This is a genomic window from Mucilaginibacter sp. P2_A4, assembly GCF_056405015.1.
This window is the reverse complement of sequence record NZ_JBFUCX010000010.1, coordinates 230,685-288,355: the sequence shown is the minus strand read 5'-3', so window position 1 is coordinate 288,355 and position 57,671 is coordinate 230,685. Positions and strand designations below refer to the sequence as shown.

Below are 57,671 nucleotides of genomic sequence, written 5' to 3'. Positions count from 1 at the left end.
AAATATCCTGACAAGATCAATATCGTCATCATTGATGCCTGCCGCAAAAGTTTCGGAAGGGGCACACACACAGCCTTTGCACCGGTTCAGGCTCCGCAGGGAACGCTTATCGCATTTTCAACTTCACCTGAAGAAAGCGCAAAAGACGGTGGCATGGGTGACCATAGCATTTACACAGGTGCTTTACTACAATACATTGGCAGAGAAAAACTTTCAGTTGAAGAACTGTTCAAAAAAGTGCGTCGAACGGTGTATCACCTGACTGGTGGTAGGCAAACACCTTGGGAACACACATCACTGATAGGCGATTTTAATTTCAATACAGGGCAGTTATTTCACTCTCCGGCGATTCCTTATAGTGAAGAAGTCGTTAAAGATGCTGCATACCAGGGAAAAGCTGACGAATTCAGTACACAGATCATTGAGATTCGTTCGTGCGACTGGAACAGGCAGAATCCCGCTATCGATAAGCTACTAAGCTACCAGAGCAATACCTTGGATAAGAACCAACAATTTATACTCGGACGTAACCTTTTGCAGGCAGGCGAATCTGCATTTAACGCCGGAAATTTTTTCGAGCATCTATCCCATAACTTAAAATTCTATTTGGTAGCTGGGGAAAACCACCTTTTGAACGGAATTTTGTTTGAAATCTATTTTAACAGTAAAGGTGAATTTCGAAATGATCAGATCAAAATGCAATGTTTTGAAGCGGTGATGGGGTTGCGAAAAAACCCGTCTTTTACAAAATCCTTCGAGTTTATTACTGCCCTTCTTGCGCCACATCAAACAAAACGTTTAATGTGGATACCAACAAGCGATGACACACCTATTGATGTCGATGTCTTAGTAACAACAGAGAATCGTACTGGCTGGTCAGGTGAAACTGAACAGGTTGATGTGATCAATAGTGTTAAGGCGATGGGAAGTGAAATTATTGATGGTATTCGTAATGTGGAAGGGCAAAGTGCGGAACGGCTAAAAGCGGCCATCGCAAGCTATTTTGTTGTTCCGGAGTCACTTGTTCAAGTCAATAGCAACCGAACCATTCAAAAAATAGGATTTGTACATCAAGCCCCCGAGCCAGACGATATAGGATTTTAGTAAAAAAATTGTTGCGACAATAGCTTCCTGTCAATCTGTTACATTCAAGCACTTGAACAAGCTTACCAACCGGAAAATGGTTTTACCAAAAAAGAAGATGTTCAAATAGTCTCATCAAGCGGCTAATTTCATTGTTGGCGATTTTAAAAGATAAATTATTATTTGCTGCTCATATTATTAATAATTATTTTATATAATTTTAAGGTAATTATCTGATAATGAGTTTTATTAGATAACGAAGCACCACCTAACCATCTTTATCATGAAAAAATTGCTAATTGCTTTAGGATTATTCCTTTACTCATACCACAGCCACGCCCAGACTTTAGAGGGAATGCTGGCCGATTCGGTTAACTATCCATTTATTCATAAAATTGACCTGTTAAGAACCAAACAAAAAACACCAATTCGCCATGATTCTATGCTGGTATCATATTACACATGGAAGACGTTGGTTAAATCTGATTTTTCGGCACTGACCGGGTTAGATAACACAGCGACAATTGGAAAATTTGCTGCATTAAATATCAATCCTAACACCTCCACTTTTACCTTTTCACCAATCACTATCACTGACGAGGTGGTAAAGAAAAATTTCAACTTCGTTCAATCCTTCGACTTTACAGGAACGGTGAACTCCAGTAGTGTACTGAATCTGAAAAAATGGAAAACTGTTAATTTTAGCTACAGCCTGACCTGGCTATTTTCCAAAGGCTATTATTTTCTACCTGGAAACAGGGGAACTAAAAATCATAAACCTGAGGATACAGAATACAAGCAGCTGTATGATGAATTAGAATATAAATTTCTTTCAACCTATTACAGGAGGATGCATTCTAAGCTTGACGAATTAAATCATCCTGAGTATAGTGATATCACTGATTTAAAACAGGCCTGGCTTGATTCAGTTGCCAGGTACGAAAAGTTGCTGGTTAAAAATTCTTGGACCGGCAAGCATTTTGGATGGATGAAAATGACTGCGACTGCACTTGCCTTTGACAATACCAACCATATTATCACAACAGATGCTGCAACGTTCACTACTCCAAAAAGTAAGGTTTATTACACACCGGGTTTGTTAGTGTCGGGCAATTATCTATGGGCAAGAAAGACAGGCTGGAATTACTATGTTAGTTTATTTCTGCAAGGAGTCATAAAAGATTCTTTTACTGATGTATTGAGCACATCAGAGTGGAACAAAATCAATCCCCTGACTGATTCCGCCACGGTTACCATGGACACCAAAAGCGTATATCTTTTGAAAGATGCAAATATTAAAACAGGACTACGCGCCAATACTGGATTTGAGGGTATTATATTGTTTCCTGCATCAAAGTATCTAGGAGCAGGATTGGATCTGTCTGTTTCTTACAATGGCCTGATCTCAAATAAAGTAAATACAAACACAGGCTGGCTTCAGAATCTACAAGCCGGCCTGATACTTTCATTTAAAGACAAATCCGGGGCAAGTACGGTAAATATTGAACCGTACTACCAATGGAAAAAATATTTAAAATATACCCTTGATTCAGAAAAAGTCTGGGGTATTAAATTCAGTATTCCATTTAGTAGAGTGTATTGATAAACTTAAACTCACATATTATGAATCGTTTTGTAAACTTCACCCAGCTCTCACTAAAAGATCTGCTGGAAGCAAGGGAATTGTTTCATGCTCATTTAATCAACAAAAAAAACGTTGTAGCAACGGCTGTTGGTCGCTATTTAATCAGGATAAGTGATTACGACAAAGACGGCAATTATAAACCACAAAAAAATAAAGAACCGCGAACGCTTCAAAACAGCAGGGTTACCAAAATGTCCTGGCCGTGTATCCTGGTATTTGTCGATCAATGGCAAACTGAAGCCGAACTAATTCTTAACAATGGAAGTGATATCGTTCCGAAAACCATCTATATGCCTGACGGTCGAACCGTTCCTGTTTGCGTAGTGTTTGCAGAAAAAAACGTATTTACTTCATCCAATGTGGATGTAGATAAGCTCCGGTTCCCAGTTAATTATATTGGCGGTGGCTTTCCACTCTTAGTCAAATCACAGGGACAAACTCACGTCGCTACTGTCGGTTGTGTCGTTTCTGATGGTCATACCTATTATGCTTTAACTAATAATCACGTAAGCGGTCCCGAAGGTGAGGTAATTTATTCGCGCTTCGGCAAGGAAGAAATTCCCATCGGAAAAAGTTCTGGCAAGTTTATTAATAAGATTCCTTTCACAAAATTATATTCAGGTTGGTCGGCCCAGAATACTTTAGTTTGTTGTGATGCTGCGCTCGTAAGGATTGAAGATATAAAGCTATGGAAAACAGATATCCTTGGTATAAAACAGACAGGGGAACTTTATGACCTTAATACATTTAATCTTACGCTATCGCTAATTGCTGAACATAATATTGAAGGTGGATTTGCTGAAGAGGCTACCAATGGGAATGTTATATCCTTCGGATCAACGAGCGGCTTGATGAAAGGTGAAGTCACTTGTCTTTTTTATAGATACAAGTCACTAGGAGGTATGGAATATGTTAGTGATTTTTTGATTGCCGGTAGAAATGGCAAAAATCTTAATAATAAACATGGAAATAGCGGTTGCATTTTTATGCTCGAAACGATTATCGGGGAAAAGGAAATAAAATATCAACCCCTGGCTTTACACTGGGGCCAGCATATTTTTTACAGCAGCAATGAAAAAATGAGTTATAATTATTCCTTATCTACCAATTTGAGCAACGTTCTACGTGAACTTGATGTAGAACTTGTTCGCGGTTGGAATACAGATACTGACTATAGTTGGGGCAAGACAGGTCATTACAAAATAGCAGCGTTAGCTTGCGATATTGTTACGAATCCCAAACTCAAAAAATTATTACAGGCAAATAAAGAAAATATTTCGTTTACTGACGATTCCTTACTTGCAGGGGAACTTGCCAATGTTAAATGGGAAGCAGATTTTATTCCGCTTGCAGATGTACCAGACATCATTTGGAGAATGACAAGGAAGACTGATGATGCCAACCACTTCGCAGACATGGATGAAAGAGAACCCTCTGTTATTCAAGGTCAGACCTTACTAGAATATTGTACAGATCCTTCCAAGATCGATACTGATGTTTGGAATAATTACTATGAACAAATGGAGGCTATTGACCCACATAAGAAAGCCGATAAACGCGGCGCACTACCTTTCCGGGTATGGCAAGCATATAAGGCGATGGTTGAAGCTCTGAGAGCAGGTAAGTTAGATGAATATATTATGATTGGTGGAACAGTATCTCATTACCTGGGCGATGCCTGTCAACCCTTGCATGTATCTTATCTCCACCATGGGCACCCTGACAAACCAGACGAGAAAAAGGTACACACCGTTTATGAGACAACAATGCTTGATAAGTACATGGGAGAATTGATAAGTGGGGTCAATCAAAAATTATCCACAGGGCAGGCTTATCAACATTATCAAGGGGGTAAGGAAGCTGCCCAGGCAGTAATAAAATTGATGGGGAATATAACCAAAAACATTCTCGGACCTGAGGAGGTTATCCGCGTTTATAATGAAAACAGCCGCGGCCGGGTAAAAAACATGTGGGAGAAATTGGGTGCAAAAACAATTGATTGCGTTGCTGCAGGCTCCTACAATCTTGCCTTATTTTGGGAGTCAGCCTGGGCAGAAGGCAAAGGCGATACCAAATTCACGGAAGCACAGCTTCATGAAATAGATAAGGAACAATTAAAGAAACTTTATAACGATAAAACGAAATTCCCTTCTTACCGATTAAGAGATCCCGCATTCAAAACGGTTTTGTAAAAATTAATTCAATTAGTTTTTTACATAGCGGGAGTAATATAATTTGTATTCTTTAATACGCGGCCTTAATGACTCTTGTATCAAGAGAAATTACTGTCGTTAAATTAATTAAGCCACCAACTCGATTTTAGATGGTGGCTTAATTGACCATAGCACCAAATTATCTGGTTAAAGCGGGCTATTCCTTATCTTCCAATTACGAGGATTCATAACGTAATTTCCGTAACTTGTACAATGCACAGCTGATGCACTAGCTGCTCGCAAGTGATCCGCTTCGTCTCTTCATGGCGCGTTTATTTTTTTTGCGTTTGCCTAAATAAATAATTAATCCGGAAATTGGTAGCGATGCGCTGATCAGGCTGGCCAGAAAAGCAATAATCTTTCCCGGTAGCCCGGCCACCTGCCCAACATGGATATCATAATTCATGTTGGAATATTTTAGCCCTGCGCTTTTTCGTTCATAAGGCAGGTACTTCAATAATTTACCGTTATGCTTATCGAAATTGTATCCATCATTAAAACCAAAATGTAAAGACTGTGGATAGGCTGTTATACTTAAAGGGCTGCTTGCCTTTGCACCTGGGATGATGATCATCATTTCAGCTTTTGGCGAACGCTGCCTTACGATCGTGTATGCGCTATCTAAAACGGTGGCTGCCTTTATAGATGAAACCATATGTAGGGTATCTGATTTAAACTTCTTCTCTTCTGCGGCATATTTTTTCCCACCGTTGAAAGCATTGGATATCCCATTACCCAGCCAGTGGTAGGACATGGCAAGACCGCTTAGTGCAAGCAGCAAACCCACAGAAAAGGCATAGAAACCCAGCACATTGTGCAGGTCATAATTAACTCTGCGCCATTTGCCTTTCCACTTGATCGTGAAACTGCGTTTGTGGTCGGCTTTTCGTTTTGGCCACCATAATATTATACCGGTAATCATCAGAAAAACAAAAATGCTTACCGAAATACTTACTACCCAATTGCCGATGGCGGGTGGAAAGAAACAATTCAAATGGACACTCTTAACCTGGTTAAAAAAGCTATTTTTAAAGTCCTGATCTTTCAGGAGCTCGCCGGAATAAGGGTTAAAAAAAAGTGAATGAACAACCTTTTTAGCTGTAACCCTTACCTGGACGGTCCTGTCAGCGCCAAAATAAAGTACAGAGGTAACTTTGCCCTGGGGGTATTTTTCTTTCGCCAGCTCCTGCAGCCGGGAGGGTTTAAGCATTGGCACAGTGCTTACAGTAACCTTACGATAGCTGTAAAGGACATCTTGTATCTCATCCTGAAAGGCATAAATCGCCCCGGTAATGCTCACAATAAAAACCACCAGCCCGGAGATAAAACCGAGCCAGCGGTGTATAAATAAAATGGCTTTCTTAATAGAAGTCATTAATAAAATTTAGTTAAAATTTAAAGCTGACGTTTGCAACCAGTTCGCGCAGCATCTGCGGGTTCATGGTGCCGCTGCCAACCCAGTAATGCCTATTGCCAATATTGTTCATTTTTAAACCGATGCGATAACGTGCCTGGTCATAAAATACCGCGGCATTGTAAACCGTGTAAGAGGGCAGCAGGAAAACACCTGCTGTTGCGCTATTTACAGCATATACATCACTGCCATAGTTACCGCCGACACCTGCACCAAGGCCTTTTATTACACCATCGCTGATGCGGTAGCTTGCCCATAAATTAGCAGAACGCCCCGGGCCCGATGACGTTGGCCTGCGGCCATTTAATGCTGCGCTTGTATTGATGTATTTACTATCATTATAACCGTAACCTGCAATAACGTTTAAACCGGAGAGTGGGTTAGCGATCACTTCTATCTCTACACCTTTGCTGCGCTGGGTTCCGTTCTGTATAGATAACGTTGGGTTAGGATCATATGCACGTACAATATCAACAACCTTGATGTTATAATAACTTACGTTACCGCTTAAACGGCCATCCAACAGGTCAAACTTTACACCACCCTCCGCTTGGTTGGCATGTTCAGGTTTAAATATTTTGCCTTCAAAATCAGTTCCTGTGCGGTTTGTAAAACCTGTTTGATAGTTACTGAATAAGGAAACCTTTTCCGGAAAGATTTGGTAAACTAAACCAAACTTTGGCGATAATGCTGTCTGCCCGTAGCCGGCCGAAGTTACGTTTGTCGAATTATTCAGAATGCCCTTGTTCTCAAAACGATCTATGCGCAAGCTTAGCATAGCAAGCAAATTGTCGGTAATGTTTAATACATCAGCGGCGTATGCGCTATAAGTATAAGTGTCTGCTTTTGAATTTAACACGGTGCCGGGCGGGCGGTTAGCATAGGCAGAATCCACCTTGTTTTGATTGAAATTATAATATGTATTACCCGGATTAGTAATGCTTACAAAATCAAACAAATCGTTAATTTTTGTTCCTTTTGCGGTTACATTAGAAAAGCGATTGAACCCGATATTGGTACGGGAGTGGAAATAATCCAATCCAAGAGTAAGGCGGTTCCTTAAACCCGCAATATTAAAATCGCCGGTAACGTTTTGCTGTAATTCAGCATTTAGGTCGGTGCCTTCAGGCTGCCAAACCATACGCTCAAGGTATAATGGATCGGTGTAACTGTTAACGCCTGTTAATGTACGTACGGTACTACCCGGTATAAGGTAAAAATATGGCGCCGAACCTTTAGACATACTGGTGGTAACACTAAAGTTTGTTTGTGATTTCCAGGCAGAGGAGAACTTGTAATCCATCTGGCCAAATACGTTTACATTCTGGCCGGTCTTCTGTACGTCGTTACCGGAGAACGAACTTTTGTAATTGATAGGCACCTGGTCAGCACGATTAACGCCTAAAGCAGATACCGGCGAAGTTGCGCTGGTGTAAATGTACAGATACTGGCTGCCGCCGCTTTGCAGCGTGCTGAACTCGGCATCCAGGTTAAATGATAATTTATCACTGGCTTTGTAAGACAAGGTAGGTGCTAATAAAAAGCTTTTGCGGAAACCATTGTCCTGGAAATTATTCTGATGGTTATAGGCCGTATTCACACGGAACAAAACGTTGCCGGCCGAGTCAAGCGGGGTGTTATAATCCGCGCTGATACGGTTCATGCCATAACTGCCGCCGTAATAGGAAACTTCGCCGGCCTTAGCCTTAAACGGCTTTTTAGTTACCCTGTTGATCATGCCACCGTATGATGTGAGTGAATTACCAAACAGTGTAGCAGAGGGGCCTTTTATCACTTCTATAGCTTCCACGTTAACGGCATCGGTTACAGTAGTGATATTACCGGCAAGACCATTCCTTAATTTGGCCTGTGTAGCGAAACCACGCATGACAAATTGCGTTCCACCTGAACCGGCGCGGCTGGTTGCCTCAAACAATTTGGTTACTCCCGGAGCATTTTTTAAAGCATCATCAATATTATTGATCTGTTGATCTTTTAATAACTCTTTGCTGATCACTGTATAAACCTGGGGATTTTCAAGATTATTCAACGGCATTTTGGAAACGTAGTCGCTGTTTTTACGAGTGAACTTGTTGATCCTGCCGGAGCTGATGGTTACCTGCTGTAGGTCATTATTAGTGATATTAAGATTAATGACGGGAACAATAGTTGTTTGTCCGGCTTTGATCTCCACAGAGATTTCTTGTTTTTTTGCACCGATTTGGGAAACGATAAGCCTATAGTCGCCGGAAGCGGCTCTTAATTGGAACTCGCCTTTATCATTCGTAGCAGTGCCAGCTTGAGTGCCTTCTAAAGAAACTGATACATTATCAGCTGGCTTGTTTTCAGATGTTAAAACTTTGCCTTTCAACAGGCCGTGGGTTGCCTGCGCAACTGCGGAATCGGAACAAAACAGGATTATCGAAGTAAGGAGGGCAAAAAGGATTTTAGTAAGATTGCGATTGCGTAAAGGTTGCTTCATTATATTTAGACTAATTATAAATAAAGCGCAAAAGTAAGGTTTTGAACTATTCGGAAAGCATTTTATCCAAGATAATTAATTTGGTAAGGATAAAAGATATTAAAAAGCCACCAACATAAATCGTGTTGGTGGCTAAACCTCATTAAACTAAACTCGGCAGCAGAACATTGCTAAGCAAAAGTGATATCATTGGTTTCGGTTTACATACTTTTACTGTAGGCTTTTCCCTGATCAAGTTCAAAACCGCTTCCTGCACTTCGTCAACGATTGACCAATCTTTAGCGATGTATATGTCTGTTGTTTTATGACCATTATCAACGTGATTTAACGCAAGCGCAATATCATCTTTAGATTTGCGACATGTGTTCCTTGCTAAAGTACCGAAAGAATGGCGAGCCCAGTAAAAAGTAATATCAGGAACGGCTGTTTGCGTTTGCAATTCCCGCATGCCGATACTAATCGCTTTATTCAAATTACCAATAGACGCATAGCGGCCGTTCAGGACGCCGTCATATTTGGCGAGCATCTTCTTTGCCTCTTTAGGTATCTTAATGCTTATAAACGCTCCGTCTTTACGCCTATCAGACGTTTTAGACCTTTTGTACTCGATGCGTCCGTTATTAATTGAATAATTTGCCTTGTACAAGTCTATAGCATTAATTCCGCACAGATAAAAGGACAGCATAAAAAGATCCCTTGCCATCTCACGGCGCGAACCAGGCTTGACGTTGGCCTGCTTAATAATAATAATTTTTCCGACCTCGACGTTTCTCTTTTTCGTTTCAGGAGCGTCGACTATAGCATAGTCACTAAATGGATTGAACTTAATTGGCACCACCCCGATTGATGGCTTGTTATAATTAGCCAATGCTGCTGAAAATAATCCGCTGAAATCCCTGAGGTAAATGTGTACTGAGGCATCCCCCAAAGGCTTTCCTTTTTGCACATATTCTCTACCCAGCCTGTCGATGCGATGCATCTCCCGCTCACTTCGTAGGAACACTTCAAATTTTTTTAGGAAATCTGGGGTAATTCGCTCAATGAGTAGACTCTTAGCCCGCCCTGTAAAATCAATGATCAAATTACGAACCGTATTGAAGTTTGCCGCGGTTTTATCTTTTGAGCAAGTTTTCAACTGATTAATGTGTGAATCACAAAATAGGAGGAAGTCGATCTTCTGTTCCTTCTTAAGCAGGAATTCCTTTATTTCTGCCGCTGTTATCCGTTCAACCATTTCCTCATGGTCGCAGATAATCCGCCGATAGCCGTCGAGAGTCTTATTGACACAGGTGAGGATGAACTGATCCTTGATCGTTCGATCTTTCTTTAAATGTTTGTCAGTTACGTAATGTTCCGTGTCGATGAAGACACGGTCACGTTTGTGGGTAATACAAATTTTTACATTGTAGGTTCCATCCGCTTTTTTGTGATGTTTTAGAATTTTTGCACTTACAGTGGCCATTTGAAAAAAATTGCCACAAATAGACTGTTACACAACTGTTACACCTATTTGTGAAGTTTGACAAAAATTTCTGCTTAATTGGAAATTCTTCGGATGATATAACCCACTGGAAAAAGTGGATCATTTGTGACTGCCAGACCGGCAAAAACTGCGTTTCTGCCAAATTTAAGCCATTTTCAGGTAAAAAAAAAGCCTCACGGACATGTGAGGCTTTTTGCTCCTGAGGCTGGGCTCGAACCAGCGACCCTCTGATTAACAGTCAGATGCTCTAACCAGCTGAGCTACTCAGGATTAGTTTGAAAAAAAAATCCCCGCTCGCCAGAGTGGGGATAAGCCATTGTTTTATTGCTCCTGAGCCTGGACTCGAACCAGGGACCCTCTGATTAACAGTCAGATGCTCTAACCAGCTGAGCTACTCAGGACTATTTTCCGTTTGGAGTGGTGCAAAAGTATAATTTCTCCGGATATTTCACAATATTTGCGCAAAAAAATTTTAAAATATTTTTACATGAGTTTGTTAGTTATTGGTACTGTGGCATTTGACGCTATTGAAACTCCCTTTGGGAAGACAGAAAAAATCGTGGGAGGGTCTGCAACCTTCGCAAGTTTGGGCGCATCTTACTTTTTTGATGATATAAATATCGTTGCTGTGGTGGGTGATGACTTTCCGCAAAGCGAGATTGAAGACCTGAATAATCACAATATTGATACAGAAGGACTGCAAATTAAAGAAGGAGAAAAGTCTTTTTTCTGGAGCGGCAAGTATCACAATGATATGAACACCAGGGATACCTTAGTTACCGAGCTTAATGTTTTGGCCGATTTTGACCCAATTATCCCCAATACATACCAAGATTGCGAGTTCCTGATGCTGGGCAATCTTTCTCCCCAGGTACAGCAAAGCGTTATCAACAGGCTAACCAAGCGCCCAAAACTTATTGTGATGGATACGATGAACTTTTGGATGGACATTGCACTTGATGAACTTTTAAAGACCATCAGCATGGTTGATGTTTTAACAATTAATGATGCCGAGGCCCGTCAGCTTTCTGGCGAGTACTCATTGGTTAAAGCTGCCCGCAAAATATTAACCATGGGCCCAAAATACCTGATCATCAAAAAAGGCGAACACGGAGCTCTGCTTTTTCATGAAGATAAAATATTCAGCGCACCAGCCTTACCACTGGCCGAAGTATTTGACCCTACAGGCGCTGGCGATACTTTTGCCGGAGGATTTATAGGCTATATGGCCAAAGTTGGCACAGTGAGCTTTAATAACATCAAAAACGGAATCATCTTTGGGTCTGCACTGGCTTCGTTTTGTGTTGAAAAGTTTGGATCTGAAAGATTGAGGAATTTAACACAGGAAGAAATAGTAGCCCGCATACAGGAATTTATAAGCCTGGCAAAATTTGAAATATAAGGAACTCAACTAAATCCTCTGGTAGAGGAGGTTGTTTACTTATTTTAAATTTAGCACGATTGAAACTTACGAAGTTTAAAAAACTTTGTAAGTTTTTCTTTTTAAAACACCTGCTTACTGAGCCGGAGAGCTTAGTCTGCCTACCTTCTCAAATTTTTCAAACACAGTTTCTGTATGCGGAGCATCCACAAGCTCGGGTGTCAGATCCTGGCCGGCCCAGTGTTCGTAATGTTTTCCGTTTCTCCAAAGGCGGCTTTCTGTAACATCGTATATAATGCCCTTATAAGCCACCCAGATCTGCGGCTTGTCCTGCCCGTTACGAAGGGCAAGCTGTGATTTTGTATATTCAGGCAGGTTTGCCATTTAATTCGCTTTTAGCTTTAAAATATTCAAAAAAACCAATATTCATCAGCAACAGGGCCATTAAATAAAAATGATCTTCTACGGGGATCGTCCCTACCCTTCTGCCCAAATTCTGGTTGTTATTATAAAGCACTATGGGTATTGCGGTTAATAAACCATTCACTATATAGAACGGAATAAGCGCAACCAAATAGGTTATATAAAATTGGCTAAGCCAGTTTACCTTCATGCCAAATTGCAGCACCACCATCAATACTGCTAAAAGGCCAAAAGTAATGGCAGAATAAATTCTGTTGTAATAAAACACCAGCGCCAATATGCTGATTAATACCATCAACCCGCTAATGATGGCGCTAAGCTGTACCCCCATCCTCCACTTCACATAATAGTTTAAGCAGGCATGTATGAACAGGCACGCAAAGGGCACGGTTAAAAAAAACAACATCTCCTCCAATGGTAAGCCCCAAAAAGCTATGCCAATAATATAATGCGGGTTGAAGGACCATACGCCTTTCATGGTGAACAATACATCCCAAAACAAAAAGAAAATGCCGGTTATCAACATTCCCGGCCACATGAACTTCCAGCTTTTATAAAAATGCACCTTTTTATCAAACGATAAAACAACTGGAAAAAACACCGTCAGGATATTTATAAGCAGGTAAGTGTATTTCACTTTAATTCAACTAAATGTTTATTCAGCTCATCATTTTGGGCGGGTGTGCAGCGTTTGGAATGGATCAAAAATTTAATAATGGCTACCGTAAGCTCCTTATCGGCAGTACCATAATTTTTTTTATCTAACTGAGCTATAATATCTTCTCTATCAGCAACCAAATCTTTATTAAAACCTAAAAAACCGGGCACATTGTGCTCAATAGAGAAACGCAAAAACCTGATTTCGATATTATGAGGATCGGCATTTACGGCTGTTTGAAAAACTTTTTCCGAATTATTTAAAAACTTAACCTTCATGTATGGATTCCAGGCGTGTTTAGCTTTACAGGATAGTAAAGCCCCCATATATCCACTGATTAACCCTGTCCGGTTTTTTACGGAGGCAAGGCTCTTGTATAAGGAATCGGTGGTTTTACTGTTATCAATAGCTAATACCAATTGCTTGCGTATACTTTTTAGGTTGATGTCATCGGCCTCTACATTCTGTACTATCAGCAATAAAAAAAACGAGGCCACTATAAATACGCGATGAATCATCAAATTACATTTAGTTTTTGTTGTAATACAGCTTTAACGTACAAACCTATTTTGCAGGTATCAGAAACACGGATTCTTTTTTGCATTATAACGTTTGCCGGTGTATTCTTTATTTTTTTAAACAGTTGCAGATAGTAAGTATAGGCAATATAAACCCCTAACCGTGTACCAACTGGCAGCCGTTTTATGCCTGCAAAAGCGGCATCAAAATCACTTTGAATATTGGCCTGTATATTCAATTTAACCTGCTCGGTAAAATTATTAAAATCAACACCAGGAAAATAAGTTCTGCCACGTTCTTCAAAATCCGACCTTATATCCCGCAAAAAATTCACTTTTTGAAAAGCTGCCCCAAGGCTGCGGGCCTGCGGCAAAAGTGCTTGGTAAAGGTCATCATCATTATTTGCAAAAACACGCAGGCACATCAACCCTATTGCTTCTGCCGATCCATAAATGTAGGCATTATATTCGTCCCCATCATACACTTTTTGATCAAGGTCCATTTCCATTGACCGTAAAAAGGCGTCAATGAGCCGATGATCTATACCATACCTGTTAACCACCTGATGAAAAGAATGAATAACCGGGTTAAGACTTATACCCTCTTCAATAGCCTTAAAGGTTTCTCTTCTGAAATTACAAATCAGCCTTACTTTATCATATTCATGAAAAGTATCCACAATTTCATCGGCAAACCTTACAAAGCCATAAATAGCATAAATAGGATACCTGTAATCCGCATCAAATGCCTTTATCCCCAAACTAAAGGAGGTACTATATTTTTGAGTGATCAGCTTACTGCACTCAAAACAGGTTTCATCATACAGATTCATCTACTTTAATTCAATATTGTTCCAAAAATACATTTTTATAACCATATTGTTTTTTATTTCACCCATAAAACAATTTGCATAACTTGGGCCTAATATAAATATATGGTCAGCAACAAACATATTATTGTTATAGGAACCGGTTTTGCAGGTTTATCAGCCGCTTGTGTTTTAGCCAAAGAGGGGGTTAAAGTAACTGTACTTGAAAAGAACGATCAAGCGGGTGGCAGGGCCAGAGTTTGGGAACAGGATGGTTTTAAGTTTGATATGGGCCCAAGCTGGTATTGGATGCCGGATGTGTTTGAAAATTTTTTCGCCCTGTTTGGTAAAAAAACTGCTGATTATTATAAACTGGAACGACTGGATCCCGGTTATCGTGTTTATTTTGGAAAGGCCGATACGATGGATGTGCCGGCAGGAATGCCAGAGTTGGAGGCCCTTTTTGAGGAAACAGAACCGGGCAGCAGCTTAAAATTAAGGGAGTTTTTAAAACAGGCCGAATACAAATACAAAGTTGGCATGGGCGAATACGTATTTCGTCCGTCGCATTCCATAACAGAGTTTATCGATCTCAACCTTATCAAAAAAAGTTTCAGTCTGCAATTATTGGGCAGCATGAGTAAGCATGTGCGCAAGTATTTCAAAAATCCCAAACTGATAAAACTACTGGAATTCCCCGTGTTATTTCTTGGCGCTACGCCTCAAAAAACACCTGCCATGTACAGCATGATGAACTATGCCGATCTTACCCTCGGAACCTGGTACCCACATGGAGGCATGAACCAGATTGTGAAAGCCATGGTAAGCCTGGCCGAAGAACTTGGCGTGGAGATAAAACTAAATACGGAAGTTACCAGGATCAATATAGAAAACAAAACAGTAAGCAGCATCGATACAAACCAGGGAGTTTACCATGCTGATTTTGTGATTGCCGGTGCCGATTATGAGCATATTGATCAGCACCTATTGGATAAGCAACATCAAAATTATACAGCCAGGTACTGGGACAGCCGTAGTATGTCGCCATCGAGCCTGTTGTTTTATATAGGCACCAACAAAAAGATAGCGGGAATAAAGCACCATAATTTATTTTTTGATGAGGACTTTGAGCTTCATGCCAAAGAAATTTATACTACGCCCACCTGGCCAACAAACCCTTTATTTTATGTTTGCTGCACCTCAAAAACAGATAGCACTGTAGCGCCGCCGGGCGGCGAAAACCTTTTCTTCCTGATGCCTGTTGCACCGGGTTTGCATGATGATGAAAGCATTCGTGAAAAATACTTCGACTTAATGCTTGATCGCTTTAAACAGATCACAGGCCAGGATATCCGCGATTCGATAGTTGTTAAGCGGAGTTATGCCCTAAACGATTTTAAAGCCGATTACCACTCATTTAAAGGCAATGCCTACGGACTTGCCAACACCTTATCGCAAACAGCATTCTTTAAACCCGCCATGCGGGCAAAGCATATCAAAAACATGCTGTATACCGGGCAATTAACCGTACCGGGGCCCGGTGTTCCGCCGGCTATTATTTCAGGGCAGGTGGTGGCTATGGAGGCGATAAAGAGCCTTACCTAAATAGCCGGACTTTCACAAAACGAGAAAACCCGCCTGATCAGCGGGTTTTCCTATATATATAAATATTATATTGAGTTTATGATATTAGTTCTCTGCGTAAACAGGTTTGGCAATACCGTTATCATAAGCTTTTAAGTTTTTCTTTAATAGCTTACGTGCCACGTGTATCCGGGTTTTTACCGTGCCGATAGGAATCTCTAAATGATCGGCTATCTCATGGTATTTATGACCTTCAAAATACATGGTAAATGGTATATAATAATCTCCAGGCAGTCTGTCTAAAGCTCTTTTGATATCATCCATCACAAATTTGGCTTCCCCCTGGTTTTTTGTTGAACTGAATACCAGGTTTGGCGATGAAATCTCGTCACTCTTGGTAACAAATGTGCTCATTTTAACAAAACGGCGGTAGTTATTAATAAATGTATTTTTCATGATGGTGTATAACCATCCTTTTAAATTTGTTCCTTCTTTAAACTTATTATAATAAGTTATGGCCTTCAACATTGTATCCTGAACAAGGTCGTTAGCATCGTCTGCATCATGCGTGAAATGTAAGGCGTATGACCTTAATGATGTTGCCTGACGTAGTACTAGGGTGTTAAACTCAATCTTTGTCATTTTGTTAAAGTTTTGTGTTAACAGTTAGGCAAGCATGATGCCATTTACCAACCCATTAAGAACAAATTCTTTCAATAAATATAAAAACAGAGCATTTACCGAAGCGTGTACACGTTACACTTTAATGACAATTAAAATACTAATATACAGCTAATTAAAGCCACAAAAAAGCAAATAAAAACAGCATACAAAGGCTACAATTGTAACGTAAATATTATTTACAATTGATGAAAACAAAATGAAAAATTTAGTTGAAATTTAATTTTTTAACTAATAATATTAACCTCGCGTTGTAGCATAACGCCAAATTTAGTGTACACACTGTCTATGATTTGCGACGAAAAGCTGTACACTTCCTGTCCTGTGGCCCCCCCGTGGTTCACTAATACCAGGGCCTGATTTTTCCAGGTTCCTGTGTGGCCAACTGTTTTTCCCTTCCATCCGCACTGCTCAATAAGCCATCCGGCAGCTAATTTTACCTGCTCATCGGCGGCTGGATAATTTACTACATCGGGGTACTTAGTGTGTACTGCTTCAAATTCCTGCTTACTTATCACCGGGTTTTTAAAGAAACTACCGGCATTGCCTATGGTTGAAGGATCGGGCAGTTTGGATACCCTGATATGTGATACTACCTGCGAAATATCTCTTATTGTAGGCGATGTAATGCCCCGGTTTGCCAGCTCCTGCCCTATTGCGCCATATTGCGTGTTGATATTAGGAATAAGCGACAAATGAAACTTTACTGATACAATAATGTACTGGCCCTTTAGCTCGCTTTTAAATACACTTTCCCGGTAACCAAATTTACAATCGACCTTGCTAAACGTTTTAAAAGTACTAGTGGCAATTTCAAAAGCTTTGCAGCTCACAAAAGCATCTTTAAGCTCAACCCCATAAGCGCCGATATTTTGAATGGGAGATGCCCCCACCGAGCCTGGGATGAGGCTCAGGTTTTCGATCCCGGCATATTCACGGGCTACGCAAAAGTTTACCAGGTCATTCCATACCTCGCCGCCGCCAACTTCAACAAATACATCGTTATGGCTTATGCGATGCTCAATACCGCGGATATTCATACGGATAACCAGGCCATCAAAATTGGTAACCAATAGCAAATTGCTGCCTCCACCTATTACTAACCTTTCAGTTTGTAGCCATAACGGATCAGCAAACAATTCAACAAGGTCATCTTCATGGGCTATCTCTACAAAATACCGGGCATGGGCATCAATACCAAAAGTGTTAAAGTTTTTAAGTGATACGTTTTCCTGTATTTGCAGCATAGTATTTTGATTTCGGAATTTGGGTGTTCGATTTCGGAATTACGGCGAATTTCGGAATTTTTATTTTGCGATGCCGCCTATCCTTACCAAAAAGAAATGATTAAGTGCAGTTAACCTCTTTGATTCGATGATGAACGGTAAGGTTATATTTTCATTGGGATAATTATCAAATGATTGAACCAATTGAAATGGCGTGTTATTTTTTTGCAGCTCGGCCTTTTGCCCCTCATTAATTAATATCAGCGCGTTGCTATGCTTAAGGGCATCAGCCATATCCATAAAAACGACAGGCTGATGGGTATAAAACTCAAAAGCATTTGGCACATTGAACGCTGATATGATTTCTTCTTTTGGATGATATTGATTTATAAACGCTGCCGCCTGTATATCCCCTTTAAAATCAACGAGTGTTGGGTACACTAAAGTTACCAGGTAACTGTTAACAAAAAGGCTAACGCAGCAAGTAAATAAAAACAAAGCCCTCATCTTTGTTTCGCTGTAATTATAGATATACCAGATAATTAATGCCAAAGCAATGCTCAGCATTAAAAATACCGGCCAGCGCCCGGGTGCAAAAATGAAGTTCAACACCACAACGACCATAATCAACAGCACACTTATGGTATACTGCGAGATACTAAAAAAAAGATTTTTATTACTGCAGATAATCTCCTTTATAAATACCGCCGTTATAATAGCAAAGAAGGGAAACAGGATATTGGTATAAAAAGGAAGCTGAAATTTGGAGATTGAAAAAACCAGTAACATGATCAGCGCGCCGCTAATGGTAATATACTCCGGCAGTACTATCTTTTTAATTATTTTATAGATAACGCGAAACAGGGCAAAATAAAACAACAATGCCCAGGGAGCAAAAGCCCAAAGCAGGGTATGCACAAAAAAGAAGACGTTACCATGCGTGTTCCTGATAAAGCTGTTATTATTGAAGCGCCCAAACTGGCTATCCCACAAAAACCAATGAATACCCGATATACCCGACTTGCCAAAAACTATCTTTTCGGGATGCGTATCGAATTGAATATATAGGGTATAAATTTCCGGAAGTACAAAAACCGCTACCAAAACAAAGGATAGTAGCCATTTCCATTGAAAAAGCCCCTTAATATCTTTCCGGAACAGATAGTCGCAGATAATTCCACTCCCGATAGGGATTAGCAGGTAGATCCCTTTCGTCATTACCGCGCAGGCTGTAAACAGAGTGGCCAGCAAGATATCTGCCCAAGTAAACCGATCTTTTACTTTACAAAAATGATAAACGGCGCCCATTAACAAACCCATAATATAAGGTTCGGCGCGTACATCCGTATTTGACATTACCACGTGCTGAGCGGTAAGTAATACCAGTACAGCAATCAGCGCCGTTTCAACATCATAAAATTTTTTGGCGAGCTTGTAAGTATAGATAGCCGACAGGAAGAAAAACAGCAAAGCAGGCAATTTATAGGCTATGGTATTGATGCCCAAAATTTTGAAACTAATGGCTGTCATCCAAAACGGAAAATGGGGTTTATCCAGCCAATCCTTACCATGATACATCAGATCGGTAAAGTTGAAGCTTTGAGCCATGTTACGTGCCAGTACACTGTACAAAGCAGGATCGTCTGTAAAATATTTTACACCAATGCCAGCCAGGTTTACCAACATGGCTATAAAGAGTACTAATAAATATGGCTTTTTTTGCGCGTAAAGTATGGAGGAGGCAAATCTATTCACAAGAATATTTAGGGTTATGTAGCAGATTTCATCAAAAGCGTGGCAGATGTAAAGTGTCTGATTATTTCAAATGGCGCATTCCTTGCGTTTTGCAAAAATAAGCTACAGATGTTTCCTTAACTTAACGGTATTGATATATAATGGTGAAATAGTACAGCCGTTATCTATTCCAGGGCAGGTATTTTACTGTATTAGCTACCTGTAAAGTTGGCGCTCCTGCATTCAGTTTTTCGCCATTCATAACCCGTTCGTAAAGCTGCAGGTATTTTTGCGCCATTTTTTGCACCGTAAAATTGTCCATAGCATACTCATGACATAGCTGGTTGTTAAAATCCGCCACTGATTTAAGGCCTTCTGCAAGTACCGAACTGCTATTACTGAGCATACCAACTTCGGGTGCAACCAACTCGGGCAACGACCCATAAGGCGTACCAAACACCGGGCATCCATAATACAAGCTTTCAATAATAGCTAAGCCAAATGGCTCGTGCCAAAGCACCGGGAACAGCAGCGCCTTTGAACTGTTGAGCACTACTGCTTTTTTATCATTATCAACCATCCCTTTAAACCTCACATTTAAGTTTGGTGTAAACCGAAGGCCCATTTTTAAATTTAAACGGGTACCACCCAACACAATCAGCTTATTACCGCTTTGGGTAGCTACATCAATTGCACCTTTAACGTTTTTAACCTTCCAGGCCGCCTTTGCCAAAAAGTGGGTATGAATGCGCTTCTTTAACAGATCGGGTTTAGGGTAATCATCAGGATCAAGGCCGTGATGCACAAAGGCTGTGCCCCCATACCGGGCCGCATGATTGGCCGAAACAAATACCGAATTTTGATCTAACAAATCTCCGTATGCGGGATTGTTATGCACATTAACCAGGTAAGGTTTTTTAGTAAAGCTATTTACCTGGAAATGAAAATGTACCACGTCAATATCATCAGGCACCTGCTTACTAATATCAACGGTGGGATTATAAACCAAGATTTCAGCAAAAGGACAGGAAGAACCAGCGGCTACGAGGTAAGTAATTTGATGCCCTAAACGCTGAAGCGCTACACCCAGCCACCAGATCATTCTTTCAGTTCCGCCGTATTTTGCTGCGGGTATTTGGGTATTGTTTACTATTAAAATCTTCATTCAAAAATGTAATCGCCCGAATTTCGCAATTTAAATTGGATTGCGATAAAGGAATCCCCGTGTGGCCCCGCAATCATTCCTCTAAATTGCCTATTTTAGAATTTTCATGTCAACAATATAATTTATCAACTTTTTTAATTATTTTAGGAACTTGATTAACTTATTAACGATTTAACTAAAAGAAATGACATCAATTAGCAATCCTGTAATATCTGTACAAAAAAAATCAGCGATAAACCCTATAATTATCATAGGCGCCTTATTTTTCATCTTCGGCTTTGTAACCTGGTTAAATTCGGTATTGATACCTTATTTAAAAATTGCATGTCAGTTAAATAACTTTGAATCGTACCTGGTAACCAGCGCGTTTTATATAGCTTACCTATTAATGGCCAAACCATCCGCCTGGGTGCTTAAACTATTCGGCTTTAAAAATGGAATGGCAGTTGGGCTAATAGTTATTGCACTTGGCGCTCTTATATTTATTCCCGCAGCGCTCACCAGGGTTTATTCTGTTTTCTTAATCGGTTTATTTGTACAGGGCACAGGGTTGGCTATTTTACAGTCGGCATCAAATCCTTATATCACCATTATTGGGCCACCAGAAGGCGCCGCCAAACGCATGAGTATCATGGGTATCTTTAATAAATGCGCAGGCGTGCTGGCTCCTATAGCCCTGGGAGCATTGGTATTAAACAATATAGATGGCTTTAGCGCCAACCTGGTAAAGCTTACCCCCGCAGAAAAAATAATACAGCTTAACGAGTTAGCAGCAAGGGTAATTCTTCCCTATATCATTATAGTTGTTGTCCTTTCGGTTTTAGCGGTGCTGATCTATTTTTCAGGCTTACCCGAAATTGATACCGAACATGAGGACGAAGCTGTTGCAGCAGCCAACTCTGGCAAAAGCAGCATTTTCCAGTTCCCGCATTTAATATTAGGTGTAATCGCCTTGTTTTTTTATGTAGGTGCCGAAGTAATTGCCGGCGATTCAATCATCGGCTATGGTACGGCAAATCATATCCCGTTATCAGTGGCTAAGTATTTTGCTTCGGGTACGCTGATATGCATGGTTATTGGTTATTGTGCGGGCATCCTGTTTATTCCCCGCTACATCAGCCAGCAAAAAGCATTAGTTTATTCGGCTGTATTAGGTGCTGTGTTAACCATTTTAGCATTAGTTACTCCTAAATATATCTCGATAGGATGTATAGCGCTCTTAGGCTTAGCAAACGCCCTAATGTGGCCTGCCATATGGCCGTTAGCATTATCAGGGCTAGGCAGATTCACCAAAATTGGTTCATCGCTTTTGGTAATGGGTATTGCCGGCGCCGCCGTTTTCCCGCCTTTGTATGGCTTATTGGTGGATAAGCTATCAGCGCAGGAAGCTTATATGATACTGATCCCTATTTACTTGTTCATTTTCTATTTCGCAACCATTGGTTATAAAAAGGGAAAACATGTGATAGCAGTGTAAAGTGGACACGCGGTGTTTAAATTCTCACAGGCAGCAAGATTCTAAGAAAATCAACCAAATATTCTGACGCTTTTGTGTACTTAATAAATACAGCATCCTTTTAGTGCCCATATTAAGGCGAAAAATATCCGCAACAGCATCAGATTATTATTTATATTTCGGGTATAAATTCACGTGAGTTAATGCCCGAAAATAAATTACATCCTAAAAGTAAATGGGATTCAAATTATATATTTCTAATTGTAGCTACTTGTGCGTCATTCCCTGTATTCACTTACCTTATCTATAAAAACTATGCATCGGGAAAGACACTAATACATGCAAGTTACTTTATAACGTTAGCAGGTGCCTTGTCTGAATATAAACGCGTTGTAACCTGGTCAACATTATTATTTACAGTTTTAGGATCATTCGCAATAAGTTTAATTGTATTTATACCCGCTTTTGCCGAACATTCCCGTCCCGAACAATTGGCAAATGGGTTTACAATTCTTTTCTATTGCCTTTTTATAATGATAGTAGTTTGTACAAAACTAAAAGAGCTTTCTCCTAAAATAAATGAGACTATAATTTTACTGCAAACCATAGCTATAATTTACTGGACTATGAATACTGATACATTGGATTTTAGTAGTTGGGTAGTAGATTTGATTATTCTTATAGGCTTCTTTTTGGGCCTATTTGCTTTATTCCAGGCATTCAGTTACAAGCCATATACAAAAACCGACAAACTATTATTGAGTATTTGGAGTAGCATGGTGATTTTTTTAATTGGATTTGACAATGCCAATAAAGTACTTGGAATTGGACAAATTGAGAATGCTAAAAACACCCTTCATATTACTATCCTTACGGCGCAATATTTTGTGCTTGGCATATCAAGCATATACATATGTAGTAATTTAGTGATGGTATTTTCTCTCTTTGCAGGTAGGGGCAAAATGACAACAAAAGAATATCGTAAAGGGATCAATGAATTAAAAGAGATGCACGCCTCAAGAGTTGAAACCCGCCAGCTAAAAAGAATAAACGCCTTCACTGTACTGCTATTTACAACAGCTATTTTTACAATCAATTATTACTTTAAATTACTGCCTGTCAACTTTTTAATATGGTTAGTCTTCATCCTGTTTTCTGTTATTGTTTTTTTTTACGACAAGAAGCTATATAAAGAAAATGAAGATGAAGGCCGCTCTGGTTATTACAGGAATTATAAACGATTTAGGTAATTTAGTTTGATATGACTACACTTTAAAGTCAATATTTCAAATCTCTATCGTGAATAACTCTAAAAATGCATTCGAGCATTTATTTGAACGCCTACGTTGTTGTCAGACAACTTTACCGCCTAAACCACTTCTTCCCAACCACCAGCAAGCCAAACTCTTCAGCCGGATTCTTTTCCATTGATTTGTGGTGAATTTTATGCGCGCGGCGGATAGCCTTCAGATAATGATTATTACTTTTAAAAGCCTTGAACCGGTTATGGATAAACCAATCGTGAAATATGAAATAGATGGTGCCGTAAATGCTGATCCCGGTACCTATCCAAAAAAGGTAATCTAAACTGAGGTGTCCTATCCACATCAGCCATAAAGCCAATGCAGCAAAGCCGATACTGAATATGTCATTCAACTCCAAAAAGCTGTGCCTTTCCTGGTGATGGGTTTTATGAATAAACCACAGCGGCCCATGGAACAAATATTTGTGCATCGCCCATGAGATGAGTTCCATGCACATCACAGTCGCCACTATTAAAGCTATATTTATGAAGAAATGCATTGTTTAGTTGGCAGTTTTCTGTTCGCAGTCAGCATTATTTAACTAAACGGATGGCTTTAAAATAAGTTTGCAGTTTTAAGGCGTGATATTTCCGCTTAAAACTGCAAACTTAAAACTGCTTACTGAGAACTAAATATGTATCGCTCTATTCTCCGTAGCTGCTAAGCATGCTTCGCGCATAGCTTCAGTATAGGTTGGGTGAGCATGGCTGATACGTGCAATATCTTCTGCACTTGCACGGAACTCCATTGCTACAACCGCCTCAGCAATCATATCCGCAGCACGCGGACCAATCATGTGTACCCCTAAAATTTCGTCGGTAGCGGCATCAGCCAATACTTTCACAAAACCATCTAAATCACCACTTGCACGGGCACGGCCGCTGGCTTTGAATGGGAACGAACCTGTTTTATATTTTACTCCGGCGGCTTTCAATTGCTCTTCGGTTTGGCCAACAGCAGCAACCTCAGGCCAGGTATATACTACACCGGGGATTAGGTTATAATCAATGTGCGGTTTCTGGCCGGCAATGATCTCGGCAACCAATGTACCTTCATCTTCGGCTTTGTGGGCAAGCATAGCGCCTTTTATCACGTCGCCAATAGCGTAAACGCCTTTAACGCTGGTTTCCAGGTGATCATTGACGGTAATTTTGCGGCCACGTTCTTCAACAGTGATACCTATTTTATCCAGACCTAAACCATCGGTATAGGCTATCCTGCCAACAGCTACCAGGCAATAATCGCCTTTTAGTTCTTTCTTTTCGCCTTTGGGAGTATCAAAATTCACGGTCACTTCGTCACCTTTTACAGTAGCGCCGGTAACTTTATGGCCCAGGTAAAACTCCATACCCAGTTTGGTTAATACTTTTTGCAACTCGCGGCCCAAACCCTTATCCATAGTTGGGATAATACCATCCATAAATTCAATTACAGAAACCTTGGAACCTAAACGTGCATAAACAGAACCCAACTCCAAACCTATAACACCACCGCCAATCAATACCAGGTGTTTAGGTATTTCGGTAAGTGATAAAGCTTCCGTTGATGTGATGACGCGTTTTTTATCAATCGGCAAAAATGGCAATGCCGATGGTTTTGAACCTGTAGCAATGATCACATTTTTACCGGTGATCTCGGTTTCGGTGCCATCGGCCTTTTTAACGGTGATGGTATTTTTATCTTTAAAAGATCCTGTACCAAAATGGGTATCGATCTTATTTTTCTTCATCAGGTAGCTAATACCGCTGGTATTGGCATCCACCACTTCCTGTTTGCGTTTTACCATCTGGCCAAAATCAATACCCAGATTATCCAGCTTAATACCATGTGTGGTAAAAGCGTGGGCAGCGTTATGGTAATGTTCAGATGAATCCAACAACGCCTTTGAAGGGATACAGCCAACATTAAGGCAGGTACCGCCAAGGGTGTTATATTTTTCGACGATAGCGGTTTTTAAACCCAGCTGGGCACAACGTATAGCGGCAACATAGCCACCTGGGCCCGAACCGATAACGATAACATCATATTGCATAGTAGTGTTTTTTTGTGGATGGCAAAGTTAAGTAATATCAAAAGCAATAAAGATATATTTTATAGGCACAAGGTCAAAATTCGCAATACTTGTTTACCCAGGCACGGATAAGGGCCACGCGATCCTTAATAAACCTTGTACCAAAAAACAAATTCGACCAGTCATCAAAGTGTTCATGCTGAAATCCTAAATAAAAAATCCAGAACCCTACCCCAAGGTAAGGGATTGCTTTTAGCTCATCTTCGGTAACAGATCGGTTTTCACGATAACTTTTAACAAAAACAGCAAACATCCGCTCAGCTTCCGCGTCGGTAAGTTTGCCGGTATACACATGTACAAAAAAATGCACGAAAAATGACATCAGATCATTGGCAAGGTAACCCTTACCGGCAAAATCGAAATCGAAAAAGGTTAAATTCCCAGTTTCGTCAAAGTGAAAATTCTTAGGCAAAAAATCATACTGACAATAACCGTAGCTAAATTTTGTGGCATCAAATGATGCTATCTTTTGCGCTACCTTAGCGGCAGTTTCAGTTAGGTAAGCGTACTCCTCCGGCAGCTCTTTAAAAGCAGGCTCGAAACTTTTTAGAGGCTGGTTAAGTGTTGTTTCAATGGTATATTCCCTGCGGGGATGCTGGAGTTGGATATCCGATGTTAAATTATGTACTATAGCCATCTCCCGGCCAACCGTTTTAAGTTGCTCATCATTCAAATCAAGAACCGGGGTCCCCTCGGCAAATGAAAACAAGATCCCATACCGCGTGCCTTCGGCGGCATTAAATTGCTGTAACTGTTTACCATGTATATCTTTAATAGGGTACGCTACTCTTGCGCCGCCATCTTTAAGCTGGTTTAACAACTCAATTTCTCCGTTTATCTCCTCAACCGACCGATGTTGTTCACGGTAGATCTTTAAAACATACTTGGCATCGGTAGCCTCTATAATATAAGTATCACTTACTCCGCGTAATAAAAACTTGCAGGTTATCAGCCTTAAATTATAAGCATCTTCAATATACTTTTTTAAAGCAATGGCCGATAAGGTGGAATATTGTGCCGGGAAGTGCGTCATAGGTTTTAAAAATTAAAATGGGGCTGCAATGATACAAAATTGAATAAACTTAACACTGGGCTTATCCTTATTTTAGCCAATATTAGCCACTTATTAACACGTTAATGTAACAGTGTTGTATTAAATTATTTGTTAGCGATTATGTTGCTAATTTAGGCAGTTGATTTAAGCAAGCTTTTGAAGAAAACAGGACTCAATAAGGCAAATAGACGCAAACTAAGATTGGGAATAAAAAATGACTCCATTCAATTTTCTTAAAAAGGACAAGGCTAAGATGGTGGACCTACCGTTACCGGACGACAGCCTATCTTTTTTTGAAAAAATAAAACTCTTGAGTGAAAGATATTGGAAAGGAACAACTCCAAATAAAAATCTGTATGGCTTTCAAATACAGCAAAACTCAAAGTGGAAGAATGGCTTAAGCGAACATGAGCTTGCTGAGTTTGAAAAAACCATGTCCTTTAATTTTCCCTTGCCGCTGAGAAATTTCTATAAAACGATGAATGGCCTAACAAAACCCGGAATAAATATTTTGGGGAACGACGGCTCCATACCTGTTTTTAGTCCTGTATTCTATTCGTTCCCTGACGATTTAGCAGTGATTAAAGAATCGATAGAACTGGTTTGTGAAGAGAACTCTATTAGAATAACCGACTTGGGTATGTTAACCCAATCAAGAATATTTCCTATTTTTTTGCACAGATTTATGTTGGTGGATGAACCTGGAAATCCAATTTTATCTATGTATGGAACAGATAAAATTTATTGGGCAGAAAATATAAGTAAGCTTTTAGCGAATGAAATATTCGATGGTATTTCAAATGTATCCGAGTTTGAAACCAATCAACAGACAACATTGAATATTAAATTTTGGTTAGACTAACAGCCTGCTACCAGGCAAAATTTAGTTTAAATTTGAAGTACCAAACCAGCGCAAAATGACACACCAGGAAATACTAAAAAAAGTTGATTGGCGGGACCTGAAGAACCTGACCGTAAGGGAAATGCTAATTGAAAACAACTTAACTATTCCCTGGGCCATAGCTTCCTGGGCTTTGGCTTACTATGGATATTATGTACTGGCACTTCCCTTTTCGGCGTTTTTCTTTTTAACCGGTTTAAGGCAGGTACATAATGGGTTCCATAACTCGCTTGGCACAAATAAGTTTTTAACTTGGTTTTCGTTGTACAGTAACAGCATCCTGATGATGGTATCTATCCATGCGGTAAAGTTCAACCACATCAGGCATCATAAGTATTGCCTTACCGAAGAAGATTATGAGGGAAAATCGGCGAATATGAGTTGGTACGGAGCTATCTTTTATGGGCCTATCCATATCTTTCTCATTCATAAAGTAACGCTTGAACTGGGCAATAAAAACTATAAACGCAACGTGCTTTTTGAACTGGCATCCATAGCGGCCTTTACATTCATCGTATTTTATTTCCACATTTACTTTTTGATCTATCACATCATCATTATGGTTATCGGCGAGTTTTTGATGGCGTTTTTTGCTGTATGGACAGTTCATCACGATACACATGACAGCCCCGAATTTGCACGTACCCAAAGAAGCGACTGGAAAAATAAAATCACCTTTAGTATGTTTTATCACCTGGAACACCACTTGTTCCCAGCTGTACCAACTATAAAACTTCCTGAATTGGCTAAGCGAATAGATGAGGCCCTCCCCGAGATTGAAAAAAAACAAACCTTTTAACCCGCGTCCTCCATCATTTAATGTAGGTTTTGCAATAGCCCTTGGATGAATCAATATAATGACAAAAAATTCATGAACATAAAACAATTATACTACACCGGACTGCTTTTCTTAAGTGCAGGATTATTTTCACAACCTGCCCACGCTCAACTCCTGCAAGAAAAGGAAACCTTTACTCATGCCGATAGCTTGCGCGGTAACTTAACGCCATTACGCGCGTGTTACGATATCAACTATTACCATCTTGATGTTAAATTTGATATCGCCCAAAAATCCATCAGCGGCAGTAACCTCTTTAAGTTTACCGCCACGCAGGATTTTACCCAACTACAATTTGATCTGTTTGCTAACCTTAAGGTAGATAAGATAGTTTACAAAGGCAAAATACTACCATTTAAACGCGATGCCAACGCCGTGTTTGTTACCTTCCCTAAAGCGATTGCCAAAGGCAGTAAGGACCAGTTTACGGTATATTATTCTGGCAAACCAACCGTTGCCTTAAATGCACCCTGGGACGGCGGACTGGTATTTAAAAAAGACTCGTTAGGTAAACCATGGGTAGCTACTGCTTGCGAGGGCGTAGGCGCCAGTATCTGGTGGCCCAATAAAGACCACCTGAGCGACGAGGTTGATAGCATGCTGATCAGCATCAGTGTACCTAAGGGGCTCAAAGATGTATCCAACGGTCGCCTGCGTAAGGTAACCACATTAAAAGATGGTTATACCCGGTTCGATTGGTTTGTGGCAAACCCTATTAACAATTATGATGTAGTCGCCAATATTGGCGATTATGTTCATTTCAGTGATAGCTATATGGGCGAAAAAGGCAAGCTTGCCATGGATTATTGGGTGTTGCCTGCAAGCCTTGAAAAAGCAAAAAAACATTTCAGTGCCAATGCAAAACCTATGCTTAAGGCTTTTGAACACTGGTTTGGCCCCTACCCTTTTTATGAGGATGGTTACAAACTGGTAGAAACCCCGCATTTAGGTATGGAGCACCAGAGCGCAACCGCTTATGGTAACCACTTTTTAAATGGTTATATGGGCTACGACATGTCGGGCACGGGCTGGGGACTAAAATGGGATTACATCATCATTCACGAAAGCGGGCACGAATGGTTCGGCAACAACATCACCGGGAAAGATTTAGGCGATATGTGGGTCCACGAAAGCTTTACCTGCTATTCCGAATCACTGTTCATTGAAGATAACTGGGGCAAAAAAGCCGGGCAGGAGTATAACTTTGGTTTAAGGGATGGTATTAACAATGATAGTCCGTTGGTTGGCCCCTACAACGTGAACAAAGAAGGTTCGGGCGATATGTACCCTAAAGGCGCGGTTGTGCTTAACATGGCACGTACGATCATTAATGACGACGAAAAATGGCGGGATATTCTGCGAGGCCTAAACAAAACATTCTATCATCAAACGGTAACTTACGCGCAGGTTGTTGATTATATTAACGGGCAGTCGGGCAAAAACCTGTTAGCGGTATTTGATCAATACATGCATTACAAAAACCTGCCAACGCTGGAGTTTGCTACAAAAGGCGGTAAATTTTGCAGCAGGTGGATAGCAGATGTAAAAGATTTTACCATGCCGGTTTTGGTACGGGTAAAAGGCGGCGAATATAAATTCATCACACCAACAACTCGTTTTACCCCCGTTGATTTGGAGGGCGCAGCCAAAGATAATATTGAGGTAGATACCTTTAACTTTTATATTGGGGTATTGGTTGATTAAATTGAGTGAGTGGTTGATTAAGTGAGTGGTTGACTGGAGCAAAAAAAATTAGAAACGATTTACATAAACACGAATGCAAAATAAAAACCTATACAAATGCGCACTTAGCTTATTGATGGCAGGTGCGAGCTTACTTCCGGCTAAGGCGCAACTGGGCGTTGCAAAAGAAACTTTTACACGTGCCGATACTTTACGCGGATCATTAACCACACCGCTACGTACCTGTTATGATATTAACTACTATCACCTTGATGTGAAGTTTGATATCGATAAAAAATTCATCAGTGGTAATGTATTATTCAAGTTTACTGCTGTTAATGATTTTAATAAGCTGCAATTTGATCTTTGGAATAACCTGCAGATAGCAAAAGTGGTTTACAAAGGTCAGGAATTGAAATACACCCGTGAATTTAACGCCGTGTTTGTAACCTTCCCTAAAAACATCACTAAAGGCAGTAAGGATGAATTTACAGTGTACTACTCGGGCAACCCTACCATAGCCAAACGTGCTCCCTGGGATGGAGGCGTTGAGTACAATACCGATTCATTAGGTCATGCATGGGTATCCACCGCCTGCCAGGGCATGGGAGCCAGCGTTTGGTGGCCCACTAAAGATCAGCAGGCCGATGAGGTGGATAGCGCGCTCATCAGCATTAGCGTACCAAAAGGTTTAAAAGATGTTTCAAATGGTCGTTTACGTAAAGTTACCGATCTGAAAGATGGGTATACCCGGTTCGATTGGTTTGTAAGTAACCCCATCAATAATTATGATATTGAAGCCAACATCGGCGATTACACCCATTACGAGGGTGTTTACGATGGCGAAAAAGGCAAGCTTACCATGGATTTTTGGCCATTAAGCTACAACCTTGATAAAGCTAAAGCCCAATGGGGCCTTGATGCGCCGCGGATGCTGAAAGCTTTTGAAAACTGGTTTGGCCCTTATCCTTTTTACGAGGATGGCTACAAACTGGTAGAAAGCCATCACCTGGGTATGGAGCACCAGAGTGGTACGGCCTATGGTAATCATTACAAAAACGGCTACCTCGGTCGCGACCTTTCCGGTACCGGCTGGGGACTTAAATGGGATTTTATAGTTGTGCACGAAAGCGGGCACGAGTGGTTCGGCAATAACATCACCTCCAAAGACCTGGGTGATATGTGGATTCACGAAAGTTTCACCAATTATTCTGAATCACTATTTGTAGAAACTTTTTATGGCAAACAAGCCGGCCAGGAATATGTACACGGCACCCGCGCAAGCATCGTAAACGACAGGCCGATAGTTGGTCCGTATAACTTGAACAAAGAAGGCTCTGGCGATATGTATTACAAAGGCGGCAATATGCTCAACATGATCCGCACCATTATTAACGACGATGAAAAATGGCGCAGTGTACTGCGCGGACTTAACAAAACTTTCTACCATCAAACCGTTACCTATGATCAGGTTGTGGATTATATCAACAAGCAATCGGGGATGGATCTGTCGCCGGTATTTGACCAATACCTGCACTACAAAACCCTGCCTATCCTGGAGCTGATGGTAAAAGATGGTAAAACCCTCGCCCGCTGGACCAGCGCAGATGCTAAAGGTTTCAACATGCCGGTTAAAGTAAGGGTTAAAGGTGGCGATTATAAATTTATTACCCCAACAACCCGCTTTAAACCTATTGAACTTGACGGCGCAACAAAGGATAATATTGAGGTTGATACGTTTAATTTTTATATTGGAGTACTGGTAGAGTAAAAGTAAATTTGTTTTGCTGAGTGATGAATTTCGCGAAACGCTGAAGGAGAAATGACAAATCGATTTAAACCCAATGTCATGCTGAACTTGTTTCAGCACCCCACTTGCTAAGTGTACTTCATGCGGTCCACCTGTCCTGTGGGATCCTGAAACAAGTTCAGGACGACTTCAGTTTTATAACTTGTCATAGGTAGGTATCAAATTTAGGTAATCGCAGAAGGAGAAATGTCAAACGGCGAAAGACTTACGAAGTTTTAAAAACTTCGTAAGTCTGGGATTTTCCAACTTGTCATGGGTAGGAATGAAACATCTCCTGACTCAATAGAAATGACCTATTTTTAACTTTATTTCTGCCTCCGTGCAACCTCGTCAAAAAACTTGCGTCATATAGACACAAAACATACAGTTAACATGAAATTATTAAGCAAAATATTACTGGTTACCGTTTTGGTAACGGGTACTGCAGGTTATACAATAGCAAAAACTCATTCAACAGAAGTAACTCAAAATACAGAAGACCGCCATATTACCGGTTTCAGCTCGGTAAATGTTGCAGGTTCATTCGATGTAGTTATTACACAAGGATCTACCGAATCGGTTAAGGTACAGGCCCCGTCTGATATTATTAGTCGGATCATCACCGAAGTTGAAGGCGGTGTACTTAAAATATATACTAAAAGTGATAATGACTGGCATTGGTTTAATGGCGGTCACAAAAAAATAATGATCTATGTATCGGCCAAAGATCTTAATGGCGTCATCCTTTCAGGATCTGGCGATGTATCTTTTAAAGGGGGCATTCGTGCCAATTCCTTTAAACTGAAGCTTACAGGATCGGGTGATGTAACCGGCAGATTGGATGTAAAATCATTGGATGCTGTTTTGGCGGGCTCAGGAGATATTACCATAAGCGGTAGTGCCGATAACTCCAATATCAGCGTTGCAGGCTCTGGCGATTATTCTGCCAGAGACCTTGTTACCAATACAGCATCAGTACGCGTTGCAGGCTCTGGCGATGTCAGAATAAACGTTAGTCAGAAACTTGATGCCTCCGTTATAGGTTCGGGCGATGTACACTACACCGGTAGTGTTAAAAACATCAACAGCTCCAAAGTGGGCAGCGGCGATATTAGCAGAATGTAAAAACCTCGCCTAAACAGCGAGGCTATTCTCCGAAAGAGGAAACTTTAAGACAAAACGAAAAAAGCGATGAGAAAACCCATCGCTTTTTTCGTTTAAACTATTTTCACGTCCTCTTCATTGAAGAGAGCCGGCTGATTCTAAAATCTGGTATAAAAAGCCAGCTGAGCCACGTGGTTAAGCGTATAGCTTTCGGCTTGTTTAATGTATTGATTAAGGTAACCAGTCTCCACGTCTATCATCTTATTGATACGATATCCTACGGCAACGTAAGCCCTGTTCTGATCAAAAAAGTGCTTATTCCCCTTGTTTTTATTTTGGATGTTTACAAACACTTCATTTTGCAAGGCAACAAATGGCCCTTTGTTAAATGCTCCCGAATCTTTTTTCAGTGGGATAACTCCTCTTGCAAAATATCTTAAGCGCTGCGCAAAATACTGATCGTTCTTATTTGCCCCGGTGTGGCCCAGGAAACGCTGCTCTAAGCGGAAGCGGTGTGCTACTGCGATGTTTTTATTTACTTTGTGCGAATAAGTATACTGCTCCCATATACGGTGTTCCGGGCGGAAGGTTTGGTCGCCCGCTGTGTTGCGGCCATAAGTGGCTATATATGCATATCCCAAGGCTCCTACCTTATTTTTAGCGAAGTAATAATTAGCCGATGGACGCAGCAATATGTGCTTTAGATAGCTAAGCTCATCATGTGAACGGAGCTGCCCATCAAACGAATACCCCCAGTGCTCAGATAATTTCTGGCTGTGGAACAAAGCCGCCCATGCCGAAAACTGGTTATCCTGCGCAAATAGCTTCGCAGGTACTATAAACATTAAAACTATTAAAACTGCTAATTTTTGCTTCAACTGCATAGATGTATATATTATTTAATAAAATGGTACTCCCCAATTTTTAATCCTTCAACCTGATTAAGGTCCTTCTGCCCAGATCAACAGTTACCCTGAAAGCTTCCTGGTTACTGGTTTTAAAACCAGGTGTTTGGTGAAAACTTAAAATAAACTGCCCTTTTATCCTATTGTACAGGAAAGGCGTCCATATAATATCCATCCGGTTGTACGTTTTCTTTTCATAAAACGCATCACCGTACATAATATGATGCCCTTGCCCTTTATAAAATTCATCAAACAAGGCAAAACGGTGATAGCCAAAATAAACATTTGCCACAAAGCCCGCTGGCTTTTGGAAACCATCAACTCCACGGGTTCGTTCAAATGACATCATACCTCCTGCTTCTATTGATAAGGAATCAAGAAAGGTTTTGTGGCCAAAATCGAGCCCTAATCTTATTTGGCCCGCGCCGTTATCTTGTATATTATCATTAGGCACAGCAATGATTGCACCGGCATCGTGCTCCAGCATAAAATTGTGTGATACATAAAACATACCGGTAACCGATGGCTTGTACCTGCCCGAAAATCCAAATAAAAACTGCTCTCTATCTGTATTGGTTTGGCGGCTTACCCAATCTATCCAGCCAGTCTCCACAAAATGATCATTATGCACACGTGCTAAAAGCCCCTGGATATTGGGACGATAATAGCGTAAGGTATCATTAAGTATTGCCCGTGGATAATCATCAAGTAAACCCTCACGAGGGAAAGCCCCGGCATTAAAAAGCCAGCTTTTACCTGTAAAGCTATAATAGGCAATCGGGTCAACCTTTAAAAAATAAGGTTTGGCGCCAAACTCATGAATACCATTGGCACCCACAATAAAGTGATTTAAACTATCAAGGTTCCATCCCACATCAAGAGCGGTACGCACACCATTGTAGGTGCGAGATCGTAATACAAACGGCTTATACTCGCGGTTGTCCATAAAGCCCATCGCGTTAAAATGAATATCAATGGTTTGCTGTGCCAGCGCGGCAGTACCGGTAATTATTGTAAAAACTGCAAGTAAGTATATTCTTTTAAACATAGGTGTAATTATTATTTAACTGTAAAACTAATACCATCGCTGTTCCTGCCTCCCTGGAACGGCTCTGTACGCAAGGAGAAGAACAGCAGATAATTTGCCTTTTTCTCAGGAGCAATAAGGGTAAAGGCATAGTCGGTTTGTTCGCCCGGTTTTAGAGATATATTATTAAAGTCATCTCCCGAAGCTTGTGTCTTCACTATGTCCTCACCGATGAGTATACAGGCTTCTAAGGTAAGCGGATGCGTTTGGTTTTTGTTGCTGAGGTTAATGGTATATGAATATGGATTAGTTATCCTCATATTGATTACATGCTTTTGTCCGGGTGCAAATGCAAAATTAGGAGATAAAATTTTACATTTCACTTTTTGGTAAGTGCGGGTATCCTCTACCCAGCTGCCATACCATTTCCCCCTGATGGTCATACTATCGGTAGTAACATTGGGTATCTTATCATGAGTAAGATAATAAACTCTTTTATGCTGAAATTGCTCTTCAAACGGCCACATATCAAACTGGGTGGTTCGGTAATAGCGGGAATCATAGGCAAACCCTTTTAAAGAGTTGGTGTAATAAGAATATCTTGATGGATCCTGGTACTCATTTTTCATGACCAAATAGCTATCGCCAATTTTGGCATGAATAGCATCCGCCCATTTATGATGACCAAAGTATGCCTCTAACTGTTCATTACCTTTTAAAATATCAAAGCCTGCAACTACACACAATCTAAACGCCACAAACAACGCGATATTGATAATGCTTAAACGATACAACCATGTAGGGTTCAATTCCCTTTGCTTAAGGTTAATGAGTGCAAGCATTACCAAAGGCACAAAGCCAATGAGGGCATAATGTAACTGCACAGTAGCCTTTAATGAGCTCAGGATAAAAAAGGCGAATGTGCAAACCATGTTCACCTGCAGCGCCCTCATAAATTTATCCTTAATCCGTGTAGTAAAGGATGCATAAAACAGGTACCAGGATGTGAGCGCGCCACCCAAAAGCAATTGCCCAAAAAAGAAATCAGATCCGGCATTGAAGTGAAAACCGTCGCCTTCGCGCTCAAACAGGCTAATATTTATAGCCGGGAAGTTATGGTGATACTGCCATAAAATATGAGGCACATACAAACCCAGAGCCAAAAGCACAATAAAATAAAAAGAAGGACGCCTTAAAAGTTTAAGGTTTGATAGTAAGGTAAAACTCACCACCAATATACCATGGTACTTACTATACATAAGGCAAGCCACTACTATGCCCAATATCAGCGCCAGTTTCCAGCTGTTGTTATCAATGTATTGCTGGTAAAAATAGTAAAACAGCACTGTAAAGAAAAGCAGTGGTGCATCGGGTGTGGCGGTAAAGCCATAGATATGAAACACCCATACGCCCGACATCAGCAAAATAAACCATTTGGTACTTACTTCATACCTTTTTAACATCAGCCAGATGATGTAGATAGAGAGCGTGCTCGATATAACCATTGCCAGCCGTGTTCCCAGTTCGTTATGCATCAGCATATCACCCATGCGGATAAATACTGCCACCATAGGCGGGTGATAGTAGAAACCCCAATCCATCATGCGCGAGAAGATCCAGTAGTAGGCTTCATCTGCATGCACCTCTAAAGTGGAAGCCTGCAGGATGTTTAGCGCCGTCCACAGCAATAAAAAATAAATAATGGGCTTGTTGTATTTTGTTTGGGCCGGCGTATTAATTATGGCGGTATCCTGCATTAATGAACTATTGAAATTGAGTTTGTAAAGGTATAATAAAACACCAAACACATAAAACTATCCCTATCATGAATAAGTAATTTGATGAAATAATAACCTAAATCTTCCTACTTTAGCCTTCCAATAACTAAACAATTATCTGTAATGCTCAAATCAATAGAACTAATCAGAGGACCAAGAGAATTGGCGCTCAACCAGGTGAAGGACCTTACGCTGGAACAGCTTAACCAAGTACCTCAGGGCTTTAACAACAATATCATCTGGAATATAGCACACATGATATCAGGTCAACAGGGTATTTTTTATACCCGTGCAGGTTTACCGGTAATAGTGGACGACAAATACTATACCCCCTACCGCCCGGAAACTAAACCAACTACTTTTGTGGGCGCAGAAGATGTAGCCACCATCAAAGAACTATTTCTTTCAACTATCGATCAGCTGGAAACAGATGTTAACAACAACCTGTTTGTAAACTACCCAACCTGGAGCACCCGGTATGGCACCACTGTAAATTCTGTTGAAGCCGCACTTGCGTTTTTGCCTTTTCATGAAGGTTTACACTTCGGGTACATGATGGCATTGAAAAGAGTATTATAAGGTAATATAGGGGTGTTCTATTTTGCGTGTGGATTTCCGGCAAACCCTGTTGGCGAAGTGTACCCGATCATCGACCCAACAACGGCCGAATAAATAATATTACTTTTCCTTTTCTATAAATTCATTTATACCCTTTTTACGCTTTTTTTTACAAAAAAACTTCTGAATTGTACGTTATTTGGTAATATGAATCCTACTACAACTCCGATTCTCTTCTTGATTTTCAATCGTCCGAGCCACACCAAAAAAGTTTTTGATGCTATCAAAATCCAAAAACCAAAAACTCTCTTTATAGCCGCAGATGGGCCGAGAAAAGACCGGCCTGGTGAATTTGAAAAATGTGAACTCGTCAAAAAAAACGTTTTGGATGCGATTGATTGGGATTGTGATGTTAAACTTTTATTTAGAACAGAAAACTTAGGTTGCGGAAAAGCAGTATATGGAGCAATAAGTTGGTTTTTTGAAAACGTGGAAGAAGGAATAATATTGGAAGACGATTGTGTGCCCGGAAATAGCTTTTTTTATTTTTGTGAGGAGCTATTAAACAGGTACAGAGATACTGAACAGATTATGCATATCAATGGCACACGGTTTCAGCATACAAGTAATTTCGGAAACAAAAGCTATTATTTCAGCAACTATATACACCCTTATGGATGGGCTACCTGGCGGCGCGCATGGCAAAAATATCAGTTTGATATTCCTGTAGAAACAAGCGAAGAGTTTAAAATCATACTAAAACAAAAATTTCCGGATGTTCTTGAAAGGCATCTTTGGGAAACATCCTTTTTAGGCATGGCTCAGAATAAAATAGATACATGGGACACACAATGGAATTACAGCATTTATAAGTCTTCCGGTTTTGCAATTACGCCAGTACTAAACCTTGTTTCAAACATAGGCTTTGACGATGAAGCAACGCACACCAATGAATATACCGTGGGCATTGCAGATTTATCAATAAATACAATAGATGCTATTGTGCATCCCCGAAAAATAGCCGTATCAAAGGCGGCCGACAGGCATACTTATAAAAAGCATTACGAGCTTAAGATCACTCTTTTTAATAAATTAAAATTTAAAATCGGCAAGGTGCTTCCTTTTGTAAAAACCGCCTATTTAAGTTTGTTTTTAAAAAAGGACTTCTAAAAACAAAAACGATACCTGATCTAATGCCATATAAAAATTTAAAATAAGTCCACTAACTGACCTCAAGGCTTTTAAATTTCGTTTATTTAAAGACCAATTTTGCGGCTCGTCTATTAATTAAAATCCAGTCGTTTTTTCTACTTTTATAGAAAAACCTGACCGCGATGATTTTTACCGTCATTAGCATTTTAACATGTTTTATAAACGTAGCATTTGTCACCTACCTCATTGTCGGCCTAAAAAAAATTAAACAAATAAGCAAACTACCTGTAATTGACGATGAACCCGCAGTAGTCATAATTATAGCCGTACGCAACGAAGAGCAAGACCTTGAAAAAGCGTTGTTAAGCGTTTGCCATATCAATTATTGTAACTACAGGATTATTGTAGTTAATGACCGATCTACCGACGGCACTGCCGAGATATTAAAGGGATTCGTTACAAATTATCCAAAACTAAGTGTTACCACCATTGACAGCCTGCCTCCTGGATGGCTGGGTAAAAACAATGCATTATACCAGGGCTATAAAAGCAGTAATGAAGAGTGGATGCTTTTTGCTGATGCCGATATTGTTTTTCACCCGGATGCGTTAAGTAAGGCCGTAGGCTACGCGGTAAAACAAAAGCTTGATCATTTAACCATATTGCCGCAACTGGTATCACCATCGGCCATTTTAAATAGTGTGCTGGCCACATTTAGTATCATGCTCATGATGCATATGCGGCCCTGGGATGCCAAAAACCATAAATCAAACGCCTTTGCAAGTATTGGTGCATTTAATTTGTTAAGGCGCAGTGCCTATGAAAAAGTTGGCACCCATGCCCGCATAAAATTAAGACCTGATGATGATCTGCAGCTTGGTCATATTATCAAGTTGGCAGGGTTAAACCAGGATGTATTGGCGGGCAATAACTACATCTGCCTGGAATGGTACAAAAACCTGCGCCAGTTTGGCCACGGAATATTGAAAAACTCTTTTGCCATAGCCGAATATAAACTCGGCAGAGCTCTTGTAAATGCACTTTCCATGTTGCTAAGTTTCACGTTGCCATTGCCCATCCTTTTTATTTTTGGTTCCACACAGATCCGTTTAATGGCATGCGTGATTTTGCTATTTCTGCTGATATACATGACTGTAGTATTACCCAATAAATGGTGGTATGCATTTATGGTTCCGTTTGCCGGTGTGTATATAGCCTACTTTACAATAAAATCGGCATTGATAACGCTGAAACAAGGCGGTATTTATTGGCGGGAAAGTTTTTATTCGCTGGCTATGCTTAAAGGCAAAGATTAAGCTTTACACAATGCCCATCCATTGCACAAAATGCGTACAATATTTAATTATAATTTCAATAACAGCTGACTATCAGTATATTGTATAACATTTGAAAAAACACCTAACTAAACCAAATACTATTTTAACCGGGCCTATCTGCAGGACTGAACAAATCCAAGCCCTTCATTTAGGCCATGCGTTATCAACCGGGCTGTCACAACCTAAATGCCTTAATCAGTACTAAATAAACCTATTGCTAACACGTATATTTTAAGTTGCATATAATAAACGATACAATTTTTTAAATCTTTAAAATTTTGGTATGCTTCCTAAACCCTATATTTTATTCCAATTTATATCCTTCTGTAGCCTTTTATCACATTTAAGCGCAGGCATTCATTATTGCTTTATTTCTTCCAGGCTTATAAAAATTCCTTTTTACATTTTAAATTTAAACGGCAAAAGCCAGCTATACAAAAATCTCAATCAAATTTGGTACACCCGGCTTGTTAGGAGAATAGTTTCGTTATCTGTACGAAGCCCCCTTAGGCTCATTACGCTCCGTTTAGTAAATTTCAATATTAATATTCCTTCCAATTCTGGTTGTGTAATAGCTATTTGCCATACACCATGGAAAAGGCTATTGGTACAATGGTGCCTTCAAAATAATTTTTCGCTGATTATAGCCGGTGGCAGATGGACCAAACAAAGAGGCACAATTCAACGGCAGGCCCTCGGAATTACAGATCTGCGCTGTATAGTGAACTACTTGAAACAGAATGGCCGGATAGTTATTACCTGCGACATTTTTAACAATTTAAACAATTGTCCTGTAAGCTTTTTAGGCAAACATCAAAATGTATCGCTACTTCCTGCGCGCCTGGCACGCATAGCCGGCGTACCCTTAATTACTGCTATACCTGTACTCAGAAAAGGGAAGATCCATTTTGACGGCGGCCCTCAATTTGATTTAAATAAGCTGAACTCCGATTCAACAGACGTAATGCAGCAAATTGTTTCGTTTTTAGAAACCGAGATAAAAAACGACCCCAGCATATGGCTCACTACCTATCACCAAAATTTTACCTGATCAAATAACGGCCATCTCAAAGTTAGGCGACTTAAAACACAGCATTTTATCTTTACCCCATTTTTTCATAGAGCCATCGGCTCGAAGATATTGTCACAACGGATTTTAATCCGTTGACCCTAACCCAAATAAAAATAAGCGCCGTAGGCACGGCGCATCTTTTAAGCACATACCGATATTTCCATTTATTGCATGTTAATAACAGTTAACCAGCTGAACATATGGGCCGAACCTATGGTTCTTTTTTACCTGCTGCTTCTTTTTCAACGGATTAAAATCCGTTGTTACAATATTAGCCGTAGCTACGCCACTAATTTATAACTACTTGTGCAACAATTACTTTATGAAGCGAACAAATAGAGAATCCCATTTGCTTTAGCCAAATCACAGCCATACTAACAAACTTGTGTACACACAGTAGCCCGTTGGGAGGGAATTAAAAACCTTAATAGCATTGCGCCGTTAGGTGCTACCTGTTTGTAGAAAACACATCATATTATCTTTGCCTCGTAGAAGGCTACCCTTCAACAACAATTATTTACCTCGTTTATTGGCGTTGCACCTACGGCGTTCATAAGAATAATAAAAAGCAGGGGCAATGTGCGATTCCTTCCTCGGGGAAGGGGAGGTAGGGGTTTAATCAGGCGTACAAGTACCGTTGCAGATCGCATGTCGGCGAAACCCCTCCCTGCCATCGCGCACTTTTCAACCGCCCCCCTCCCGTTGGGAGGGAACAAAAAAAACTTTAGAATATCTTTGGTGTCTCCGCAAAACGCAATTACAACACACCACTTTGTACCGCCTTGTCCTGCCACACCAACAAAACCCTGCCGCACAAAAAAGGCCTCCTTTTGCAAGGAGGCCTGGTATAAATATTTGATGAATAAGCTTAACCAGCTAATGCCGCGGCACCGCTCACAATTTCGGTAAGCTCGGTAGTGATGGCAGCCTGGCGGGCCTGGTTGTATGAAAGTTTTAAAGCTTTCAACAAGTCGCCGGCGTTTTCGGTAGCCTTATCCATAGCCGTCATACGTGCGCCATGCTCAGATGCGTTTGAATCTAATACCGCGCGGTATAACTGTATTTTAATATTTTTAGGGATCAGTTGCTCTACAATTTCCTCTTGCGATGGCTCCAGGATGTAATCAACATTAGCAGTTTTCACCGCATCCTTTTTATCGGGTTTTGGAACAGGCAATAACTGCTCGGCAACAAGATATTGTACAGCCGCGTTTCTGAAATGGTTATACACCAGTTCAACACGGTCATACTTGCCATGAACAAAACCTTCCATAATGCTTTCAGTAATTTTTGAAGCATTTTCAAAGTTAAGGTCAAGGTACAAATCGTTATTGTTACCAATTACATTGTACTTGCGTCTTTCGTAAAACTCCTGGCTTTTTTTACCTATCGCTACAATCGAAACATTACCGGCCGCTAATTGCTTGCTGTATTTTTCGGCAATAAGGTTGTTGGCCGTTTTAATTACGTTGGCGTTAAATGCACCTGCCAAACCACGGTTTGATGATACTACAACAACCAAAATACGCACGGGCTCGCGCTCCTGCAAATAAGGTGATGAGCCATCCTCTAAACTTTGAGAAAGGTTTGCCAGCAGCTCTTTAAGCTTATTAGCATAAGGGCGCAATTGAACGATAGCATTTGTAGCGCGCTTTAACTTAGCAGCCGAAACCATTTTCATGGCCTTGGTGATCTGCTGTGTTGACGATACAGACTTTATCCTGTTTCTTACTTCTTTTAAATTAGCCATCTTTTTTGAGTATCAAGTAGTTAGTATCAAGTATCAAGACTTGTATGACCACTCGACTAATGCTATATTTTTTTGAATACAAGTAGTTAGTTTCATAATACCAGGCGCTTAAATACTTGCTACTTGATACTAACTACTTGCTACTAAAATTAATACTTTCCTGCCAGTTCTTTAGCTACTGTTTCCAGTACGCCTGTTATCTGATCATCAAACTTACCTGCTTTAAGGGCAGCTAATACTTCTGGATGACGAGCTTCTAACTGGCTTGTGTATTCTGCCTCAAACTTCCTGATATCCTTTACAGGTACAGTACGCATCAGGTTTTTTGTACCTAAATAAATGATGGCAACTTGTTTTTCAACAGATACCGGTGAGTACTGGCCTTGTTTCAACACTTCCACGTTACGTACGCCTTTATCAAGCACGTTTTTGGTTGATGCATCAAGATCAGATCCGAATTTAGAGAAAGCCTCTAATTCGCGGTATTGAGCCTGGTCAAGTTTCAAAGTACCTGCTACCTTCTTCATTGATTTAATCTGCGCGTTACCACCTACACGTGATACCGAGATACCTACGTTAATAGCCGGACGAACACCCGCGTTAAACAAGTTTGATTCAAGGAAGATCTGACCATCGGTGATCGAGATCACGTTGGTAGGGATGTATGCAGATACGTCACCAGCCTGAGTTTCGATAATAGGCAAAGCGGTTAATGAACCACCACCCTTAACGATACCTCTGATAGACTCCGGTAAATCATTCATCGCCTGGGCGATAGAATCATTAGAGTTGATCTTGGCGGCACGCTCTAATAAACGGCTGTGCAGGTAAAACACGTCACCCGGATAAGCCTCACGGCCCGGTGGACGACGAAGTAACAATGATACTTCGCGGTAAGCAACAGCTTGTTTAGATAGATCATCATAAACGATCAATGCCGGACGGCCTGTATCACGGAAGTACTCGCCAATTGCAGCACCTGCAAAAGGAGCAAAGAACTGCATGGTAGCAGAGTCAGCAGCGCTTGCAGCCACAACGATAGAGAAAGGCATCGCGCCGTTTTCTTCCAGTGTGCGTACAATATTTGCAACTGTTGATGCTTTTTGACCGCAGGCAACATATATACAGATAACCGGTTTACCGGCATCATAAAATTCTTTTTGGTTAATAATGGTATCGATACAAACAGCAGTTTTACCTGTCTGGCGATCGCCAATAACCAACTCACGCTGGCCACGGCCAATCGGGATCATCGCGTCAATAGCTTTGATACCTGTTTGCAAAGGCTCGGTAACCGGCTGACGGTAGATAACACCTGGCGCTTTACGCTCCAATGGCATTTCGTAAGTTGTGCCAACTATCGGTCCTTTACCATCAATTGGTGTACCTAAAGTATCAACAACACGACCAAGCATGCCTTCGCCAACGTTGATTGATGCAATACGGTTGGTACGTTTTACAGTATCACCTTCTTTAATATCGTCAGATTTACCTAACAATACCACACCCACGTTATCTTCTTCAAGGTTAAGTACGATACCTTGCAACCCTGTGCCAAATTCTACAAGCTCACCTGATTGTACTTTTGTTAATCCATAAACGCGTGCAATACCATCACCCACCTGGAGTACAGTACCCACTTCTTCTAATTCAGATTCTGACTTAAAGCCTGCCAATTGCTGACGCAAAATTGCCGATACTTCGTCTGGTCTTACCTCTACCATTGTTTAAATTTATTTAGAGTTTTGTTTTTACTATTATTGAATCACCTTCACGGCAAATTCTTTTTTCAATTTTTTCAAGCTTGCTGCAATGCTGGTATCAACCTGCCTATCGCCCACGGTTAATACAAAACCACCAATTAATGATGGATCAACCTTGGTTTCCAATACTACAGTACCACCTACCGCGCTTTGTACTTCGGCTATAATGGTTTTTTTATTAGCTGCTGATAATTCAGTAGCCGATGTAACCTTAGCCTTGGTAATATGCCTTTTGATGTTAAACAGGTTTACATACTCAAATGCTGTAGTATATAAAACCTCGCCGCGACCTTTATCAACCATCAGTTTAAAAAAACCGATAGTTGCCTTGTTCACCTTATTCAGGAAAACGGCATCAAGTATCTTGGTTTTTTTGGTGTGCGCTACAATGGGGTTGCTCAAAACAGCTTTAAGCTCCGGGCTCGCCTTCAAAGTATGTATAAACAGATCCATATCAGCTTTGATCACATCAACAATGTTTTGTTCCTGTGCAAGGTCAATAAGGGATTTTGCGTACCTGGATCCTACCGTTAATTCTGACATATTCTTTTTATTTCGGATTTCGAATTTTCGATTTCGGAATTTTCTATTTTGAAACTAGGACATTTAAACTCGGACCCCAATACGGAAAATAAATCCGAAATTGAACATCCCAAATCCGAAATCCCTATAATTTCACTTCTTTTAATAATTGGCTTACCAGTTCATCTTGTTTCTGATGATCTTCAAATTGCTTACGCAATACTTTTTCGGCAATATCTAATGAGAGGGTGGCTACCTGGTTTTTAACATCAGCCATCGCGATAGCTTTTTGATTGTTAATTTCCACGCGGGCCAGTTCAATCATACGGGCACCTTCTTTATGAGCAAGTTCTTTTGCATCAACAATCATTTGCTCTTTAACCTTGCGGGCGTCAGTAAGTATCTGATCGCGCTCGGCACGGGCTTGTTTTAATAACGATTCATTTTCGTTAGTTAAACGGGACATTTCTTCTTTGGCAGCTTCGGCTTTCTGAAGCGAGTCTTCAATAAAACGTTCGCGATCGCTCAGCGCGCCTAAGATTGGTTTCCAGGCAAATTTTCCTAATATAAACAACAGTATCCCAAATGATATCGTTGTCCAGAAAACTAAACCTAATGCGGGTGTAACTAAATCCATAATTCTGTATTGCTATTACTTGTATGTTATTCTTTTAATGGGATTAAAACAAGCCCGGAGCCAATCGCCCCGGGTTGTTCTTTTCTTTTTGCCTAAAACTAATTAGAGCAAAGCTACTACCACGGCAAACAAAGCAACACCTTCAACAAGGGCTGCAGCGATGATCATGTTAGTTTGAATTTTTGAGGCAGCTTCTGGCTGACGAGCAATACCTTCAACGGCTTTACCACCGATTTGTCCGATACCGATACCTGCGCCAATTACAGCTAAACCTGCGCCAATTGCACCAAGTTTTTGAAGACTAACAACACCAGTTGCAGCTGCTTGAGCAATTGTTCCAATCATTCCAATCATTGTTTGATAATTTAAAACGTGTATATATAATTATAATTAATTCAAGATTAATGGTGATGCTCCTCAACAGCCATCCCAATGAACAGCGATGTAAGCATCGTAAAAATGAACGCCTGCAAAAATGCTACAAGCAATTCTATCATATCCATAAATACCACAAACGGAACAGAAACTGTTGACATCCATGCGGTTTTAAAGATAAATATTAATGATATTAAACTAAGCACAATAATGTGACCTGCGGTAATGTTCGCAAACAAACGTATCATTAACGCAAAAGGTTTAGATATGATACCAATAAGCTCCACCGGAACCATGATAGGGTATAACCAAAAAGGAATATCAGGAGTAAAGATGTGTTTCCAGTAATATTTATTACCGCTAAAGTTAATAACGATAAGCACAATTACCGACAACACCATGGTTACCGCTATATTACCTGTTAAATTAAAGCCTCCCGGAAAAAACGGAACCAAACCCAACAGATTGTTGATTAATATAAAGAAGAATATAGTAAGCAACAAAGGCATGTATTTAACGTGCTTGATGCCAATATTAGGAATAGCTACATCATCACGCACAAACAGGATAACAGGCTCCAATAATGCCTGAATACCTTTTGGAGCTTTACCAGCGCGTTTCTTATAGCCCGCTGTAACGGCAAAAAACACAATAAGCAAAACAATCATACCCAGCCACATACTGGCCACATTGCGGGTGATTGAAAAATCATAAACCTTGGCGGCTTTATCTACCTCCCCGGCTTCGTTTACCGCGTGTATTTTACCTTCTTCCAGTTTATAGCTATAATGTGTACCCTTATAAACCGGTTCTTCTTTTACACCTTCTTCCTTTAATAAATGGCCCGACCAGAAAGTTTCCAGCCCCTTATCGGTATAAAGTATTACCGGCAAAGAAAGAAAGTGTTCGCCCATCAACGGAATTGATACGGGCCAAAAGTGGGAATCGCCGATATGTTCAAATACCACCTCTTTTGGATCAAAGGGTTTTTCAGCGCCTTCAGCAGCTTTTTCTTGCGCAATTGATAGCTTAGGCATTACACCTAACAACAAAAAAAGCGCGGAAATCAGGAATGTGTTAAATATTTTTGAATTCAAAATCGAGCTGTTATACATCTAAATGAAGTTTTCTACCTTAATTTTTGGTTGCGCAAGTTACGTAACAAACCATAAATTTCAAAGGCCATATTTAAGAAATATACGTAAAAAAAATCGCCGGCAAAAACATACCTGTCTACGCTGTTTTTCTTAATTAAAATGAGGACGAAAAACAAGCAGGCCAATATTTTAACAGTAGTAGCAGCCAAAAAGGCTTGCGCGTACAATTCAGGGTTTATTTTCCCTATAAATACAATGGATATTACGGTTAAAAAAGTAAGTCCACTAATAAATGAAAACAACAACCAGAACGTTGGTGTAACCAATTTGGCATAAGTTGTATAACTCAACACCACCGGTGGTAACGAAATGATAACAATAAAAATAAGGAATGATAATACAGTAGGAAATAGTTTCAACTTTTTACAGATCTGATAATAATGTACAATGAAATAAATACCCCAACGAGCGACAAGCCCGCGGTTGCCCATTTTGTTTGATGATTACCGGCCTGGTCTATTTTATAACCGGCAAAAGCAAACACACCAATAACAGCGATCATCTGGAAAGCCATGCCCGAAAACTTAGCATAGTTATTAACCTCCTTGCCACCATTGTCCTTATTATCACTTTGTTCATTTTGGGCCATGCGCAAATTTATTAAACCTATTGTATTATCTTTAGTATTTTAGCAATGCTTTTATAACATGATCATATTTTGAGGCGAGTGAGCATATTTTCCATATCCAAAACGTACAAATCTATTCTGCTCGCGCTAATGATCTTCATAGCAGGCTGCTCCCTTGAAAAGGAAAGCGGCTTAAACCGTAATCTGCAAAACCTTACTGCTCATTATAATATACTGTTTAATGCCAATGAATTACTGCGCGTTAAACAGGAAAGCTATGCCGCCGGCTTTGTTGATTCATACAACGAGCTGCTGAATGTTTACCCCGATACTACCGTACAAACCAGCACTCCGGATAAAGACCTGGAGCTGGCCATCAGTAAAGCCAATAAGATCATTAACATAAAAGAGCAAAGTCATTACCTGGGCGATGCCTACCTGGTTATGGGTAAAGCGCGTTTTTTAGAAGGCAATTACTTTGATGCAGTAGAGTATTTTAACTACGTGATCCTCTCATACGGCAAACAGGCTGCTTTAAAACAGGAAGCTTTTATATGGAAAGGCCGGGCTTTGTTATACCTCAATAACACGCCTGAAGCAAAAATTGCTATTGATAGCGCTATAAACAGTATCAATCCTAAAAAAAGTATTCCTGCCGGCATTTATGCTGCCAGGCTGCAATATGATATCAATGTAGAGGATTATCCCGCCGCCGAAGAGAGCGCTAAAATAGCCCTTCAGCATTGTCATGAAACAAGTCTTAAACTCCGCTGGACATTTATTTTGGCCCAGCTACAGGAACTTAACCAAAAACCGGAGCAAGCTATTATCAATTATACCAGCATTGTTAAAAGTAATGCCTCGTTCGAAATGGCCTTTAATGCCAACCTGAACCGTATCCGCATACAGGATCATGAAAACGGCATCAAACAAAATAAAATTGAGCGCCTGCGTAAATTGCTTAAAAACCAAAACAACATCGAGTTTACCGATCAGATCTATTACCAGGTAGCCCAGCAGCTTTACGCTACAGGTGATGTTGACGGCGCCCTTAAAAACTATAAACTATCGGTACGGGGCAGTGTCAAAAATCAAAATCAAAAAGGGCTCTCCTACCTGCGCATTGCCGATATCAATTTTAAGAACAAAGCCGATTACGAAAGTGCCCGTTTATATTATGATAGCACACTCACTTATCTTGCACCCACCTATCCCGGCTACCAGATCATTCGCAAAAAAGCCAATAACCTGCAAATTTTAACCGGCTTACTGCAAACCATCTCGCGCGAGGATACCCTGCAAATGCTTGCAGGCATGGATGAGAGTACCCGTACTGCCCGCATCGATGCGATGGTTAACCGCAAAATATTGCAGGATAAAGTAACCAAAGAAACGGTTACCAACAATAATGGCCAATTTGAAAACAGCAGGAACACTAATAATTTAAATAACCAGCAAGCCAGTAAAAGTGGTGGCAGTATATTTTATTTTTATAACCCGGCCGCGTTAAGCCTCGGGGCAAATGATTTTAAAAGGCAGTGGGGTAACCGCAAACTGGAAGACAACTGGCGCCGCAGCAAGCGCTCAAGTACCAATATAGCTGTTAACACAAACAGCGTAATGCCATCTCCGGATATCGATCCTTTCGCACCCTCAACGCAGGATCAGGCCAATATTACCCGGGGTGATATTGGAGCCTACCGGCAGGACATTATTAAAAACCTGCCCTTAACCCCCGATCTGCTTAACCGATCAAACATTCGGGTTTATAGTGCCTATATGGAAATGGCCAATTTTTACCGCGACATTCTGGGCGATAAAAAAGAAGCTATTGCTACTTATGAAACTTTGCTTACCCGTTTCAAAACCAGTTCAGATAAGGCTGCAGTCTATTATAACCTGTACCGGCTGTATGCTGATATAGATGCCTCCCGGTCTGAATTGTACAAAAGCCGTATCTTAAAGGAGTTTCCTGAAAGCGTATTTGCCAAAGTAATCCTTGATCCCGATTACAGCAAACACCTGGATGATGCCAATGCCGAATTCAACGGATTTTATAACAACGTATTTGACCTGTACACGCAAAAAAAGTATACCGAAGTTATTACAAAGTCCGGTGAATTACTGACCAAGTACCCCGATAACCGTTTCGCGGCCCAGCTATCATATTTACGCACTATCGCCGCCGGCCACCAGGAAAAGCTGGCGCCCTTTATGGCCGATCTGCAGCAAATAACTTCAAAATACCCCGATGATAAACTGGTAACCCCATTGGCCAATCAACACCTGGCCTATATCAACGCAAATAAAGCCGAAGTAGAAACCCGACAGGTTGTGTTAACTGGTGACGATATAAATGGCATCCCTTTTACCCCACCGGTGGCTTACCAAAAACAAACAGAATACCGGCCGGTTTACCATCCATCGGCCCAGGTACAGGTAGCACAGGTAAGGCAGGAACCGAAAGTAAGTCCGCCCCTGGCAGTGCAGGCAAAACCAACCGTACCTGTTGATGTACCCAAACCTGTTGAACAAAGCAAGCCAAAGGTGAACGCACCGGTTATTACCCCTCCTGTTGAACAAAACAAGCCACAGGCAGCTAAAGTGACTGTGCCACCCGCTGATTCTGTTAACAAACCGACAGACCAATTAGCAGCAGTATCACAAAACCAACAACTCCAGCAACAAGTTACAGAAGCTCCTGCCATAAAACCGCTTCCGGCTGTAACCTACATTTTCTCCACGCGTGATAGCACCAATTACTATTTTGTGGTAAATGTGAGCAGCGGTACAACTAACCTGGCTTCATCGCGTTTTGGTATAGGGCAGTTTAACCGTACCAGGTTTTCTGGCAGTTCCATTAAGCATGATTTAAAACCTATTGGCGCAGATGACCAGCTGATATTTATTGGTCGGTTTTACAACCTCGAGGACGTAAAAAAATATGCCAGGGGTATAATCCCGCTGATGCCCGAGATTATGAAGGTGCCAAAGGATAAATACAGTTTTTTTATCATTACCAAGGAAAATCTGGATAAATTAGCCGACCAAAAAACATTGGATAGTTATATTGATTACTATCAAAAATATTATTGAAATGAAAACCTATAACAAAAAACCTGCGCTTGCCTCGCAGGATATAAGACGATATAACTGGTACATATGGCGCGCTGTAATAGCAGGCTTTGTATTTGTGGTAATTATGATAACCCTTACCGTTTTTGGTGTGTTTGGTCAGTTACCCGCTTTCCGCGATCTGGAGAACCCAAAAAGCAACCTGGCATCGGAGGTGATATCATCAGATAAGCAGGTTTTAGGTACTTATTATATCCAAAACAGATCTAACGTTACTTTCGCGGGCCTTTCGCCAAACGTAATTAACGCGCTGGTAGCTACCGAGGATAAACGCTTTTATGATCACTCTGGGATTGATTTTGGCCGCAGCTTTACTATTTTCCTGCACCTGCTTGTAGGGCAAAAACAAGGTGGGAGCACCATTACCCAACAGTTGGCAAAAAATTTATTTACCGAAAAATCAAACAATCCTTTTGTTCGTATCACCCAAAAACTACAGGAGTGGATAACGGCTGTTAAGCTGGAGCGCCATTACACCAAACAGGAAATATTGACCATGTATTTAAACACGGTTGATTTTGGCGCTTATAATACTTACGGTATCAAATCGGCAGCACACACCTATTTTAATACCACACCCGATAAATTAACACCAGACCAGGCCGCGCTATTAATAGGTATGGTAAACGGCCCGGGCATTTACTCGCCCATAAGGCACCCCCAGAATGCTATTAACCGCCGTAACCTGGTACTAAACCGCATGCAGGAACAAGGTTTTTTAAGCGATGGACAGGTAGAGGAGTATAAAAAGAAACCTTTGGGGTTAAATTTCCACCAGAATAACCATTTTGATGGACCAGCTCCATACTTCAGATCGGTATTAAAGAAAGAGATCCAAAAGATCTTTAAAGAACAAAACTTAAACCGCCCTGACGGCACTCCTTATGACCTTGACCGCGACGGTTTAAAGATATATACCACCATTGATGCAACCATGCAGCAATATGCCGAAGAAGCACAACAGGAGTACATGCGCAACTTACAGGGGCAATTTAATGATCACTGGCGTGGGCAAAATTTATCCAAAAGCATCCACAACTTTAAATTCCTGATTAACCAGGGTATGCTTAAAAGCGACAGGTATAAGCAATTGAAGATGCAGGGCATGAGCGACGAGGATATTAAAACTAACTTTAACACTAAAGATACCCTCAACCTGTTTACCTGGCACGGCGATATTGATACGCTGATGAAGCCTGTTGATTCTATCGTTTACTGTAAAATGCTGCTGCGGAACGCCCTCATGAGCATGGATCCTACAACCGGCTATGTTAAGGCCTGGGTTGGAGGCACCAACTTTGAGCACTTTAAGTATGATCAGGTTAAAAACGGAACAAGGCAGGTTGGCTCGACCGCAAAACCATTTACCTACGCGGTGGCTATTGATAACGGCTATTCGCCCTGTATGAAGATCAATAACGTACCGGATACCATAAGGGGCTACGGTGAACCATGGTGCCCGCGCTCGTCACCATCAGAAACCCTGCCTGGTTTTATTACTTTGCGCCAGGCCCTGGCACACTCGCAAAACTGGGTAACAGCCCACGTAATGAGCGAAGTGAAACCTGAGCCGGTTGTAGAGCTGATTAAAAAAATGGGGATCACCAGCGCGGTTCCGCCCTACCCTTCTATTTGCCTGGGTACTTTTGATGCTTCGGTATTTGAAATGACAGCTGCATACTCGGTATTTGCCAATCATGGTTTGTGGACCGAGCCTACTTATATATTACGCATCGAAGATAAAAACGGTAACGTGCTGTACACGCATACGCCAAAAGTGGTACAGGCTATGAACCCTCAAACAGCCTACGTAATGACTTATATGCTGAAAGGCGTTATAGAGGACGGTACGGGCTCAAGACTGAGTTACAAATACGGCCTGCGCAACCCTATAGGCGGTAAAACCGGCACCACCCAAAACAACTCTGATGGCTGGTTCATTGGTATAACCCCACAACTGGTTACCGGCTTATGGACAGGCTGCGAAGACAGGGATATCGCCTTCCAGTCTACCAGGCTTGGCGAGGGAGCCAACAGTGCATTGCCGATATTTGCCTTGTACATGAAAAAGGTATACGCCAATGCTGCACTGGGGATCAAAAAAACAGTTGATTTTGATGCCCCTAAAACCGGCGTGAGCATCATCCTGGATTGCGGCCAGTATACCCAACAACAGCAAGGAACTAATGAGGTTGATAAGAAGTTGGATTTTTAAGAGTATTTAACAAACGGCCGCGTCGTCCTCAAAACGACCAGATATGTCATTGCGAGGTACGAAGCAATCGCGAACGGTGCAAATCAGATTGTAACATTCGCGATTGCCGCGCTGCGCTCGCAATGACATATCCCGCCTAATTTGGCCAAAACAATCATTGACGTTTGAGCTATGAGTGAGAAATTTGATTATAAGGCAGCATTACAGAATATTCCTCATAAACCCGGTGTATATCAATATTGGGATAGTGAGAAAGAGCTGATCTACATAGGCAAAGCCAAAGATCTGCGCAACCGCGTGAGCTCATACTTTAATAAGGATGCGCACATCAATGCCAAAACAAGGGTTTTAGTATCTAAGATCCGCAACATTACATTTACTATTGTTGATACCGAGGTTGATGCCTGGCTACTTGAAAACAGCATGATCAAGAAGCATCAGCCGCGCTATAACGTAATGCTCAAGGATGATAAAACTTATCCCTGGATCATTATCAAAAACGAGAACTACCCGCGCATTTTCTGGACCAGGCGTATTGTTAAGGATGGATCCAAATACCTGGGGCCCTACGCATCTATCAGCATGATGCATAACATCCTTGGGCTTATCAAAGAAACCTATCCCCTGCGTACCTGCAACCTGGCGCTCACCCGCGAAAATATTGATAAAGGCAAGTTTAAGGTTTGTTTGGAATACCAGCTGGGCAACTGCAAAGGTCCCTGCCAAAACTACCAGACAGAGGATGATTATGATAACAGCATCGGGGAGATAACCGATATCCTGAATGGCAAGATAGGCGCCATATTACGCCGTCTTAAAGGCGAAATGGAGGCCGCTGTTGCCGAGTACAATTACGAGTTGGCTCACCGCCTTAAACGTAAGTTTGATTTGCTGGAGAACTACCAAAGCAAATCAACCATTGTAAATTCATCTATTACTGATGTGGATGTGTTCAATATCGCATCCGAAGAGAAACTGGCTTTTGTGAATTACTTAAAGGTAATGAACGGCACCATCATCCAAACCCAAACCATCGAACTTAAAAAACGATTGGATGAAAGTGACGAAGAATTGTTAACACTGGCCATCGTTGAGTTCAGGAGCCGTTACAACAGCGATTCTAAAGAGGTAATTGTTCCTTTTGATATCGACCTGGAAGATTCATCCATTAAATTTACGGTACCTAAACTGGGCGAAAAAAAGAAATTGCTGGATCTGTCGCAAAAAAATGTTCAGTATTTTAAAAAGGAAAAGATAGATCAGTACGAAAAGCTGAACCCAGAGATCCGCACCGAACGGTTGCTTACGCAGATGATGAAGGACCTGCGCATGAATCAGCTGCCCCGCCATATAGAGTGTTTTGATAACTCCAACTTCCAGGGTAAATATCCTGTATCCGCTATCGTGGTGTTCAGGGACGGCAAGCCATTTAAAAAGGATTACCGCCATTTCCATGTTAAAACGGTAGAAGGCCCCAATGATTTTGCCACCATGGAGGAAGCCGTACACCGCCGCTACCGTCGCATGCTTGATGAAGGTACCGAACTACCGCAGCTCATCGTTATTGATGGTGGTAAAGGTCAGCTATCATCAGCCATGCATAGTTTAAAACTATTGGGTATTGATAAGCAGGTAACGGTAATAGGCATTGCCAAACGCCTGGAAGAGTTATACTATCCCAATGACCAGTACCCAATGTACCTGGATAAAAAATCGGAAACGTTGAAAGTGATTCAGCACCTGCGCGATGAGGCACACCGGTTCGGTATCACTTTTCACCGTAAAATACGGGATAAGGGCACACTGGCTACCGAACTTGAGCTGATAGAAGGCATTGGCAAAACAACTGCCGAAAAGCTGCTTAAATACTTTAAATCGGTAAAGAAGATTCGCGAAGCCAATGAAGAGTTACTGTTGGAAGTAGTGAATTTAAAACAGGCAAAAGCAATACGGGGGTATTTTGATCAAAGTCAAAATTAAGAAGTCATTCTTTCTATAAAATTGATCAATGCGAGTGGCGTGTCGCTTCGACAAGTCAAGGGATGGCTGTTTTTTTGAATGCACATACTTTAATAAAAACGCGTTATCGCGAGTTTTACTATCCCGGGGACACTGAGAGGAGAATGTCGTTTGAAAAGCTTGTCATCCTGAGTTGTAAAATTTCGCGAAACTCTGAAGGAGAAATGACGTTTTAAAAGGTTTGTCATCCTGAGGAACGAAGGATCTATTCGCCGACTGTACAGGGCGACGACGCACGCTGGAGAGTAGATCCTTCACTATCGTTCAGGATGACAAAAAGTTTACTTTATGTAGTAGATTCTAAAACGGCCTGTCACCCTGAGCCTGTCGAAGGGTCGCGCGCAGAGGCCTTTGCCCACATGCTTCGACAGGCTCAGCAGGACAAACCTTTTTTAAACGTCATTTCGTTCTTCAGAGTTCCGTTATTTATTCCCACAGTGACGGATCTTCATACGTCACAGGTACCCTTAAACGCAAAAAAGGTCAAAACCATAACAGTTTTGACCTTTGAATTTTAACTTTTGATTTCCTTTAGTATTGCCAAAGGTTAAGTTCCCAATCCATAAGCGTTTTCTTGACCTTTTCAGATTCGTAAAGCTTATCTATACCTTGGGCATAATCTTTAATACGTTCGTCTTTATCGTTGCTTTGTTTAACAATGTAACTGGCAAATATTCTTTTCATGAAAACATCATCAAAACTTAAACCAGATCCGTCGTTGCTTCGGCTTACCACCTCTTTAGTAGCTAATATTGGGCGTGCTTCGGGGAAGTAGATCCAGAAAGCGGGCTGATAATCAACCGCATCACCAGCAACACCTAATCCTTTTGGCTTAATAAGCGGAGCGATACCAATAATGCGTGGTTCAAATATAGAGCGTTGCTTGTCAAACACCCAATCTTCCTTAATGCGGAACTTTAAAACACTATCCGGGTTAAATTCACCGGCCACCATTGTTGATGAAATTACGTTGTTATCCTTATCCCGTTTTTCAACCACGCTGCTATCTGATGATAAACGACCGCGGGCCTGGGCACTTGTTAAAGGCGTGCTAAAGCTATCGCCGTTCACATCATCCTTTTTACCAGGTGTTGGATCATACGCTGTTAATTCACCTGCAGCTATCGCATCCAGCAAAACATCAATCAAGCGGCGTTTTGGTGATGCCAGGTAAGTATTCATTTTATCACGAACATCAATTTCGCGCCATACCCTTTTTGCAAAGGCAACATCACTTTCGCGAAGGTTAGGGTAAGGCGTTACCCTGGCGTTTAAAATATTGTTCTTTTTAAAATACCCGTCAAGTGGCCTTTCAAAAGGCTTCATTGGCTTTTTGTGAGTTGTATCAACGGGTGCTCCAGCCTGGCTTACTACGCTGTTTTGCTGTGGTTTTACCTGTTGTTGTGTAGTACCGGCTGTTTTTTTTGCCGGAGCGCGTTTAGCGCGCTTTTTTGTTTGCCCGTAAGAAGCAACACAGGCTAAACAAAGTACAACTACCAAAATTCTCTTTTTCATACGCGTTTAATTTGCGGATAATACAATTGGATCAAGTGACCGTGGTGACCTGTCTGGACCTACTGCAACAATATCCTTAAATATAACAGTAGTTCCGGGCGTTACGGTGTTTAATGCCGAACGCATAGCACCTGTAAGTTCTGCACCACTTCCTGAATATATAATGGCATCCTGGCGTGGCTTTACAACCAACAGCGTAAAATGCGTTACATTAAATTTAGCATCAAAATCAAACCCATCTAACTGGGCAAACAACCTGTCCTGGGCACGAATATTGGCCGAGCTGGTATTGCCGCCGCTTTTACCGGCAAACTGTGGTTTAGGATCAGGGATACGTTTAATACGAAACTCTGTTGCACCTAATACCATCCCTTTTTCGCCGGTAACAGTAATGTGCGCTTTGCCTATAGCGCTTACAGAAGCGGTATAATGCCCCGCTGAACCGCTTATAGAACCACCGCTCATGTTTACTCCTAAACTTGCTGTGGGTACACCTGGCGCCGATACTGATACCGGGTTGGGTACGCCTATATATAATACGTTCATTTTATCGGGCGATACTACTGCAGATGGTTTTGCAACCATGTAAGTAGTATTTATCTGGTATGTTTTAGGCGCGCCGCCGTCAACAGACTTTACCGATAATGACCCGGTTACTGTGTGCAGGCCTTCGCCGCTTGCTGTAACCGTGTAGGTACCTACACCATCTTTTGTTGGCACAGACGAACCGCCAATAGTAATAGTAGGGTTTGAATGTGAATCATAAGCAGTTAAATAAATATCCGCTTTGTATTGCTGGCCTGCTAAAACATAACTGCTTGGCGCAACCGCTACCGCTTTAAATGCATTAAGCGTCACCTCTGCCTGGTCTATTTTACTATATAATTTTTTAACAACTTCGTTCTCGGCATTCTTGTTATCAGCCTCTATTTTTGCCAGTGTGGTTAAGGTAGCTCCCAATGGGATACCTTCGCCAAAGTAGGCATTTTGCCAGGTTTTTGATTGAATTCCCGGGCGCTTCGGCGGAGCATCAGCGTTCAATGAAAAATTAACACCTGCGCCATCCTTACCCAGCAACTGTAATAATTTAGCCTTTGTTGCTTCAATCTTTTCTTTTAAAACATCGGCTCTTTTACCGTTAATCATCACTTCTGATGATATATCTAAATTTTCCCTTGCACTAACATCATCAATCTCAGGATTAATGCCTCCGCCTTCCTTTATCAAGGTTCTTTTTAATTCTTCGATGTAGCTGCCCAGATCATCAGTCACCTTTTTTGCCTCATTAGCTGCAGCCAGGTACTTAGCTTTATCGGGCTGAGCTTTTACTTTGGTTGCAATGGCACCGTAAGTAGCTTGCAGGCTGTTGTCAACATTTTTTGTTGACGCATCTAAACTCCTCGTAATATTTTTAAAAGCATCCAGCAGATTTTCGGGCACGTTCAGGGCAATTAAGCCTAAAAGCACCAGGTATAAAATACCTATCA

The 57,671-nt window shown here is 41.0% G+C and carries 46 protein-coding genes and 2 tRNA genes (2 of these 48 cut by a window edge); 19 read left to right on the top strand and 29 right to left on the bottom strand.

Annotation, left to right across the window (positions count from 1 at the left end; all coding sequences use genetic code 11):
• The 3 genes from AC1DYB_RS19400 to AC1DYB_RS19390 all read left to right on the top strand — a co-directional run.
• Positions 1–1,104, top strand: partial view of a caspase family protein gene (locus tag AC1DYB_RS19400; RefSeq protein WP_477437193.1) — the 3' portion only. It extends 345 nt beyond the left edge of the window; only the last 1,104 of its 1,449 coding nucleotides appear in the window; the start codon falls outside the window, past its left edge; its stop codon occupies positions 1,102–1,104.
• 262 nt (positions 1,105–1,366) lie between these two features.
• Positions 1,367–2,686 carry a hypothetical protein gene (locus AC1DYB_RS19395; RefSeq protein WP_477437191.1) on the top strand — a complete coding sequence of 440 codons (1,320 nt, stop codon included), beginning with the start codon at positions 1,367–1,369 and terminating at the stop codon, positions 2,684–2,686.
• 20 nt (positions 2,687–2,706) lie between these two features.
• Positions 2,707–4,920 (top strand): Nal1-like putative serine protease, encoded by a 2,214-nt coding sequence (locus tag AC1DYB_RS19390; RefSeq protein ID WP_477437189.1) that lies wholly within the window; start codon positions 2,707–2,709, stop codon positions 4,918–4,920.
• Positions 4,921–5,170: 250 nt separating this feature from the next.
• Here AC1DYB_RS19390 and AC1DYB_RS19385 read toward each other — a convergent pair whose 3' ends face one another.
• The 5 genes from AC1DYB_RS19385 to AC1DYB_RS19365 all read right to left on the bottom strand — a co-directional run bounded on the left by AC1DYB_RS19385 (position 5,171) and on the right by AC1DYB_RS19365 (position 10,721).
• Positions 5,171–6,316 carry a PepSY-associated TM helix domain-containing protein gene (locus AC1DYB_RS19385; RefSeq protein ID WP_477437187.1) on the bottom strand — a complete coding sequence of 382 codons (1,146 nt, stop codon included), beginning with the start codon at positions 6,314–6,316 and terminating at the stop codon, positions 5,171–5,173.
• Between the two features lie 13 nt (positions 6,317–6,329).
• Positions 6,330–8,837, bottom strand: a complete 2,508-nt coding sequence (locus tag AC1DYB_RS19380; RefSeq protein WP_477437185.1) for a TonB-dependent receptor domain-containing protein — start codon at positions 8,835–8,837, stop codon at positions 6,330–6,332.
• Positions 8,838–8,979: 142 nt separating this feature from the next.
• Positions 8,980–10,299 carry a phage integrase SAM-like domain-containing protein gene (locus tag AC1DYB_RS19375; protein ID WP_477437183.1) on the bottom strand — a complete coding sequence of 440 codons (1,320 nt, stop codon included), beginning with the start codon at positions 10,297–10,299 and terminating at the stop codon, positions 8,980–8,982.
• Between the two features lie 217 nt (positions 10,300–10,516).
• Positions 10,517–10,590 (bottom strand) — tRNA-Asn (locus AC1DYB_RS19370).
• Positions 10,591–10,647: 57 nt separating this feature from the next.
• A tRNA-Asn gene (locus AC1DYB_RS19365) sits at positions 10,648–10,721 on the bottom strand.
• Between the two features lie 86 nt (positions 10,722–10,807).
• Here AC1DYB_RS19365 and AC1DYB_RS19360 point away from each other — a divergent pair.
• Positions 10,808–11,722 carry a PfkB family carbohydrate kinase gene (locus AC1DYB_RS19360; RefSeq protein ID WP_295712472.1) on the top strand — a complete coding sequence of 305 codons (915 nt, stop codon included), beginning with the start codon at positions 10,808–10,810 and terminating at the stop codon, positions 11,720–11,722.
• Between the two features lie 114 nt (positions 11,723–11,836).
• Here the strand turns inward: AC1DYB_RS19360 and AC1DYB_RS19355 are convergent, their stop codons facing one another.
• The 4 genes from AC1DYB_RS19355 to AC1DYB_RS19340 are packed head-to-tail and all read right to left on the bottom strand — an operon-like array spanning position 11,837 to position 14,133.
• Entirely contained in the window at positions 11,837–12,085 is a 249-nt protein-coding gene (locus AC1DYB_RS19355; protein WP_477437181.1) for a cytochrome b5 domain-containing protein, read from the bottom strand.
• Positions 12,069–12,761, bottom strand: coding sequence for a lycopene cyclase domain-containing protein (locus AC1DYB_RS19350; protein WP_477437179.1), 693 nt, complete (start codon positions 12,759–12,761; stop codon positions 12,069–12,071). Before AC1DYB_RS19350 ends, AC1DYB_RS19355 begins: the two co-directional genes overlap by 17 nt.
• Positions 12,758–13,300, bottom strand: coding sequence for a hypothetical protein (locus tag AC1DYB_RS19345; protein WP_477396971.1), 543 nt, complete (start codon positions 13,298–13,300; stop codon positions 12,758–12,760). Before AC1DYB_RS19345 ends, AC1DYB_RS19350 begins: the two co-directional genes overlap by 4 nt.
• Positions 13,300–14,133, bottom strand: a complete 834-nt coding sequence (locus AC1DYB_RS19340; RefSeq protein ID WP_477437177.1) for a phytoene/squalene synthase family protein — start codon at positions 14,131–14,133, stop codon at positions 13,300–13,302. The genes AC1DYB_RS19345 and AC1DYB_RS19340 overlap by 1 nt, the downstream gene beginning before the upstream one ends.
• A 102-nt stretch (positions 14,134–14,235) precedes the next feature.
• Here AC1DYB_RS19340 and AC1DYB_RS19335 point away from each other — a divergent pair, with 102 nt between their 5' ends.
• Entirely contained in the window at positions 14,236–15,714 is a 1,479-nt protein-coding gene (locus tag AC1DYB_RS19335; protein WP_477437175.1) for a phytoene desaturase family protein, read from the top strand.
• Positions 15,715–15,798: 84 nt separating this feature from the next.
• Here AC1DYB_RS19335 and AC1DYB_RS19330 read toward each other — a convergent pair whose 3' ends face one another.
• The 4 genes from AC1DYB_RS19330 to AC1DYB_RS19315 form a co-directional block, all read right to left on the bottom strand.
• The gene (locus AC1DYB_RS19330) at positions 15,799–16,335 is read right to left on the bottom strand and encodes an RNA polymerase sigma factor (protein WP_295712489.1); all 537 of its coding nucleotides are present in this window, start codon (positions 16,333–16,335) and stop codon (positions 15,799–15,801) included.
• 266 nt (positions 16,336–16,601) lie between these two features.
• Entirely contained in the window at positions 16,602–17,621 is a 1,020-nt protein-coding gene (gene murB, locus AC1DYB_RS19325) for a UDP-N-acetylmuramate dehydrogenase (RefSeq protein ID WP_477437173.1), read from the bottom strand.
• A 60-nt stretch (positions 17,622–17,681) separates the two neighbouring features.
• The gene (locus tag AC1DYB_RS19320; protein ID WP_477437171.1) at positions 17,682–19,355 is read right to left on the bottom strand and encodes an ArnT family glycosyltransferase; all 1,674 of its coding nucleotides are present in this window, start codon (positions 19,353–19,355) and stop codon (positions 17,682–17,684) included.
• A gap of 160 nt (positions 19,356–19,515) precedes the next feature.
• Positions 19,516–20,499, bottom strand: coding sequence for a glycosyltransferase (locus AC1DYB_RS19315; RefSeq protein ID WP_477437169.1), 984 nt, complete (start codon positions 20,497–20,499; stop codon positions 19,516–19,518).
• 184 nt (positions 20,500–20,683) lie between these two features.
• On the opposite strand from AC1DYB_RS19315, the gene AC1DYB_RS19310 reads away from it, so the two are divergent.
• Both AC1DYB_RS19310 and AC1DYB_RS19305 read left to right on the top strand, forming a co-directional pair.
• Complete coding sequence (locus AC1DYB_RS19310) at positions 20,684–21,976, top strand: sugar MFS transporter (protein ID WP_477437167.1); 1,293 nt, start codon at positions 20,684–20,686, stop codon at positions 21,974–21,976.
• A gap of 182 nt (positions 21,977–22,158) precedes the next feature.
• The gene (locus AC1DYB_RS19305; RefSeq protein WP_295712503.1) at positions 22,159–23,205 is read left to right on the top strand and encodes a hypothetical protein; all 1,047 of its coding nucleotides are present in this window, start codon (positions 22,159–22,161) and stop codon (positions 23,203–23,205) included.
• Positions 23,206–23,317: 112 nt separating this feature from the next.
• Here the strand turns inward: AC1DYB_RS19305 and AC1DYB_RS19300 are convergent, their stop codons facing one another.
• The 3 genes from AC1DYB_RS19300 to AC1DYB_RS19290 form a co-directional block, all read right to left on the bottom strand.
• Complete coding sequence (locus AC1DYB_RS19300; protein WP_477437165.1) at positions 23,318–23,758, bottom strand: sterol desaturase family protein; 441 nt, start codon at positions 23,756–23,758, stop codon at positions 23,318–23,320.
• A gap of 129 nt (positions 23,759–23,887) precedes the next feature.
• Positions 23,888–25,291 carry a dihydrolipoyl dehydrogenase gene (lpdA, locus tag AC1DYB_RS19295; protein ID WP_477437163.1) on the bottom strand — a complete coding sequence of 468 codons (1,404 nt, stop codon included), beginning with the start codon at positions 25,289–25,291 and terminating at the stop codon, positions 23,888–23,890.
• A 73-nt stretch (positions 25,292–25,364) separates the two neighbouring features.
• Entirely contained in the window at positions 25,365–26,363 is a 999-nt protein-coding gene (locus tag AC1DYB_RS19290; RefSeq protein WP_477437161.1) for a phosphotransferase enzyme family protein, read from the bottom strand.
• Positions 26,364–26,598: 235 nt separating this feature from the next.
• On the opposite strand from AC1DYB_RS19290, the gene AC1DYB_RS19285 reads away from it, so the two are divergent.
• The 5 genes from AC1DYB_RS19285 (at position 26,599) to AC1DYB_RS19265 (ending at position 32,720) form a co-directional block, all read left to right on the top strand.
• Entirely contained in the window at positions 26,599–27,246 is a 648-nt protein-coding gene (locus AC1DYB_RS19285) for an SMI1/KNR4 family protein (RefSeq protein WP_477437159.1), read from the top strand.
• 55 nt (positions 27,247–27,301) lie between these two features.
• Positions 27,302–28,084: a fatty acid desaturase family protein gene (locus tag AC1DYB_RS19280; protein WP_477437157.1), complete on the top strand. Its 783-nt coding sequence runs from the start codon at positions 27,302–27,304 to the stop codon at positions 28,082–28,084.
• 72 nt (positions 28,085–28,156) lie between these two features.
• Positions 28,157–29,827, top strand: a complete 1,671-nt coding sequence (locus AC1DYB_RS19275) for a M1 family metallopeptidase (RefSeq protein ID WP_477437155.1) — start codon at positions 28,157–28,159, stop codon at positions 29,825–29,827.
• 73 nt (positions 29,828–29,900) lie between these two features.
• On the top strand, positions 29,901–31,577 hold the full coding sequence (locus tag AC1DYB_RS19270; RefSeq protein ID WP_477437153.1) for a M1 family metallopeptidase: 1,677 nt from the start codon (positions 29,901–29,903) through the stop codon (positions 31,575–31,577).
• Positions 31,578–31,988: 411 nt separating this feature from the next.
• On the top strand, positions 31,989–32,720 hold the full coding sequence (locus tag AC1DYB_RS19265) for a head GIN domain-containing protein (protein WP_477437151.1): 732 nt from the start codon (positions 31,989–31,991) through the stop codon (positions 32,718–32,720).
• A 137-nt stretch (positions 32,721–32,857) separates the two neighbouring features.
• Here the strand turns inward: AC1DYB_RS19265 and AC1DYB_RS19260 are convergent, their stop codons facing one another.
• Genes AC1DYB_RS19260 through AC1DYB_RS19250 form a run of 3 tightly spaced genes read right to left on the bottom strand, consistent with a single transcriptional unit; the run spans position 32,858 to position 36,388 of the window.
• Positions 32,858–33,583 (bottom strand): DUF2490 domain-containing protein, encoded by a 726-nt coding sequence (locus AC1DYB_RS19260; RefSeq protein ID WP_477437149.1) that lies wholly within the window; start codon positions 33,581–33,583, stop codon positions 32,858–32,860.
• A gap of 40 nt (positions 33,584–33,623) precedes the next feature.
• A complete protein-coding gene (locus tag AC1DYB_RS19255; protein WP_295712529.1) occupies positions 33,624–34,652 on the bottom strand; it encodes a hypothetical protein in 1,029 nt (342 codons plus the stop codon).
• Between the two features lie 11 nt (positions 34,653–34,663).
• A complete protein-coding gene (locus AC1DYB_RS19250) occupies positions 34,664–36,388 on the bottom strand; it encodes an ArnT family glycosyltransferase (protein ID WP_477437147.1) in 1,725 nt (574 codons plus the stop codon).
• 144 nt (positions 36,389–36,532) lie between these two features.
• On the opposite strand from AC1DYB_RS19250, the gene AC1DYB_RS19245 reads away from it, so the two are divergent.
• From AC1DYB_RS19245 to AC1DYB_RS19230, 4 genes are all read left to right on the top strand, one after another.
• On the top strand, positions 36,533–36,988 hold the full coding sequence (locus AC1DYB_RS19245; RefSeq protein ID WP_477437145.1) for a DinB family protein: 456 nt from the start codon (positions 36,533–36,535) through the stop codon (positions 36,986–36,988).
• 186 nt (positions 36,989–37,174) lie between these two features.
• Positions 37,175–38,137 (top strand): nucleotide-diphospho-sugar transferase, encoded by a 963-nt coding sequence (locus AC1DYB_RS19240; protein ID WP_477437143.1) that lies wholly within the window; start codon positions 37,175–37,177, stop codon positions 38,135–38,137.
• Positions 38,138–38,301: 164 nt separating this feature from the next.
• Complete coding sequence (locus AC1DYB_RS19235) at positions 38,302–39,435, top strand: glycosyltransferase family 2 protein (RefSeq protein WP_477437141.1); 1,134 nt, start codon at positions 38,302–38,304, stop codon at positions 39,433–39,435.
• A gap of 304 nt (positions 39,436–39,739) precedes the next feature.
• Positions 39,740–40,507, top strand: a complete 768-nt coding sequence (locus tag AC1DYB_RS19230; protein ID WP_477437139.1) for an LpxL/LpxP family acyltransferase — start codon at positions 39,740–39,742, stop codon at positions 40,505–40,507.
• A gap of 889 nt (positions 40,508–41,396) precedes the next feature.
• Here the strand turns inward: AC1DYB_RS19230 and atpG are convergent.
• The 8 genes from atpG to AC1DYB_RS19190 form a co-directional block, all read right to left on the bottom strand.
• Entirely contained in the window at positions 41,397–42,278 is an 882-nt protein-coding gene (gene atpG, locus AC1DYB_RS19225; RefSeq protein WP_295712543.1) for an ATP synthase F1 subunit gamma, read from the bottom strand.
• A 149-nt stretch (positions 42,279–42,427) separates the two neighbouring features.
• Positions 42,428–44,002, bottom strand: a complete 1,575-nt coding sequence (gene atpA, locus AC1DYB_RS19220; RefSeq protein ID WP_295712545.1) for a F0F1 ATP synthase subunit alpha — start codon at positions 44,000–44,002, stop codon at positions 42,428–42,430.
• Positions 44,003–44,035: 33 nt separating this feature from the next.
• A complete protein-coding gene (gene atpH, locus AC1DYB_RS19215) occupies positions 44,036–44,584 on the bottom strand; it encodes an ATP synthase F1 subunit delta (protein ID WP_295712547.1) in 549 nt (182 codons plus the stop codon).
• Between the two features lie 124 nt (positions 44,585–44,708).
• On the bottom strand, positions 44,709–45,200 hold the full coding sequence (gene atpF, locus AC1DYB_RS19210; RefSeq protein WP_295712549.1) for a F0F1 ATP synthase subunit B: 492 nt from the start codon (positions 45,198–45,200) through the stop codon (positions 44,709–44,711).
• 102 nt (positions 45,201–45,302) lie between these two features.
• Positions 45,303–45,545, bottom strand: coding sequence for an ATP synthase F0 subunit C (gene atpE, locus AC1DYB_RS19205; protein ID WP_274213861.1), 243 nt, complete (start codon positions 45,543–45,545; stop codon positions 45,303–45,305).
• Between the two features lie 56 nt (positions 45,546–45,601).
• Positions 45,602–46,612, bottom strand: coding sequence for a F0F1 ATP synthase subunit A (atpB, locus tag AC1DYB_RS19200; RefSeq protein WP_477437136.1), 1,011 nt, complete (start codon positions 46,610–46,612; stop codon positions 45,602–45,604).
• Positions 46,613–46,704: 92 nt separating this feature from the next.
• A complete protein-coding gene (locus AC1DYB_RS19195; RefSeq protein ID WP_295712553.1) occupies positions 46,705–47,091 on the bottom strand; it encodes a hypothetical protein in 387 nt (128 codons plus the stop codon).
• Positions 47,088–47,321 carry an AtpZ/AtpI family protein gene (locus tag AC1DYB_RS19190; RefSeq protein ID WP_477437134.1) on the bottom strand — a complete coding sequence of 78 codons (234 nt, stop codon included), beginning with the start codon at positions 47,319–47,321 and terminating at the stop codon, positions 47,088–47,090. The genes AC1DYB_RS19195 and AC1DYB_RS19190 overlap by 4 nt, the downstream gene beginning before the upstream one ends.
• 129 nt (positions 47,322–47,450) lie before the next feature.
• On the opposite strand from AC1DYB_RS19190, the gene porW reads away from it, so the two are divergent.
• The 3 genes from porW (at position 47,451) to uvrC (ending at position 54,630) form a co-directional block, all read left to right on the top strand.
• Positions 47,451–50,396, top strand: a complete 2,946-nt coding sequence (porW, locus tag AC1DYB_RS19185; protein ID WP_477437132.1) for a type IX secretion system periplasmic lipoprotein PorW/SprE — start codon at positions 47,451–47,453, stop codon at positions 50,394–50,396.
• Position 50,397: 1 nt separating this feature from the next.
• Positions 50,398–52,650 carry a transglycosylase domain-containing protein gene (locus tag AC1DYB_RS19180; RefSeq protein WP_477437130.1) on the top strand — a complete coding sequence of 751 codons (2,253 nt, stop codon included), beginning with the start codon at positions 50,398–50,400 and terminating at the stop codon, positions 52,648–52,650.
• Between the two features lie 171 nt (positions 52,651–52,821).
• Positions 52,822–54,630: an excinuclease ABC subunit UvrC gene (gene uvrC / locus AC1DYB_RS19175; RefSeq protein WP_477437128.1), complete on the top strand. Its 1,809-nt coding sequence runs from the start codon at positions 52,822–52,824 to the stop codon at positions 54,628–54,630.
• A 570-nt stretch (positions 54,631–55,200) separates the two neighbouring features.
• Here the strand turns inward: uvrC and porN are convergent.
• Both porN and porM read right to left on the bottom strand, forming a co-directional pair.
• Positions 55,201–56,184 (bottom strand): type IX secretion system ring subunit PorN/GldN, encoded by a 984-nt coding sequence (gene porN, locus AC1DYB_RS19170; protein WP_295712563.1) that lies wholly within the window; start codon positions 56,182–56,184, stop codon positions 55,201–55,203.
• A gap of 6 nt (positions 56,185–56,190) precedes the next feature.
• Positions 56,191–57,671 carry the 3' portion of a type IX secretion system motor protein PorM/GldM gene (gene porM, locus AC1DYB_RS19165; RefSeq protein WP_295712566.1) on the bottom strand. It continues 34 nt past the right edge of the window, so the window shows 1,481 of its 1,515 coding nt (coding positions 35–1,515); its start codon lies off the right edge, out of view — the gene reads right to left on this strand; the stop codon is at positions 56,191–56,193.

What these genes read in the sequence shown, in the direction of transcription:
- AC1DYB_RS19345 (WP_477396971.1), bottom strand. Translation starts at nt 13,300, where the DNA reads ATGATTCATCGCGTATTTATAGTGGCCTCGTTTTTTTTATTGCTGATA.
- AC1DYB_RS19180 (WP_477437130.1), top strand. Translation starts at nt 50,398, where the DNA reads ATGAAAACCTATAACAAAAAACCTGCGCTTGCCTCGCAGGATATAAGA.
- AC1DYB_RS19300 (WP_477437165.1), bottom strand. Translation starts at nt 23,758, where the DNA reads ATGCATTTCTTCATAAATATAGCTTTAATAGTGGCGACTGTGATGTGC.
- AC1DYB_RS19305 (WP_295712503.1), top strand. Translation starts at nt 22,159, where the DNA reads ATGCCCGAAAATAAATTACATCCTAAAAGTAAATGGGATTCAAATTAT.
- AC1DYB_RS19250 (WP_477437147.1), bottom strand. Translation starts at nt 36,388, where the DNA reads ATGCAGGATACCGCCATAATTAATACGCCGGCCCAAACAAAATACAAC.
- AC1DYB_RS19330 (WP_295712489.1), bottom strand. Translation starts at nt 16,335, where the DNA reads ATGACAAAGATTGAGTTTAACACCCTAGTACTACGTCAGGCAACATCA.
- AC1DYB_RS19230 (WP_477437139.1), top strand. Translation starts at nt 39,740, where the DNA reads ATGCTTCCTAAACCCTATATTTTATTCCAATTTATATCCTTCTGTAGC.
- lpdA (WP_477437163.1), bottom strand. Translation starts at nt 25,291, where the DNA reads ATGCAATATGATGTTATCGTTATCGGTTCGGGCCCAGGTGGCTATGTT.
- AC1DYB_RS19310 (WP_477437167.1), top strand. Translation starts at nt 20,684, where the DNA reads ATGACATCAATTAGCAATCCTGTAATATCTGTACAAAAAAAATCAGCG.
- AC1DYB_RS19390 (WP_477437189.1), top strand. Translation starts at nt 2,707, where the DNA reads ATGAATCGTTTTGTAAACTTCACCCAGCTCTCACTAAAAGATCTGCTG.
- porN (WP_295712563.1), bottom strand. Translation starts at nt 56,184, where the DNA reads ATGAAAAAGAGAATTTTGGTAGTTGTACTTTGTTTAGCCTGTGTTGCT.
- AC1DYB_RS19190 (WP_477437134.1), bottom strand. Translation starts at nt 47,321, where the DNA reads ATGGCCCAAAATGAACAAAGTGATAATAAGGACAATGGTGGCAAGGAG.
- atpH (WP_295712547.1), bottom strand. Translation starts at nt 44,584, where the DNA reads ATGTCAGAATTAACGGTAGGATCCAGGTACGCAAAATCCCTTATTGAC.
- murB (WP_477437173.1), bottom strand. Translation starts at nt 17,621, where the DNA reads ATGCTGCAAATACAGGAAAACGTATCACTTAAAAACTTTAACACTTTT.
- AC1DYB_RS19275 (WP_477437155.1), top strand. Translation starts at nt 28,157, where the DNA reads ATGAACATAAAACAATTATACTACACCGGACTGCTTTTCTTAAGTGCA.
- atpB (WP_477437136.1), bottom strand. Translation starts at nt 46,612, where the DNA reads ATGCCTAAGCTATCAATTGCGCAAGAAAAAGCTGCTGAAGGCGCTGAA.
- atpG (WP_295712543.1), bottom strand. Translation starts at nt 42,278, where the DNA reads ATGGCTAATTTAAAAGAAGTAAGAAACAGGATAAAGTCTGTATCGTCA.
- AC1DYB_RS19360 (WP_295712472.1), top strand. Translation starts at nt 10,808, where the DNA reads ATGAGTTTGTTAGTTATTGGTACTGTGGCATTTGACGCTATTGAAACT.
- AC1DYB_RS19285 (WP_477437159.1), top strand. Translation starts at nt 26,599, where the DNA reads ATGACTCCATTCAATTTTCTTAAAAAGGACAAGGCTAAGATGGTGGAC.
- AC1DYB_RS19290 (WP_477437161.1), bottom strand. Translation starts at nt 26,363, where the DNA reads ATGACGCACTTCCCGGCACAATATTCCACCTTATCGGCCATTGCTTTA.
- AC1DYB_RS19255 (WP_295712529.1), bottom strand. Translation starts at nt 34,652, where the DNA reads ATGTTTAAAAGAATATACTTACTTGCAGTTTTTACAATAATTACCGGT.
- AC1DYB_RS19375 (WP_477437183.1), bottom strand. Translation starts at nt 10,299, where the DNA reads ATGGCCACTGTAAGTGCAAAAATTCTAAAACATCACAAAAAAGCGGAT.
- AC1DYB_RS19240 (WP_477437143.1), top strand. Translation starts at nt 37,175, where the DNA reads ATGAATCCTACTACAACTCCGATTCTCTTCTTGATTTTCAATCGTCCG.
- AC1DYB_RS19280 (WP_477437157.1), top strand. Translation starts at nt 27,302, where the DNA reads ATGACACACCAGGAAATACTAAAAAAAGTTGATTGGCGGGACCTGAAG.
- AC1DYB_RS19340 (WP_477437177.1), bottom strand. Translation starts at nt 14,133, where the DNA reads ATGAATCTGTATGATGAAACCTGTTTTGAGTGCAGTAAGCTGATCACT.
- AC1DYB_RS19245 (WP_477437145.1), top strand. Translation starts at nt 36,533, where the DNA reads ATGCTCAAATCAATAGAACTAATCAGAGGACCAAGAGAATTGGCGCTC.
- AC1DYB_RS19235 (WP_477437141.1), top strand. Translation starts at nt 38,302, where the DNA reads ATGATTTTTACCGTCATTAGCATTTTAACATGTTTTATAAACGTAGCA.
- AC1DYB_RS19315 (WP_477437169.1), bottom strand. Translation starts at nt 20,499, where the DNA reads ATGAAGATTTTAATAGTAAACAATACCCAAATACCCGCAGCAAAATAC.
- AC1DYB_RS19265 (WP_477437151.1), top strand. Translation starts at nt 31,989, where the DNA reads ATGAAATTATTAAGCAAAATATTACTGGTTACCGTTTTGGTAACGGGT.
- AC1DYB_RS19335 (WP_477437175.1), top strand. Translation starts at nt 14,236, where the DNA reads ATGGTCAGCAACAAACATATTATTGTTATAGGAACCGGTTTTGCAGGT.
- atpE (WP_274213861.1), bottom strand. Translation starts at nt 45,545, where the DNA reads ATGATTGGAACAATTGCTCAAGCAGCTGCAACTGGTGTTGTTAGTCTT.
- AC1DYB_RS19260 (WP_477437149.1), bottom strand. Translation starts at nt 33,583, where the DNA reads ATGCAGTTGAAGCAAAAATTAGCAGTTTTAATAGTTTTAATGTTTATA.
- AC1DYB_RS19380 (WP_477437185.1), bottom strand. Translation starts at nt 8,837, where the DNA reads ATGAAGCAACCTTTACGCAATCGCAATCTTACTAAAATCCTTTTTGCC.
- atpF (WP_295712549.1), bottom strand. Translation starts at nt 45,200, where the DNA reads ATGGATTTAGTTACACCCGCATTAGGTTTAGTTTTCTGGACAACGATA.
- AC1DYB_RS19385 (WP_477437187.1), bottom strand. Translation starts at nt 6,316, where the DNA reads ATGACTTCTATTAAGAAAGCCATTTTATTTATACACCGCTGGCTCGGT.
- uvrC (WP_477437128.1), top strand. Translation starts at nt 52,822, where the DNA reads ATGAGTGAGAAATTTGATTATAAGGCAGCATTACAGAATATTCCTCAT.
- porW (WP_477437132.1), top strand. Translation starts at nt 47,451, where the DNA reads ATGATCTTCATAGCAGGCTGCTCCCTTGAAAAGGAAAGCGGCTTAAAC.
- AC1DYB_RS19355 (WP_477437181.1), bottom strand. Translation starts at nt 12,085, where the DNA reads ATGGCAAACCTGCCTGAATATACAAAATCACAGCTTGCCCTTCGTAAC.
- atpA (WP_295712545.1), bottom strand. Translation starts at nt 44,002, where the DNA reads ATGGTAGAGGTAAGACCAGACGAAGTATCGGCAATTTTGCGTCAGCAA.
- AC1DYB_RS19395 (WP_477437191.1), top strand. Translation starts at nt 1,367, where the DNA reads ATGAAAAAATTGCTAATTGCTTTAGGATTATTCCTTTACTCATACCAC.
- AC1DYB_RS19270 (WP_477437153.1), top strand. Translation starts at nt 29,901, where the DNA reads ATGCAAAATAAAAACCTATACAAATGCGCACTTAGCTTATTGATGGCA.